Below are 57,112 nucleotides of genomic sequence, written 5' to 3' on the forward strand. Positions count from 1 at the left end.
CGGGCCTTCTCTTCAGGCGCTGCGTCGATCTGGTCGTAGGCCTTGAACTCGCCGAAAAACTTCGTGATCGCCGCCGTCAGCGACGTCTTGCCGTGGTCAACGTGACCAATCGTGCCAATGTTCACATGAGGCTTATTACGCTCGAATTTACCTTTTGCCATGTGAGGTCTCCATTCCTGCTAGCCCGATAAGGGCGTTGAATTAATAAAACGCTGCAATTCCTTGGAATTACGCGTATTTCTTTTGAACTTCCTGAGCGACCGCGGTCGGAACCGGCTCGTAGTGGTCGAACTGCATCGTGTACTGGGCGCGGCCCTGCGACATCGAGCGCAGGCTGTCCACGTACTTGAACATGTTGGCCAGCGGGACCATTGCGTTGACGACGACGGCGATACCACGGCTTTCCTGGCCCTGGATCTGGCCACGACGGCTGTTCAAGTCGCCGATGACGTTGCCGACGTAGTCTTCCGGCGTCACGACTTCGACCTTCATGATAGGCTCGAGCAGCTGGACACCCAGCTTCGGAGCGGCTTCGCGAAGGCAGGCGCGACCGGCGATTTCGAAGGCCAGAACCGAGGAGTCGACGTCGTGGTAGGCGCCGTCGATGAGCGTCGCCTTGACGCCGATCATCGGGAATCCCGCGAACGGACCCGACGACAGGACGCTGCGGAGACCCTTGTCGACGCCCGGGATGTATTCCTTCGGAACCGCACCACCGACGATCTTCGATTCGAAGATGAAATCTTCGCCATCCGGGTTCGGCTCGAACACGATCTTGACGCGAGCGAACTGGCCCGTACCACCCGACTGCTTCTTGTGGGTGTAGTCCTGCTCGTGCGTGCGGCTGATCGTCTCGCGATAGGCCACCTGCGGCGCACCGACGTTGGCCTCGACCTTAAACTCGCGACGCATGCGGTCGACGATGATGTCGAGGTGCAGCTCTCCCATGCCGGCGATGATGGTCTGGCCCGACTCTTCGTCCGACTTGACGCGAAACGAAGGATCCTCGGCAGCCAGGCGGTTGAGCGCGAGGCCCATCTTTTCCTGGTCGCCCTTGGTCTTCGGCTCGATGGCGATCTGGATGACCGGCTCGGGGAATTCCATGCGCTCGAGGATGACCGGGTGCAGCGGATCGCAGAGCGTGTCGCCGGTGGTCGTTTCCTTGAGGCCGGCCAGAGCGACGATGTCGCCGGCGAAAGCCTCTTCGATGTCGGAGCGCGAGTTCGAGTGCATCTGCAGCATGCGGCCGAGACGCTCCTTCTTGCCCTTGACGGTGTTTTCGAGCGAAGCGCCCTTGGTCACCTTGCCCGAGTAGATGCGGCAGAAGGTGAGCGAGCCGACGAACGGATCGTTCATGATCTTGAAGGCCAGCATCGACAGCGGCTCTTCGTCCGACGAATGACGCTCCATCTCGCCTTCCGTCTTCGGGTCGATGCCCTTGATGGCAGGCACGTCGAGCGGCGACGGCAGGAAGTCACCAACGCCGTCGAGCAGCGGCTGGACGCCCTTGTTCTTGAAGGCCGAGCCGCAGAACATCGGGAAGAACTTGACGGCGATGGTGCCCTTGCGGATCAGCGCGCGCAGTTCGTCGTTCGACGGCATCTTGCCTTCGAGATAGTTCTCGAGAGCCGTCTCGTCCATTTCGACGGCGGTCTCGATCATCTTCTCGCGGAATTCCTCGGCCTTGTCCTTGAGATCGGCCGGGATCTCGACGACATCCCAGGCAGCGCCCAGGCTCTCGTCGCGCCACACCAGCGCGTTCATCTCGATCAGGTCGACGACGCCCTTGAACTCGGCCTCAGCGCCGATCGGCAGCTGGACGGCAACGGCCGTCGCACCGAGGCGCGACTTGATCATCTCGTAGGAGCGGTAGAAGTCCGCGCCGATCTTGTCCATCTTGTTGCAGAAGATCATGCGCGGGACGTTGTACTTGTCCGCCTGGCGCCACACGGTCTCGGTCTGCGGCTCGACACCGGCGTTGGCATCGAGCAGCGCGATGGCGCCGTCGAGAACGCGCAGCGAACGCTCGACTTCAATGGTGAAGTCGACGTGGCCGGGGGTGTCGATGATGTTGAAGCGGCGCTGCTTGCCGTCGCGACCCTTCCAGAAGGTCGTGGTGGCAGCGGACGTGATCGTGATGCCGCGCTCCTGCTCCTGCTCCATCCAGTCCATGGTGGCAGCGCCGTCATGGACTTCGCCGATCTTGTGCGACTTGCCCGTGTAATAAAGGATGCGCTCGGTCGTCGTGGTCTTGCCGGCGTCGATATGCGCCATGATACCGAAATTGCGGTAGTCTTCGATCTTGTATTCGCGGGCCATGGGAGGTGCCTCTCAGTCGTTCGTTCGCGCTGTTACCAGCGGTAATGCGCGAAGGCGCGGTTGGCTTCCGCCATCTTGTGGGTGTCTTCACGCTTCTTCACGGCGGTGCCGCGGTTGTTGGCCGCGTCCATCAGTTCGCCAGAGAGACGATCGACCATGGTGGTCTCGTTGCGGTTGCGAGCGGCAGTGATCAGCCAACGAATGGCGAGTGCCTGACGACGCTCGGGGCGCACATCGACCGGGACCTGGTAGGTGGCGCCGCCGACGCGACGCGAACGCACTTCCACGTGCGGCGCGACATTGTCGAGCGCCTGGTGGAACACCGTCACCGGCTCCTGCTTGGTCTTGGCCTGCACCTGGTCGAGTGCACCGTAGACGATCGTTTCGGCGATCGACTTCTTGCCGTCATACATGACGGCGTTCATGAACTTGGTGACGACCAGATCGCCGAACTTGGGATCCGGGTTGACTTCGCGCTTATCTGCACTGTGACGACGGGACATAGCTCTTGTCTCTCAATCTCGTGGCCACGACGCAAAAGCAAAAGCGTCGAAGCCGGAAAACCTTACTTCGGACGCTTCGCACCGTACTTGGAACGGCGCTGCTTGCGGTTCTTCACGCCCTGCGTGTCGAGCACGCCGCGGATGATGTGATAGCGCACGCCCGGAAGGTCCTTCACGCGGCCGCCGCGGATCATGACCACGGAGTGCTCCTGAAGATTGTGGCCTTCGCCGGGGATGTAGCCGATCACTTCAAAACCATTGGTCAGGCGGATCTTTGCGACCTTGCGCAGAGCCGAGTTCGGCTTCTTCGGCGTCGTCGTGTAGACGCGCGTGCAAACGCCCCGCTTCTGCGGGTTGGCCTGCATGGCCGGAACCTTGTTGCGCTTCACCGGCGCAATGCGCGGCTTGCGGATCAGCTGGTTGACGGTAGGCATTAAACCCTCTTGTCTCTCAATTCCGTGTCTCAAGCCCGTTCGGGGCGGCTTCAAGCGCAAAATCCATACGCGAATTCGGGCCACAAACCGCGACTTACGGTCTTGCCCGAACAAAGGCAGAGGAAGCGAAACCGCTTCATGCACGCCGGAAATGTCTTCTCGCTCGTAAAAACGAACCCTGTTTGAGGTGAACTCCAAGACGAGACGCCTCGGAAAAGCCAACCTCACATCGGCTCAGACGACGCGGTATCTACTCGCATGACCGCTAACCGTCAAGCCCGTCCCGCCAAAAACCTTAACGAAACCGGGGCTTCGGGGGGCTCAGCAGGTGCAGAGCAACTTTATTGCGCTGCAACATGGGCTATTTGCCGCTTTGTAACGCGCTTTGGCCTGTCGTGCACCATGTCTTCGTGCGAAAATCGCCAAAACCGGGGCGAATCCCCAACTTACGAATCCAAAACCAGGGAATCACCGATGAACGACAACGACGAAAAGCCGGTGACCATCATCACGGGCCGAGTCTGGCGCAAGAAGGGCTCTAAGCCCGAGGGCGTGCACATCATGCTGGTTGCTCCCGACGATGATTCCGCCGTGCGCTCCGCGCTCGAGGCATTGGCGAAGGAAGGTTACGCCGAAGCCGAGCTCGACCAGATCGGCGACATGCAGGGCGAGCCGGACGACGAGCCGCATATTTCGGCATATCAAGGCGCGCTCGAAGGCGAGGTCTCGATCGTCACCTTCAACGAACCGCTCTGAGCGCAGCGCATCCGCCTGATACGCGCCCGGTCAGTTGACCGGCCCTGCCCCGCCGATGTCTGCCATTTCAGGTTCCGTGGGCCTTTGGCCGGTGGCGCGGTTGACCATCACCGTCACGAACCACAAGACCACGCCGATACCGATCAGGATGCCAGCGATCTTGTATTGAACCGGGTCCCGCCCGGTCCACGGTCCGGCAAAGAACGCGCAAGCCACCGCTCCCAGGATCGGGAGCAGCGTCGGCGTCCGGAAATGATCGTGTCCGACCCTGTCCTTGCGCAACACCAGTACGGCGATGTTGACGACTGTGAAGACGCACAACAATAGCAGCGCCGTGGTTCCGCCGAGAGCCGGAACCTCCCCGACGAAGGTGATCAGCGCGAAGGCGAGCAAGGTGGTGAACCCGATCGCTATGTAAGGAGTGCGGCGCGTCGCATGGACCTTGCCGAGCACCTGCGGCAGCACATGCTCGCGGCTCATGCCATAGACGAGCCGGCTCGCCATCAGCATGTTGATCAAGGCGCTGTTGGCAACCGCAAACATGGTGATGAAGCCGAAGATCTCGACCGGAAAATTCGGCGCGCCGGCCTGGACCACCTTGAGCAGCGGGGTCTCGCCCTCGCCCAGCTGTTCCGGCGGCACCAGCGTGATCGCCGAGATGGATACCAGCACATAGATCACCCCGGTGATCAGCAATCCGGTCAGCAGGACTTTCGGGAAGATCCGGGTCGGGTCCTTGCATTCCTCGGCCATGTTGACCGAGTCCTCGAAACCGACCATGGCGAAGAAGGCGAGCGTGGTCGCGGCAATCACCGACCAGAAGGCGCTGCGGTCGGGAGCGGCGTGAAACTGCGTAATGCGGGACACGTCGCCTTCGCCTGCTCCGATCGCCCAAAGGCCGATGACGATGATGATCATCAGGCCGGTGAACTCGACACATGTCAGCACGACATTGGCTTTGACGCTTTCGCCGACGCCGCGAAAGTTCACGGCGGCAACGACCGCCATGAATGCCAGGCCGATGAGCGTGATGCGGTAGGTCCCGGTGAGGCCGAGGTCGAAGGCGCCCGACAGGTTGGCGGCGAAGGCGCGCGAGGCCGTCGAGGCCGAGGTGATGCCTGAGCACATCACCGCGAATGCGACGATGAAGGTAATGAAGTGGATGCCGAACGCCTTGTGGGCGTAAAGGGCGGCCCCTGCCGCCTTCGGGTACTTGGTCACCAGCTCGAGATAGCTGAAGGCCGTGATGAGGGCGACGACAAAGGCAACCAGAAACGGCAGCCAGACCACGCCGCCGACCTGCTTCGCCACTTGTCCGGTCAGGGCGTAGATGCCGGTGCCCAGGATGTCGCCGACGATGAAGAGAAGAAGAAGCCAGGGCCCCATGACCCGATGGAGACTCGGCTCCACCGATACCGCCTGTCCTGTCGCGTTGCCTGGGACGTCGGTCATCGGGCACTCCTTTCAGGGCTGAAGGCACTGCAAGGAGGAGGCTATTTTCGTGGGCGCGGGATGTCAAATGCCCGGGCGTGTCTGCCCAGTTCCGGGAAGCCTTTGCCGTGGCAACGAAAAAGGGGGCCGCAGCCCCCTTTCCTAGTCCTGTCGGACGGCGCTCTTACTGAGCGGCGTTGACCATGTCGGTCAGGATCGGCTCGGCGACTTCCGCGCCCGAAAGCTTGCGGCGTTCGTCGAGGATCAGTTCGTCGCGCGAGGTGGCGATGCGCCGGATCTGGCTCATCATGCCGCCCGTGCCGGCCGGGATGAGGCGGCCGACGATGACGTTTTCCTTGAGACCCTGCAGCATGTCGGTCTTGCCGGCGACGGCAGCCTCGGTCAGCACCCTGGTCGTCTCCTGGAAGGAAGCGGCCGAGATGAAGGACGGCGTCTGCAGCGATGCCTTGGTGATACCGAGCAGAACCGGCTGACCTTCGGCAGGCTTCTTGCCTTCCTCGATCAGGCGATCGTTGACCTCGTCGAACTCGATGACGTCGACATGATCGCCCGGGATGTAGATCGAGTCGCCCTGTGCGGTGATCTCGACCTTCTGCAGCATCTGACGGACGATGACCTCGATGTGCTTGTCGTTGATCGACACGCCCTGCAACCGGTAGACTTCCTGGATTTCATTGACGAGGTAGGAAGCAAGCGCTTCCACGCCCTTGATCGCCAGGATGTCGTGCGGCGCCGGATTGCCGTCGAGGATGTAGTCGCCCTTCTCGATGGCATCGCCGTCCTGGAGATGGAACGGCTTGCCCTTCGGGATCAGGTATTCGACCGGCTCAAGCGTCGAGTCATGCGGCTCGATGATGATGCGGCGCTTGTTCTTGTAGTCGCGGCCGAAGCGAACCGTACCATCGATCTCGGCGATGATGGCGTGATCCTTCGGACGACGGGCTTCGAAGAGCTCGGCCACACGCGGCAGACCGCCGGTGATGTCCTTGGTCTTCGCGCTTTCCATCGGGATACGCGCCAGCACGTCGCCGGGGCGGACCTGGGCACCCGGTTCGACCGAGAGAATGGCCTCGACGGAGAGCAGGAAGCGAGCATCGCCGCCCTTCGACAGCTTGCCGACCTTGCCCTTGGAGTCCTGGATCACCATCGCAGGCTTGAGATCCGAACCGCGCGGGGTCGAACGCCAGTCGATGACCTCACGCTTGGTGATGCCGGTCGATTCGTCGGCCGTTTCCTGGACGGAAATGCCGTCGACCAGATCCTCGAAGGCCACGCGGCCCTCGATTTCGGTGAGGATCGGACGGGTGTAGGGATCCCACTCGGCGATACGCTGGCCGCGCTTCACCTTGTCGCCATCGTCCACGAAGATACGCGAACCATAGGTGACGCGGTGCGTGGCCCGCTCCTTGCCGGCTTCGTCGAGGATCAGGATCGCCATGTTGCGGCCCATCACCACGAGATTGCCGTCGGAGTTGCGGACGACGTTGCGGTTGCGGATCTCGACCTTGCCTTCATACGAAGCTTCGAGGAACGAGCTGTCGACCACCTGTGCGGTACCGCCCATGTGGAAGGTACGCATGGTGAGCTGCGTGCCCGGCTCGCCGATCGACTGCGCGGCGATGACGCCGACAGCTTCGCCCTGGTTGACAGGGGTACCGCGTGCCAGGTCGCGACCGTAGCAAACCGCGCAGACGCCAACCTTGACTTCGCAGGTCAGGGCCGAGCGGATGCGGACCGACTGCACGCCAGCCTTTTCGATCACCTCGATGTCGCGTTCGTCCATCAGCGTGCCACCCTTGACCAGCAGGTCGCCAGTCACCGGATGGTTGATGTCGTCGAGCGAAGTACGGCCGAGGATGCGCATGCCGAGCGAAGCAACCACCTGGCCGGCATCGACGATCGGCTGCATGGTGAGGCCCTTTTCAGTGCCGCAATCAACCGAGTTGACGATGCAGTCCTGCGCCACGTCGACGAGACGACGGGTCAGGTAGCCGGAGTTTGCCGTCTTCAGAGCGGTATCCGCGAGACCCTTGCGGGCGCCGTGGGTCGAGTTGAAGTATTCAAGAACGGTCAAGCCTTCCTTGAAGTTCGAGATGATCGGCGTCTCGATGATTTCACCCGACGGCTTGGCCATCAGGCCGCGCATGCCTGCGAGCTGACGCATCTGGGTGGGCGAACCGCGCGCACCGGAGTGCGACATCATGTAGATCGAGTTCATCGGCTTCTGACGGCCGTTGTCCTCGAACTCCACCGCCTTGATGCGGGCCATCATTTCGTCGGCGACCTTTTCCGAGCACTTGGCCCAGGCGTCGACGACCTTGTTGTACTTCTCGCCCTGGGTGATCAGGCCGTCGTTGTACTGCTGCTCGTATTCCTTGGCGAGCGCTTCGGTCTGTTCGACCAGGCCGTGCTTCGTGTCAGGAATAAGCATGTCGTCCTTGCCGAACGAGATGCCGGCGCGGCAGGCGTGAGCGAAGCCGAGAGCCATGATGCGATCGCAGAAGATGACCGTCTCTTTCTGACCGCAGTGGCGGTAGACGGTGTCGATCATCTTGGAGATGTTCTTCTTGGTCATCTCCTGGTTTGCGGTGTCGTACGGCACGTTGACGTTCTTCGGCAGCAGTTCGCCGATGATCATGCGGCCCGGGGTCGTGTCGTGAATCTTGGACACGACGTTGCCTTCGGCGTCGACCGTGCGGAAACGACCCTTGATCTTGGCGTGCAGGGTGACTGCCTTGGTCTCAAGCGCGTGCTGAAGTTCGCCCATGTCGGCAAACACCATGCCCTCGCCCGGCTCGTTCTGGTTGACGATCGAGAGATAGTAGAGACCGAGAACCATGTCCTGCGACGGCACGATGATCGGCGCGCCGGAAGCCGGGTGCAGGATGTTGTTGGTCGACATCATCAGCACGCGTGCTTCGAGCTGAGCCTCGAGCGACAGCGGAACGTGGACAGCCATCTGGTCGCCGTCGAAGTCGGCATTGAAGGCCGTGCAGACGAGCGGGTGCAGTTGGATGGCCTTGCCTTCGATCAGGGTGGGTTCGAAGGCCTGGATGCCCAGGCGGTGCAGCGTCGGCGCGCGGTTGAGCAGAACCGGATGCTCGCGGATGACCTCGTCGAGGATATCCCAGACTTCCGGCTTTTCCTTCTCGACCAGCTTCTTGGCCTGCTTGACGGTCGAGGAGTAACCCTTGGCGTCGAGGCGGGCATAGATGAACGGCTTGAACAGCTCGAGCGCCATCTTCTTCGGCAGGCCGCACTGGTGCAGCTTGAGCTCCGGACCGGTCACGATGACCGAACGGCCGGAATAGTCGACGCGCTTGCCGAGCAGGTTCTGGCGGAAGCGGCCCTGCTTGCCCTTGAGCATGTCGGACAGCGACTTCAGCGGGCGCTTGTTGGCGCCGGTGATGACGCGGCCGCGGCGGCCGTTGTCGAACAATGCGTCGACGGCTTCCTGCAGCATGCGCTTTTCGTTGCGGATGATGATCCCCGGCGCGCGGAGCTCGATCAGACGCTTCAAGCGGTTGTTGCGGTTGATGACGCGACGATAGAGATCGTTCAGATCGGAGGTCGCAAAGCGGCCGCCATCCAGCGGGACCAGCGGGCGCAGGTCCGGCGGGATCACCGGCACGACCTTCATGATCATCCACTCGGGACGGTTTCCGGACTCCATGAAGTTCTCAACCACCTTGAGGCGCTTGAGATACTTCTTCTGCTTGAGTTCCGACGTCGTCGTGGCGAGCTCCGAACGCAGGTCGCCTGCGATCTTCTCCAGGTCCATGCTGGCAAGCAGGTCGTGGATGGCCTCGGCGCCGATCATGGCGGTGAAGCTGTCTTCGCCATACTCGTCAACCGCGAGCATGTACTCTTCCTCGCTCAGGAGCTGGTGCTCCTTCAGCGCGGTCAGGCCGGGCTCGGTGACGATATAGTTCTCGAAGTACAGGACACGCTCGATATCCTTGAGCGTCATGTCGAGCAGCGTGCCGATGCGGCTCGGCAGCGACTTCAGGAACCAGATGTGGGCGACGGGTGCTGCGAGCTCGATGTGGCCCATGCGCTCGCGGCGAACGCGCGACAGCGTGACTTCCACGCCGCACTTTTCGCAGATGACGCCCTTGTACTTCATGCGCTTGTACTTGCCGCACAAGCATTCGTAGTCCTTGATCGGGCCGAAGATGCGCGCGCAGAACAGGCCGTCGCGCTCCGGCTTGAAGGTACGATAGTTGATCGTCTCCGGCTTCTTGATCTCGCCGAACGACCAGGACAGAATCTTCTCAGGGCTGGCGAGCGAAATCCGGATGGAATCGAACACCTGCGCAGGCGCCTGAGGGTTGAAGAGATTCATGACCTCTTGGTTCATGCCGTTCTCCTTTTCGGGGCCCTCGAAAGCCCCTTGTCATCGTGTGCGGACCAGAGCGCCCGCCAGCTGTGTCGGCCCATAGCCGAAGAATTCTCAACAAATGAGCATGATCTAGACCGAAACCGGCACCCACCTTTGGGGATCATGCTCTGCGGCGACGCCGCGGGAAAAATCCCGCGGCGCGCCTTTGGTGCTTACTCTGCCGCGTCAGGCAGGCGATGCGCGGTCTCGTCGATCTTGGTGTTCTCCAATTCGACATTGAGGCCCAGCGAGCGCATTTCCTTGACGAGAACGTTGAAGCTCTCGGGGATGCCAGCTTCGAACGTGTCGTCGCCGCGCACGATCGCCTCGTAGACCTTGGTACGGCCGGCCACGTCGTCCGACTTCACCGTCAGCATTTCCTGCAGCGTGTAGGCGGCGCCATAGGCTTCGAGTGCCCAGACCTCCATTTCGCCGAAGCGCTGACCGCCGAACTGCGCCTTGCCGCCCAGCGGCTGCTGGGTAACGAGCGAGTACGGTCCGATCGAACGAGCGTGGATCTTGTCGTCGACCAGGTGGTGAAGCTTGAGCATGTAGATGTAGCCCATCGTCACCTTGCGGTCGAACGGCTCGCCCGTACGTCCGTCATACAGCTGCGACTGACCGGACGTGTGCAGGCCCGCCTGCTCCAGCATCTCGTTGATGTCAGCCTCGTGCGCACCGTCGAACACCGGGGTCGCGATCGAGACGCCGCGACGCATCTGCTCGCCGAGGCGAACGACACTCTCGTCGTCGTAGTTGCGAACCGGCTCATTCCGGTCATTGGCCGGAATGATGCTCTCGATGGTCTCGCGCAGCGGCTTGATGTCGCCGGCAGCCTTATACGCATCGATCATCTCGCCGATCTTCCTGCCCATGCCGGCGCAAGCCCAGCCGAGATGGGTTTCGAGGATCTGTCCGACGTTCATGCGCGACGGCACGCCGAGCGGGTTCAGCACGATGTCGGCATGCGTTCCGTCTTCGAGGAACGGCATGTCCTCGACCGGAACGATGCGCGACACGACACCCTTGTTGCCGTGACGGCCGGCCATCTTGTCGCCGGGCTGCATCTTGCGCTTCACCGCGACGAAGACCTTGACCATCTTCATGACGCCGGGTGGCATCTCGTCGCCGCGCTGCACCTTTTCGACCTTATCCATGAAGCGCTGTTCGAGCTGCTTCTTGGAGTCGTCGTACTGGCCGCGCAGAGCTTCGAGCTCACCCTGCATCTTCTCGTCTTCGACGGCGAACTGCCACCACTGCGAACGCGGATAGTCGTCCAGCGTCTCCTTGGCGAGCGTCGAGCCCTTCTTGAAACCCTTCGGTCCGGCAATCGCGTCCTTGCCGATGAGCATGTCGCTCAGGCGGCTGTAGACGTTGCGGTCGAGGATCGCCTGCTCGTCGTCACGGTCCTTGGCGAGACGCTCGATCTCCTCGCGCTCGATCGCCATGGCGCGTTCGTCCTTCTCCACGCCGTGGCGGTTGAAGACACGAACTTCGACGATGGTGCCGTAGGTTCCGGGCGGCATGCGCATGGAGGTGTCACGGACATCGGACGCCTTTTCACCGAAGATGGCGCGCAGAAGCTTTTCTTCCGGCGTCATCGGGCTTTCACCCTTCGGCGTGATCTTGCCGACCAGGATGTCGCCCGGCTGAACTTCCGCACCGATGTAGACGATACCGGCCTCGTCGAGGTTCTTCAGCGCTTCTTCCGAAACGTTCGGAATGTCGCGGGTGATTTCCTCAGGCCCGAGCTTCGTATCGCGCGCCATGACCTCGAACTCCTCGATATGGATCGAGGTGAAGACGTCGTCGGCCACGATGCGCTCGGAGAGCAGGATCGAGTCCTCGTAGTTGTAGCCGTTCCAAGGCATGAACGCGACGAGCACGTTGCGACCGAGCGCCAGATCGCCGAGTTCGGTCGACGGACCGTCGGCAATGATGTCGCCCTTGTTGACCCGGTCGCCCATGCGAACCAGCGGACGCTGGTTGATGCAGGTGTTCTGGTTCGAACGCTGGAACTTCATCAGGCGGTAGATGTCGACACCGGACTTGCCCGGATCGAGATCTTCCGTCGCACGGACAACGATACGGGTCGCGTCGACCTGGTCGACGATGCCGCCGCGGCGGGCGCCGATGGCAGCGCCGGAGTCACGGGCGACGATCGGCTCCATGCCGGTACCAACGAACGGAGCCTCGGCGCGCACCAGCGGCACGGCCTGACGCTGCATGTTCGAGCCCATCAGAGCGCGGTTGGCGTCGTCGTTTTCCAGGAACGGGATCAGCGCGGCAGCGACCGACACCATCTGCTTCGGCGAAACGTCCATAAGGTCGACGTTTTCGCGCGGCGCCATCATCACTTCGCCGGCGTTACGGCAAATGACGAACTCGTCGACGAAGTGGCCGTTCTTGTCGAGCTCGGCGTTGGCCTGGGCGACGAAGTGCTTGGCCTCTTCCATAGCCGAGAGATAGACAACCTCGTTGGTCAGCTTGCCGTCGACGATCTTGCGGTACGGGCTCTCGATGAAGCCGTACTTGTTGACGCGGGCAAAGGTGGCGAGCGAGTTGATCAGACCGATGTTCGGGCCTTCCGGCGTTTCGATCGGGCAGATACGGCCATAGTGCGTCGGATGCACGTCGCGGACTTCGAAGCCGGCGCGCTCGCGGGTCAGACCACCAGGTCCAAGCGCCGAAAGACGACGCTTGTGGGTGATCTCCGACAGCGGGTTGGTCTGGTCCATGAACTGCGACAGCTGCGAAGAACCGAAGAACTCGCGCACGGCGGCCGCGGCCGGCTTGGCGTTGATCAGGTCCTGCGGCATGACGGTGTCGATCTCGATCGACGACATGCGCTCCTTGATCGCGCGCTCCATGCGCAGCAGACCGACGCGGTACTGGTTCTCCATCAACTCGCCGACCGAACGGACGCGGCGGTTGCCGAGATTGTCGATGTCGTCGATCTCGCCCTTGCCGTCGCGCAGCTCGACAAGCGTCCTGACCACGGCAAGGATGTCTTCCTTGCGCAGGACACGAACGGTGTCTTCGGCGTCGAGCTCGAGACGCATGTTCATCTTGACGCGACCGACTGCCGACAGGTCGTAGCGCTCGCTGTCGAAGAACAGCGAGTTGAACATCGCTTCGGCAGTGTCGATGGTGGGCGGCTCGCCCGGGCGCATGACGCGATAGATGTCGAACAGCGCGTCCTGGCGGCTCTCGTTCTTGTCGACCGCCAGCGTGTTGCGGATGTAGCCACCGACGTTGATGTGGTCGATGTCGAGGATGTTGATTTCCTCTTCGCCGGTCGAAAGCAGGACCTTGAGCGTCTTCTCGTCGATCTCGTCGCCGGCTTCGAGGAAGATCTCACCGGTGGCGTAGTTGACGATGTCCTCGGCAAGGTAGCTGCCGAACAGGTCGTCTTCGGTCGCCTTGATGGCCTTGAGACCCTTCTCGGCAAGCTGCTTGGCCTGGCGCGCGGTGATCTTCTTGCCGCCTTCGACGACGATCTCGCCGGTGTCGGCGTCAACCAGATCGCCGACAGCCTTCAGGCCCTTGAAGCGCTCGACCGAGAACGGGATGCGCCAATGGTCGCCCGACTTCTTGTAGGTGATCTTGTTGTAGAAGGTCGACAGGATCTCTTCGCCGTCCATGCCGAGCGCCATCAGCAGCGACGACACCGGGATCTTGCGGCGACGGTCGATACGGGCGTGGACGATGTCCTTGGAATCGAACTCGATGTCGAGCCAGGAACCGCGATAGGGAATGACGCGGGCGGCGAACAGCAGCTTGCCCGACGAGTGCGACTTGCCCTTGTCGTGATCGAAGAAGACGCCCGGCGAGCGGTGCATCTGCGAAACGATGACGCGCTCGGTGCCGTTGACGATGAAGGTGCCGTTGGACGTCATGAGCGGCATGTCGCCCATGTAGACGTCCTGCTCCTTGATGTCCTTGATCGACTTCGCGCCGGTATCCTCGTCGATATCGAACACGATGAGGCGCAGCGTCACCTTCAGCGGCGCAGCAAACGTCAGGTCGCGCTGACGGCACTCATCGACGTCGAACTTCGGTGCTTCGAACTCGTACTTGACGAACTCCAGCATCGAAGCGCCGGAGAAGTCGGAGATCGGGAAGACCGACTTGAAAACGGCCTGCAGTCCTTCGTCGGGACGACCGCCCTTGGGCTCGTCCACCATCAGGAACTGGTCATAGGATGCCTTCTGAACCTCGATCAGGTTCGGCATCTCCGCAACTTCAGGGATCTTTCCGAAGAATTTGCGTACGCGTCTGCGGCCATTGAAAGTCTGGGTCTGGGCCATCGTCGCTCCTTGCTGCCTTTCTTGGGGTGAGCGTCGCTAAGGCTCACCTTGCATGCGCGCCGCCTCGGCGGCGGCCTATCCAAAACGGGAGAAAACCCGTTTCCTGAAAGCCGCTTGCGGCCCTCAGGAAATAGGTTCCCCACAATCCCCCGGGTCACGGGAGCCGGTGGGCGGCAACGTGGCCGCCCACCGAAACCGTGAGCTTACTTAAGCTCGACCTTGGCGCCAGCTGCTTCCAGCTGAGCCTTGAGCTTCTCGGCGTCAGCCTTCGAGACGCCTTCCTTGATCGGCTTCGGAGCGCCTTCGACGAGGTCCTTGGCTTCCTTGAGGCCCAGGCCGGTGATGGCGCGGACTTCCTTGATGACTTCGATCTTCTTGTCGCCGGCAGCTGCCAGGATGACATCGAACTCGGTCTTCTCTTCAGCCGGAGCAGCAGCAGCGCCGCCAGCAGCAGCGACTGCAACCGGAGCAGCAGCCGAAACGCCCCACTTCTCTTCGAGGAGCTTCGACAGCTCAGCCGCCTCGAGGACGGTCAGGGCCGACAGGTCGTCAACGATCTTTGCGAGATCAGCCATTTTACTATTCCTTCAATCAGTTCGAACGTGTGTTGATGATAGCGAGGAACGGCCTCATGCCGCCTCGTCCTTCCGGGCATAAGCGCCAATGACGCGCGCGACCGAAGCCGCCGGCGCATTGACGATCTGGGCGATCCGGGTAGCCGGGGTGGCGATCATGCCAACCAGCTTTGCACGCAGCTCGTCGAGCGACGGAAGCGCGGCCAAAGCCTTGACTCCGTCGGCGTTGAGCGAGGTCGTGCCCATCGAACCACCAAGGATGACAAGCTTGTCATTGGTCTTGGCGAAGTCGGACGCGACCTTCGGCGCTGCAATCGGATCCTCCGAATAGGCAACAAGCGTCTGTCCCTTGAACAGATCGATGATGCTTTCGGATTCCGTGCCCTGAAGAGCGATTTTGGCGAGACGGTTCTTCGCGACTTTGACGGTGCCGCCGGCCTGACGCATCTTCACGCGAAGATCGTTCATTTGCGCGACGGTGATACCGGCATAGTGGGCCACGACGACTGAACCTGCGTTCGAGAACGCGTCATTCAGGCCCGTGACGAGTTCGCGTTTTTCCGCTCTGTCCACTGCCTATCTCCAGTTGACCGCCTCCCATTTGCGGGGTGAGCGGTCGGGTTGCCTTTTGCCGGGCGGCCAATCCAGAAATTCCAGATCACCCGAACGGCGCTCGAGGATCCTGCCCCCTTTCGCCACACCTGACGGGCTTGCGGCCCGGCGCGATGCGCAGACAAAAGGCAAACACGGTTCGAACCTTTCATTGGAGCCGAAGCTCCTTTGTCTGGTCTTCACCCGTCTCATGCAGGCCCATTCGAATTAAGGACCAAGGGTCACCTGGACCGCCTGCAATCTCGGACAGGATTTTCGAAAGCTGTTTCCAACTTCCGAAAATCCGGGCTCGGAAGCCCGGAATTCTTTTTCAGGATCAAGCCGTTAACGGCCGATCCAAAATCAACTTATCAGGACGCTGCGAGCGTCGCGAGGTCGAGCTTGAGGCCCGGCCCCATCGTCGAGGTGAGGGACACCTTCTTGACGTAGACGCCCTTGGCACCGGTCGGCTTGGCCTTGTTGACCGCATCCGCGAGGGCGCGGACGTTTTCTTCCAGCGCCTTGACGTCGAACGAGACCTTGCCGACGCCGGCGTGGATGATACCGGCCTTCTCGACGCGGAACTCGACAGCGCCACCCTTCGAAGCCTTGACGGCTGCTGCGACGTCGGTGGTCACGGTGCCGACCTTCGGGTTCGGCATCATGCCGCGCGGGCCGAGCACCTTACCGAGACGGCCGACCAGCGGCATCATGTCGGGCGTGGCGATGCAGCGGTCGAAGTCGATCTGGCCCTTCTGGACGATATCGACGAGGTCTTCCGCACCGACGATGTCGGCACCGGCCGCGCGGGCTTCGTCAGCCTTCGCATCGCGTGCGAACACGGCGACGCGAACCGTGCGGCCCGTGCCGTTCGGCAGGTTGACGACGCCGCGGACCATCTGGTCGGCGTGGCGCGGGTCGACGCCGAGGTTCATGGCGACTTCGATGGTCTCGTCGAACTTGACCGACGAACGGGCCTTCAGAAGCTCGAGTGCTTCGCCAAGGCCGTAAGCCTTGTTCGCATCGATGCCTTCGCGGGACTTGGAAACGCGCTTTGCAATCTTAGCCATGATCTCAGCCCACCACTTCCAGGCCCATCGAACGAGCCGAGCCTTCGACCATCTTGATGGCGGCTTCGATGTCGTTCGCGTTCAGGTCCTTCATCTTGACTTCGGCGATCTCGCGCACCTTGGCGCTGCTGATCTCGCCAGCCTTGATCTTGCCCGGCTCCTTCGAGCCCGACTTGAGGTTGGCTGCCTTCTTCAGGAAGTAGGCCACCGGCGGCGTCTTCATGACGAAGGTGAACGACTTGTCCTGGTAATAGGTGATCACGACCGGGATCGGCGACCCCTTCTCGAGCTCCTGGGTCTGCGCGTTGAACGCCTTGCAGAACTCCATGATGTTGATGCCACGCTGACCAAGCGCCGGTCCGATCGGGGGCGACGGCGTCGCCGAACCCGCGGAAACCTGAAGCTTGAGCTGGCCCGCAACTTTCTTAGCCATCTCTTTCCTGCCTTTGTTTCATGCCGGCCAAGCCGGCGGTTGCAGTTCGGTGGTGCGAAGAAGACGACCGGCTAAGCCGCCTCATCTCCCACCATGCTTGCGCCAGGCATGCGCCCGGCACTGCCCACCACCGGAACCGGCGGCGGGCGCCTCGATCAGCCCTTTTCGACCTGACCGAATTCGAGATCGACAGGCACGGCGCGCCCGAAGATCGAAACTTCCACCTTGAGGCGCGCACGCTCCTCATCCACTTCCTGGACGAAACCGTTGAACGAGGCGAACGGACCGTCGGAAACGCGCACCGCCTCGCCGATCTCGAAGGTGACCGAAGGCTTGGGACGTTCGACGCCTTCCTGGACCTGGTTCAAGATGCGCTGGGCCTCGGCCTCGGTGATCGGCACCGGCTTCGAATCGCCAAGGAAACCAGTGACCTTCGGGGTGTTCTTCACAAGGCTGAAAACGGCGTCGCTGAGATGGGCCTTCAGGAGCACATAGCCGGGGAAGAACTTGCGCTCGGCATCGACCTTGCGGCCGCGGCGAACCTCGACAACCTTTTCGGTCGGAACGACGATCTGCTCGATCTGGTCGCTCAGGCCCTTCTGCTTGGCCTTGTGCTCAATGTCCTCGGCGACCTTCTTTTCGAAGTTCGAATAGGCGTGGACGATGTACCAGCGCGCGGTCATTTCAGGGAATTCTCCGTATTCGCAGCCTTAGCGGCCAATGCCCAGGATCTGCTCGACAGCGAATGCCATCAGCTGGTCTGCGGCAAAAAAGAAAATCATCGCGATAACGGCAAATCCGAGCACCATGACAGTGGAGATCATCGTCTCGCGACGTGAGGGCCACGTAACCTTCGCCGTTTCCGACCTTACCTGCTGCAGAAAGGTGAAGGGGTTCGTGGTTTTCGCCATGTGCCGCTCTGCTTTCAACGTCCGTTGACCGGACTTCTGGATGATCCCGTGACCGGGAGATGCCGCTGCACGGCAGGCAATCCGCGCGAATCAGCGCAAACATTCCGCCCATGCAATTCGGACGCGTAAAGCCGGATCCCCAGCTCCACGCGCCGCGTGTCTGTTTCGCCTACATAGAGCCGATTCTCTTTCCACGCAAGTGGCAGGAACCCGTACCATGTTTGAGCGCCGCGTCGAGACCATCCAGTCGTCCCGTTCCGGCTATAGAAGTCTTTATGCCCGAATTAGCGAATTCTGGCAAGACTGGCACGGGCAGCAGGGCTCGAACCTACGACCTGCGGTTTTGGAGACCGCCGCTCTACCAACTGAGCTATGCCCGTACTTGTCGCCGCGCATCAGCTGCGCAGCACCGGCTTCCTAAGGATTTCCACGCCGTCTGTAAAGAGCGCAATGCGCGATGCTTCGAACATTCACAGCCGGAATTGCACGAGGCGCAGCGCAAGCGCCCTCACCTGCGCGATGTAGCATCCGCCAAGTGCTTTCGATGTCATGCCGGCGATCGCGGGATTGCCGCCAAGGCCGCGGGAGCAGGCGGCGGATGCACGCAGCTTCGTCTACTTGCAGCTGTCGACCTTCTTTTCGATCACCCGCTTCTTACCCTTCACCATCCGGTACTTTTCCCGGTAGCGAACTTTTTCCTTGGTTTAGGTGGTCGTGATCGGGTGAACGCCGACATAGATCGCTGGACGGACCGGTCGCTTGATACCACCTGCCAGCGTCACCGTCAGGCGAGCGAATGACGACAGGCAGGCGCCTTGTTCCAATCGTCCTCAGGAACCGCGCGAAGGCCTTCGGCGTGCCAGGGACGAGCGCCCCGCGTGCACATGTCCATTGCCGGCATACCGGTTCACAGGTCGGATTGCTGCTGCGGACAATCTTCATCGGCAGATCGATTTCGCCCACCGGTTCTGCTGCAGCTGCCAACAAGAATTTGAAAGGAAGGATGATGATCAATGCCACAAGCAAGACTTGGCGTCTGCTGTACCGTCCCCAACGATACGAATTGAGCACTTGCATATTCGCCGCAACGGACACGGCTGCAATCAGTACCGGCCAAACAAAAAGGGCGGCCCGGAGGCCGCCCTTCATGCATTCGACGGTGAGACGTCGATTATTCTTTGATCGAAGCGACGATGCCGGCGCCGACGGTGCGGCCGCCTTCACGGATGGCGAAGCGGAGCTTCTCTTCCATGGCGATCGGCACGATCAGCTCGACGTCGACGGTGTAGAACTGCGGACGGTAGTTGGTGAAGAACGGCGTGTGACGGCCACCCTCTTCCTTGGTCAGGATGTAGGCTTCAGCCACGAACTTCTTGTGCGGCTTGACCGAACCCGGCTTGCACAGCACCTGGCCGCGCTCGACGTCTTCACGGCCAACGCCACGGATCAGCGCGCCGATGTTGTCGCCCGCCTGGCCCTGGTCGAGCAGCTTGCGGAACATCTCGACGCCGGTGACCGTCGTCTTCGAGGTCGCCTTGATGCCGACGATCTCGACTTCCTCGCCGACCTTGACGATGCCGCGCTCGACGCGGCCGGTGACGACCGTGCCGCGGCCCGAGATCGAGAACACGTCTTCGATCGGCATCAGGAACGGACGGTCGATCGGACGCTCAGGCGTCGGGATGTAGGCATCGACAGCCGCCATCAGCTCGCGGATCGCGTCTTCGCCGATCTTCTTGTCCGAATCGTTGAGCGCAGCAACGGCCGAGCCCTTGACCATCGGGATGTCGTCGCCGGGGAACTCGTACTTCGACAGCAGCTCGCGCACCTCGAGCTCGACCAGTTCGAGCAGCTCGGCGTCGTCGACCAGGTCGACCTTGTTGAGGAACACCACCAGGGCGGGAACGCCGACCTGACGGGCGAGCAGGATGTGCTCGCGGGTCTGCGGCATCGGGCCGTCGGCAGCCGAAACCACCAGGATCGCGCCGTCCATCTGGGCGGCACCGGTGATCATGTTCTTCACATAGTCGGCGTGGCCGGGGCAGTCGACGTGAGCGTAGTGGCGGGCCGGCGTCTCGTATTCGACGTGCGCCGTCGAAATGGTGATGCCGCGGGCCTTCTCTTCAGGCGCTGCGTCGATCTGGTCGTAGGCCTTGAACTCGCCGAAAAACTTCGTGATCGCCGCCGTCAGCGACGTCTTGCCGTGGTCNGGCGTTTGCGATGACGAACTCGGAACACCGCAGGCCATCAGAGATGCCGCGGGCCTTCTCTTCAGGCGCTGCGTCGATCTGGTCGTAGGCCTTGAACTCGCCGAAAAACTTCGTGATCGCCGCCGTCAGCGACGTCTTGCCGTGGTCGACGTGACCAATCGTGCCAATGTTCACGTGAGGTTTGTTACGCTCGAATTTACCTTTAGCCATTGTCTCTTTCCTTGGGCATCGGGACCTTGGTTCCGGTCGGATGCGGGGCGATTACCGATAAAGGCCGAAAAAGACAAGCGCCTTTTGCCCAAACGCCAAGGTCAGGCCCAAAAGCGACGGTACTCTTTCAGTGCAGGACGCACATATGGGAACAAGCGGATAGAAATAAAAGGCTTCTCGCCTGGCGGAGATGCTCTGGAGCGGGTAGCGGGAATCGAACCCGCGTATTCAGCTTGGAAGGCTGCTGCTCTACCATTGAGCTATACCCGCGCCCTGAGCGCCGCGCGCCTGTTCAGGAGCGAAGGACGCTCTGGCATTCACCTTCGCGCATGTTCCTTGCCGAAAGATGAACTCACCTTTCGAGGCCATGCGCTTAATGGCTTCCGGGCCGGCAGTGGTGGAGGAGGTTGGATTCGAACCAACGTAAGCTGAGCTAACGGATTTACAGTCCGTCCCCTTTAACCACTCGGGCACTCCTCCAACTGCTTGCCGGAGCCATGCTACGAGGCATTTTTCGATCCCGGTTCTGGGCAAAGCGCCCTCGCCCCGAAATCTGCGTGGGCTTATGGCGACAAGGATTTGGCCTGTCAACCGACAGCGCGCGATTTCATGCGGAATATTCGAAGCGCCGACTAACGGGCCGTATCCAAAGCCAGGCCGTGCCGCTATAGCAGGCGCATGAACGATACAAAAAAGCCCGGAACACCCAAGGACAGCCACTACGCCAAGCTGCGCCGCACCTTTCGCGACCAGAAGGCAGGTGGCGCACCTGCATTCAGGCCCAAGCGTCCGCTGCCGCCCGGCGAGAACGCTCCCGACGGGCTTGTGCGGCTCTATGGCCTGCACACGGTGCGTGCGGCGCTCGACAATCCACGCCGCAAGATCCGGCGCATGCTGATCACCCGCAACGCCGCCGAAAGGCTGGAGATTGCCGATCTCGGTGCCCTGCCCTTTGCCACCGAAGTGGTGGAGCCGAAGGAGATCGACAAGATCACCGGCACCGACGCCGTCCACCAGGGCGTGCTGATCGAGGCCGAACCGCTGAAATCGAAGGCGCTGTCGGCGCTGGGCGATTCGCCACTGATCCTAGTGCTCGACCAGGTAACCGACCCGCACAATGTCGGCGCCATCATGCGCTCGGCCGTGGCATTCGGCGCAGGGGCATTGATCACCACGCAGCGCCACAGCCCGCACGAAAGCGGCGTGCTCGCCAAATCGGCATCCGGCGCGCTCGAGCACATCGACCTGATCGAGGTGCGCAACCTGGCCGACGCGCTGGGCGAATTGCACGAGGCCGGCTTCCAGACCATCGGGCTTGATTCGGAAGGCCCGGCGGAGCTCGAAAAGAGCTTTGCCGGGGACAAGCTGGCACTGGTGCTCGGCGCCGAGGGCAAGGGCCTGCGGCAGAAGACGCGCGAGACCGTGACGGCACTGGCGCGCCTCGACATGCCGGGTGCGATCCATTCGCTCAACGTGTCGAACGCGGCGGCAGTGTCGCTCTACGCCGCGCGGAAATTCCTCGGCTGACACATTCGGCTGGCTGACCGGCTACGCAAGCAGCGCGGCCCTTGACCTTCCACCGGGCGGAAGCCGTAGCCTCCGGGCACAACGGAGTCTTGTCATGGCGCGTCGCCTCAAATTTTTCACCCTCTTGTCAGCCGGCATCGCTCTCGGCGCTGTCTCCCCGGCAATCGCCCAGGGAATCAGCATGGCTGACCTCGCCGGCAAGACCCATATCCATGGACTTGCCTTCGACCGTGCCGACCCTTCCAGCGTGCTGATCGCCACCCATCACGGCCTGATGAAGGCTGCGCCCGACGGCATGGTAATCCCAGTTTCCGACAGTCGTGACGATTTCATGGGATTTGTTCCCCATCCCACGGATTCCGAGATCATGTTCGCCAGCGGGCATCCGCAGGCCGGCGGCAATCTCGGCTTCATCAAATCGACGGATTCGGGAAAGAGCTGGCAGCAGATAGCGCCGGGAGTGGATGGCCCCGTCGATTTCCACCAGTTGGCAGTGAGCCCGACAAATCCCGATGTGCTCTATGGCTCATACGGCGCGATCCAGGCCAGCCGCGACGGCGGCAAGACCTGGACGGTTGCGGGCGAGGCACCAGCGAAGCTGATCGACCTGACTGTTTCGCCGGCAAGCCCCGATGTCGTCTATGCCGCAACCGAAGACGGGCTGATGGTGAGCCGCGACGGCGCCGGAACCTGGCAGCCCATCCTGTCCGGCGTGCCTGTCACCACGGTGGACCTGACCCCGGACGGCACGATCTATGCCTTTGTTCCAGGTCGCGGGGTGGTGCGGGCCACCGAGACGGCGCCGAAATTCGAGACGATGGGCGAAGGGCCCGATCCGGCAGGCTACATCCTTCACCTCGCCGTGGACCAGCAGGCGCCGACGCGCATGGTCGCGGTGACGGGCACGCGCGCCATCGTCGTTTCCAGCGATGCCGGCGCAAGCTGGACGGCGCTGGGCGGCAAGTGACGCACGAACGTTGAACGGGCCCCTGCGATGTCGCAGGAGCCCGCTCATCGACAGCGACGAGAAAACTGCGGCGTTGGGAACTTCCGCCGCGCCTCTCCCGATCTATGCCGCCTTGCCTTTCGCCTCGGCTTCGGCGCCGACCTCGAAATTGGCCATGCGCTCCAGCGCGCGAACCAGCGCCGAGTGATCCTCCTTCGCCCCGCCATTGGCGGCGCAGGAATTGAACAGCTCCTGCGTCATCGAGGTGTTGGGCAACGACACGCCGAGCGCCTTGGCGCCCTGCAGCGCGAGATTGAGGTCCTTCTGGTGCAGTTCGATACGGAAACCGGGCGCAAAGGTGCGCTTGTACATCCGCTCGCCATGCACCTCGAGGATGCGCGAGGCGGCCAGGCCGCCCATCAGCGCCTGACGCACCTTGGCGGGATCCGCACCTGCCTTGGAGGCGAACACCAGCGCTTCGGCCACCGCCTCGATGGTCAATGCAACGACGATCTGGTTGGCGACCTTGGTCGTCTGGCCGACGCCGTTCGGTCCAACGAGGGTGATGTTCCTGCCCATCTTCTCGAACACCGGGCGGGCACGCTCAAACGGCTTCTCCTCGCCGCCGACCATGATCGTCAGCGACGCAGCCTTGGCGCCGACCTCGCCACCGGACACCGGCGCATCGAGATAGTCGCAGCCCAGAGCGTTGATCTTCTTGGCGAACTCCTTGGTCTCGATCGGCGAGATGGAGCTCATGTCGATCACGAGCTTTCCCTTGGAAAGCCCTGATGAAACGCTGTTTTTCCCAAACAGAACGTCTGCGACCTGCGGTGTGTCGGGCACCATCAGGATGATGATGTCCGCAGCCTTGGCAAGGGCCTGATGCTCGGCGACCGACTTCAGCCCCTTGCCAACCAATTCGGCCGGCAGCGCGCCACGATGATCGCTGGCGAGCACTTCGAAGCCTGCGTCCAGCAAGTGACCCGCCATTGGCGCGCCCATGATGCCCAGCCCGACAAATCCGATCTTTTCCATTTCCATATTCCTTCAATTCCAGTGTGGGCGGTCAGGCGGCAGCGCTGCCCTTGTTGGCCAAGCGCTCGAACCAGCCCAGGCCTTCGACCGTCCCGGCCTTGGGCTTGTATTCGGCTCCGACCCAGCCGGCGTAGCCGATGCGGTCGAGATGTTCGTAGAGGAACGGGTAGTTGATCTCGCCCGTCCCCGGCTCATGACGCCCGGGATTGTCGGCGAGTTGCACATGGGCAATGCGGTCGAGATTGGCCTCGATGGTGCGGGCGAGATCACCCTCCATGATCTGCATGTGGTAGATGTCGTACTGCAGATAGAGGTTGTCGGAGCCGACCCTGTCGATGATGCCAAGCGCCTGCCTGGTGTTGGTCAGGAAAAAGCCCGGTATGTCCCTGATGTTGATCGGCTCGATCAGCAAGCGGATGCCTGCCGCCTTGAGCTTCTCCGCCGCAAAGGCAAGATTCTCGACGAAGACATTCTCCAGCACGTCACGGGCGTTGCCGGCGGGCGCGATGCCGGCGAGGCAATTGACCTGTACGCAGCCCAGCGCGTGGGCATAGGTGATCGCCTTGACCACGCCCTGGCGGAATTCATGAATCCGGTCGGGCAGCACGGCGATGCCGCGCTCGCCTGCCGCCCAGTCGCCCGGCGGCAGGTTGAACAAGGCCTGGGTGAGGCCGTTCTTCTTGAGGCGCGCGGCCACGACATCGGGAGCGTGATCGTAGGGTGCGATGTATTCGACACCCTGGAAGCCGGCACGCGCCGCGGCATCGAAACGGTCGAGAAAGTCATGCTCGCCAAAGAGCATCGAAAGGTTGGCTGAGAACTTAGGCATTGGTCTTCCCTCGGATATCAATCGAGCAGCATGATCGCGGTCGGTGCGTCTTCGTTGCTCTCGGCAAGGTCTTCGAACTCGACGATGTTGTCGATCTCGACGCCCATGGAGATGTTGGTGACACGTTCGAGAATGAACTCGAGGACGACGGGCACCTGGTGTTCCTTCATCAACTGCTTGGCCTGCTTGAAGGCCGAGGCAAATTCTTCCGGCTTGCGAACCCGGACCGCCTTGCAGCCCATGGCTTCGGCAACGGCGACGTGATCGACACCATAGCCTGCTTCGGGATCGCCCGAGCGGTTGATGTTTTCGAACGACAGGCTGACTTCGAAATCCATGGTGAAGCCGCGCTGCGCCTGGCGGATCAGGCCGAGATAGGCGTTGTTCACGACGACGTGGATGTAAGGCAGCTTGTGCTGGGCACCGACCGCCAGTTCCTCGATCATGAACTGGAAGTCGTAGTCACCCGACAATGCGACGATGTCGCGATCCGGATCGGCGGCGCGGACACCGAGGGCTGCCGGCAGCGTCCAGCCGAGCGGTCCGGCCTGGCCGCAATTGATCCAGTTGCGCGGCTTGTAGACGTGCAGGAACTGAGCACCGGCAATCTGCGATAGGCCGATGGTGGTGACATAGGTGGTGTCGCGGCCGAAGGCCTTGTTCATCTCCTCGTAGACGCGCTGCGGCTTGAGCGGCACCTGCTCGAAGTGGGTCTTGCGCTTCATCGTCTTCTTGCGGTCCTGGCACTCCCTGGCCCAGGCGGACCAGTCGCGCAGCTTGCCGGCGGTCTTCCATTCGGTGGCGACGTCGAGCAGCATCTTCAGGGCCGCGCCGGCATCCGACGTGACGCCCAGGTCGGGCGCAAAGACACGGCCGATCTGGGTCGGCTCGATGTCGATGTGGATGAACTTGCGGCCGGCCGTGTATTTGTCGACCGAACCGGTGTGGCGGTTGGCCCAGCGATTGCCGATGCCGAGAACGAAGTCCGAGGCCAACATGGTCGCGTTGCCGTAGCGGTGCGACGTCTGGAGGCCGCACATGCCAGCCATCAGGCGATGATCGTCAGGGATCGCGCCCCAGCCCATCAATGTTGGAACGACGGGAACACCCGAGATCTCGGCGAACTCGATGAGCAGGTCCGAGGCGTCGGCGTTGATAATGCCGCCACCGGCCACGATCAGCGGCTTTTCCGCCTCGTTGAGCATCGACAGCGCCTTCTCGGCCTGGGCGCGCGTCATCGCCGGCTTGTGGACCGCGAGCGGCTCATAAGCGTCGATGTCGAATTCGATCTCGGCCAGTTGAACGTCGACGGGCAGGTCGACCAGGACCGGCCCCGGCCGTCCGCTGCGCATCAGGTGGAATGCCTTCTGCAGCGTCATCGGCACCAGGTACGGCTCCATGACGGTGACGGCCCATTTGGTGACCGGGCCCGCGATCGCGGCAATGTCAACAGCCTGGAAATCTTCCTTGGTGAGGCGTGCCCGCGGCGCCTGGCCGGTGATGCAGAGGATCGGGATCGAGTCGGCGGACGCCGAATAGAGGCCGGTGATCATGTCGGTGCCGGCAGGACCGGACGTGCCGATACACAGGCCGATATTGCCGGCCTTGGTGCGGGTATAGCCTTCGGCCATGTGCGATGCGCCTTCGACGTGGCGGGCAAGCACATGGCGGATCGAACCGCGCGCCTTCAGGGCCGAATAGAGCGGATTGATGGCGGCGCCCGGCACGCCGAAGGCACAAGAGATGCCTTCCTTCTCGAGAACGAGGACCGCTGCATCGACAGCGCGCATCCGGGCCATGGTCTTACCTCCAACGATCGAAACTGATTGTTGGCTGATCCTGTCATTGCGGATCGTATTTTGCAATTTTTTCAAAATATTTTTTCATTTTGAAACACACGTGTCTATTATCTGATTTTAAACAGTTTTTCATTTTTCGTTGCAAAGCGCGCCATCTTGGATGAAAAAGTTTTTTAGAAGCGTTTCGGAGCAAGCATCATGGCAACGATGGAAAAACGGCAACGCGGGCGGCCTCGGGCTTTCCAGCCCGCCCCTGACGCGGGTTCGGTGCAATCGCTGGATCGGGCACTGCGCATCCTGGCCATCGTCGCCCATGGCGACGGGCTTTCGCTGAGCGAGATCTCAGCCGCCTCGGACCTTGCCGCGGCAACCGCCTACCGCATGCTGACGACATTGCAGAACCACGGCATGGTCGAGTTCGAAAGCGATGGCCAGTTGTGGTCGATCGGGGTCGAAACCTACCGCATGGGCTCGGCATTCCTGCGTCGGCGCAAGCTCGTCGACCGCGCCCGCACCGTCATGCAGGAACTGATGGAGAAAACCGGCGAAACGGCCAATCTCGGTGTCGCCGAAGACGATTGTGTCGTGTTCGTCAGCCAGGTCGAGACGCACCAGGCGATCCGCGCCTTCTTCCGGCCCGGCACCCGCAGCCCGTTCCATGCCTCGGGCATCGGCAAGGCCGTTCTTGCCCATCTCGACCGCGACCGGGTGAATGCCATCGTGCGTAAGGCAGGCCTCGACGCCTATACGGAAAGGACGCTCTCGGAACCGGCATTACTTGCCCGCGATCTCGACCAGATCCGTACGCGCGGCTGGTCGGTTGACGATGAGGAGCGTTATCCGGGCATGCGCTGCATTGCCGCCGCGGTGTTCAACGAATTCGGCGAACCCATTGGCGGCGTTTCGGTTTCCGGACCTACGGTGCGCGTGACGCCCGAACGTCTCGGCGAGATCGGCCCGATCGTGCGCGACGCCGCGGCCGAACTGACCAGGATGATCGGGGGATCTCCCGATGGCACCGTGCCAGGCCTCTGAAAACACAAGCGGGAGAAGGGTTGCCCCTCTCCCGCTGCCTTCGGTTCATGCAGTCCGGACTACAGGCGGCAGTAGCGCAGCCGGCCATCATAGCCGACATAGGTGTCGGTACGCGGATCGTAGCTGCGGTAGCGCGCCAGGCAGCGCTGGACATGGCTGCCATAGGGATCGACCGGGTAATAGGCATCATAATAGGGCGCGGGCGCCGGACGATGGCCGCCGGCAATGATTGCGCCGGCAATGAAGCCGCCGGCGCCGGCGAGTGCTGCGGCCTCGGCCCTGGTCAGACCGCCGGCGGAAGACTGCTGGACAGTGCTGGCGAGGCCGGTTGCGACGACGGCAGCGGCGATAAGACCCGAAATCATCTTGCTCTTGAACGACATGGTGCTCTCCTTCGGTTGTTCTGGGAGGCGTTCCATCCGCCTCTCGCCAGTCAGTGGCTGCGGACGGGCAAAAGGTTCACGAACCCGAAGATTTTTTTCTGCTTCGCCTTGGGCCAAATGGCTGTGCTTGACAGCGGTGCGTCATCGGACGAAGTCAAAGGCTCAATGCAATGACCATCGCCGGAAAAGACATGAGCCTGCAGTCAGTCAAAGCCTTCTTCGCCGAACATGCCCCCGACATCGAGGTCATCGAGACGCCGACCAGCTCGGCGACGGTGGCATTGGCCGCCGAGGCACATGGGGTTGAGCCGGCGCAAATCGCCAAGACCATATGCCTGCGTGTCGGCGAGCGCGTGTTGCTGGTGGTGGCACGGGGCGATGCGCGCATCGACAACCGCAAGTCCCGCGACGCATTCGGCGGCAAGCCGCGCATGCTCGACCACGAGCAGGTCGCAGAACTCACCGGCCATCCCGTGGGCGGGGTCTGCCCGTTCGGACTGGCCACACCCGTGCCCGTCTACTGCGACGTCTCGCTGCGCGCCTTTGACAAAGTGGTGCCGGCAGCGGGTGCAATCAACGCGGCCGTCCGCATCGGCGTCGAGCGCATGGCACAGCTTGTCGGCGCGGAATGGTGCGACATCTGCCAGGACGCCGTCGACAGGCAGGGAACGGAAGCTGCGGAATAGATTGGGCTGGTGCCCCCGGCAGGAATCGAACCCGCGACCTTCGGTTTACAAAACCGCTGCTCTACCAGCTGAGCTACAAGGGCAATTTGCCCCGGTTAGCATATTCTGCGCCCCAGTAAAGACAATTCCGGTCGGGCTGCGACGCATCCCCAGTCCGCAACGCGCAGATGGGCCTAAAACCGGCGACCTGTCCTCACTACATGATTGACGTGGGGCATTGTCCCCCGGCGCTGGAGATGATGGATGATCAGGTTTGTCATCATAGCCGCAGCGGTCGCGATCGCCTGGCTTTTGCTGCTCATGCTTTTCCGCCAGGCCAGGGCGGCGCAGTTCGACTGGACCGGCATCGCAGCGATCGTCGGCTTCATCGCGCTTGCCTTTTACCTGCGCCACGTCACCGGCATGGGCTGAAGCTGAGCGATTTCGCCCAACAGGTCGCCCTCCCTTTGCTTCGCGCACCCTGCATGCTAACCCGTTGCCGGCGGCCGGCATCGGCGTTCGGACCGCCTGCAGGGAGCATATGGACGCCAAGTCGCTGACATTTTCGTTCGCATCCTCGGGCACGCCCGAGGCGGATGCCGCGGCAAAGCGGCTTTCGCGTCGCTATGGCCAGATGCCTTTCGGCCAGGCCGACATCGTGGTGGCGCTGGGCGGCGACGGTTTCCTGTTGCAGACGCTGCGCGAGACGATGAGCACCGGCAAGCGCGTCTACGGCATGAACCGGGGCACGGTCGGCTTCCTGATGAACGAATATGGCGAAGACGACCTGCCCGAACGCCTGGCCTCCGCGGTCGCCGAAACCATCCGTCCGCTCGAAATGCAGACCGTCGACGAAGACGGCGCGACGATGGACGCGCTTGCCATCAACGAGGTCTCGCTGCTGCGCCAGTCGTACCAGGCGGCGCGGTTGCGTATATCGGTCGACGGCAAGGTGCGGCTCGAGGACCTGATCTGCGACGGCGTGATGGTTGCGACACCCGCCGGCTCGACCGCCTACAACCTGTCCGCACATGGCCCGATCCTGCCGCTTGACGCGCCACTCCTGGCGCTGACGCCGGTCAGCCCGTTCAGGCCGCGGCGCTGGCGCGGCGCGCTGTTGCCCAAGACCGCCGTCGTGCGCTTCGAAATACTGGAAGAGCGGAAGCGTCCAGTGAACGCGGTTGCCGACCATACGGAAGTCAAATCCGTGGTTTCTGTCGAGGTCAAGGAATCCGCATCGCACACCGCGACCTTGCTGTTCGATGCCGGCCATTCCTGGAGCGAGCGCATCCTGGCTGAGCAGTTCAAATACTGAGCATTGGGCCACAGCCGGAAGCAAAGGGCTGCAAACGCTGGTTGCGTGCCAGTTTGAGTTGACAAATCGCACACTTACGCCTATCGCGTTGCGGCATATTGCAGGCGAGTTGCGCCTGTCGTGGCGAATACGCCGCGCCCTTGAACGAGCAAAGACAGCCAACACACTTGTCCGAAGACACTCAGACCGCTCCAGAAGCGTTGACCTTCGCAGACCTCGGCCTCTCGCCGAAGGTCCTTTCCGCAGTCACCGACGCCGGCTACACGCAGCCCACGCCGATCCAGGCGGGCGCGATCCCGCACGCCTTGCAGGGCAAGGACGTGCTCGGCATCGCCCAAACGGGCACCGGCAAGACGGCATCCTTCGTGCTGCCGATGCTGACGCGCCTTGAAAAGGGCCGCGCCCGGGCGCGCATGCCGCGTACGCTGATCCTCGAGCCGACGCGCGAACTTGCCGCCCAGGTCGAAGAGAACTTCGTCAAGTACGGCAAGAACCATCGCCTCAACATCGCGCTGCTGATCGGCGGCGTATCGTTCGACGAACAGGAAAAGAAGCTCGAGCGCGGCGCCGATGTCCTGATCGCCACGCCGGGCCGCCTGCTCGACCATTTCGAACGCGGCAAGCTGCTGCTATCGGCAGTCGAGATCCTCGTCATCGACGAGGCGGATCGCATGCTCGACATGGGCTTCATTCCCGACATCGAGCGCATCTGCAAGCTGATCCCGTTCACGCGCCAGACGCTGTTCTTCTCGGCGACGATGCCGCCCGAGATCACCAAGCTGACCGAACAGTTCCTGCATGCGCCGGTGCGCATCGAGGTGGCCAAGGCAGCGACCACAGCATCCACCGTCACCCAGCGTCTCGCCAAGTCCGGCCCCAAGCCCTGGGACAAGCGCGAAACCCTGCGCCGCCTGATCAATGCCGAAGGCGACGAGATCAAGAACGCGATCATCTTCTGCAACCGCAAGGTCGACGTTTCGGAGCTGTTCCGCTCGCTGGTCAAGCACGACTTCGACGCCGGTGCGCTGCATGGCGACATGGACCAGCGCGCGCGCATGACCATGCTTTCCAATTTCCGCGACGGCAAGCTGCGCCTGCTGGTTGCCTCCGACGTCGCCGCACGCGGCCTCGACATTCCCGATGTCAGCCACGTGTTCAATTACGACGTGCCGATCCACGCCGAGGACTACGTCCACCGCATCGGCCGCACCGGCCGTGCAGGGCGTTCGGGCAAGTCGTTCACAATCGCGACTCGTTCCGACACCAAATATGTCGACGCGATCGAAAAGCTGATCGGCCAGAAGATCGAATGGCATGACGGCGACCTGTCGACTGTCGTTGCCAGCGAAGGCGACGACGAGGCTCCGCGCCACGGCCGCAGCAATTCGCGCCGCGGCGGCAAGGAACAGCGCCATGGCCGCGACCGCGACCGCAAGCCCCGCGAAGAAGCGCCCGCTGTCCAGGCAGCAGTTGCCACTGAAGCTCCTGTCGACAATGTCGTGTCCGACATCGACGAGCGCCGCGAGCGCAAGGAAGCGATCCGGAACGGAAATGCCGAGCGCAAGCCGCGCGCAGAGCACGACAAGCAGCGCCGCGACGATCGCGGCAACCGCCGGGGCAACCGCGAGCGCGAGGAAGACGACGACCGCACGGTCGGCTTCGGCGACGACATGCCGGCCTTCATGCTGATCGCGACCAACGTCTGATCGCCGAAAGCTTCAATCAATAGAGCTCAAACGAAAACGGCCCCTTTCGGGGCCGTTTTTTTTGCTTCGCGGCAATCGCCACTCAGGTGAGCGGCGACAGCTGGATTTCGACGCGGCGGTTCTGCGCGCGGCCGTCGGATGTGGCGTTCGATGCAATCGGACGCGTCGCGCCGAAGCCGGTAACGGCAAAACGGCGCGAATCGACGCCCTGTGCGCCGAGGTAATTGGCAACGGACAGCGCCCGACGCTGCGACAGGTCGAAATTGTGCTGGTCGCCACCGGTCGAGTCGGTGTGGCCGAACACGTCGACGGTAGTCTGGTTGAACTTCTTGAGCACCAGGGCAACCGAGTTGAGCGTGCCGTAGAATCCCGCCTTCACGTCATCCTGATCCGTAGCGAAGGTGATGTTCGACGGCATGTTCAGGATGATCTGGTCGCCGGCGCGGGTAACGCTGACGCCGGTGCCCTGGAGTTGAGCGCGAAGCTCCGATTCCTGCCTGTCCATGTAACCACCGGCGAGGCCGCCGGCGAGTGCGCCGACACCGGCGCCAATCAGCGCATTGCGACGATCATTGCCACCAGCCAGCATGCCGAGGCCGGCGCCGGCCAGCGCGCCAAGACCCGCGCCCGCAGCCGCGTTCGACACCTTCTGGTCACCCGTATAGGGGTCGGTCGTGCAGGCGCCGACAAACATGCTGCCAGCCAGCACGAAAATCACTGTCTTCTTCATAAGGATGTCCCTCTCCGTACCGCGAAGCTCAACAGTGCTTCGCGCAAAGCCCTTCATCGGCCTTGTAGCATGAAATACGGCGAAAAACGGAACAGCGGCAAACAACCGAGGCGCAAAGTCGCAGACTATCGCCAGGTCACCACAGGTTCTTGCCCTCGATGACCACGACATCGACCTTATCGGAATCGAAACAGTCGAACAGGCGCAAGCTTACGCTGACCTGAGTATCGAAATCAGGCTCGCCGCAACCGCATCAGGCGCAGAAATCATGTTTCACGATCGTTGTCGGCGGCCCACTCAGTAGGACCTAGGCGGGACGAACAGGCATATGGTCCGGCTGTCATCGGCACCTGCGACCGAGCACCAATGGTATTGGCCATCCGGCGAATCGTGGATGCGCGCGTCCTGGTAGGTGACGACCTCGCCGGTGCCTTCGATGACATAGCCTTGCGGACGCTCGCTGATGGCCTTCTTGGGCACCTCGCGGCAGTCGTAACCGGAGCAGCAGGCGAAAGGATAGGTCCAGCCTTTGGGTGCGTCATGCGATGAGACTGGAGGAGTGCTGAGCGAGATCAGCGCTAGCGCCAAGACAGCAGGCACATATCGGCGCGGACGGGGCTTTCCTGGGCACAACATGGCGTCTTCCCCTGAGATACCCCCCAGCGAAAGCCTGCGCCCGCATGCTTAACGAAATGTTAGCCGGAATGTTCCGGGCATCGGCGCCCGGCCACACTGCGCGGCCGGGCGTGATCTGACCGATCAGTCGAGGTCGGCGACGGGCTGTCCTGCACCGCCTTCAATGCGCTGCGACAGCGAGGCTTCCATGAAGTCGTCGAGATCGCCATCCAGAACGTCCGAAGGGCTGGTGCTTTCGACGCCGGTGCGCAGATCCTTCACCAGCTGGTACGGCTGGAGAACATAGGAACGGATCTGGTGACCCCAGCCGATGTCGGTCTTGGCGGATTCTGTCGCGTTGGCGACGGCTTCGCGCTTCTTCAGCTCTTCCTCGTAGAGACGCGAGCGCAGCATTTCCCAGGCCTTGGCCTTGTTCTTGTGCTGCGAGCGCTCGGCCTGGCAGGCAACCGCGATGCCAGTGGCGATGTGCGTGATGCGCACCGCGGAGTCGGTGGTGTTGACGTGCTGGCCGCCGGCTCCCGAGGACCGGTAGGTGTCGATGCGGACGTCGGATTCAGAAACATCGATCTCGATCGAATCATCGACAACCGGGTAGACCCAGACGCTGGAGAACGAAGTATGGCGCCGCGCATTGCTGTCGTAGGGCGAGATGCGGACCAGGCGATGGACACCCGATTCCGTCTTCAGCCAACCATAGGCATTGTGGCCCTTGATGAGCAGCGTGGCCGACTTGATGCCGGCTTCTTCGCCGTCATGGACTTCCAGAACCTCGACCTTGAAGCGGCGGCGCTCAGCCCAGCGCGTGTACATGCGCAGCAGCATGTTCGCCCAGTCCTGGCTTTCGGTGCCGCCGGCGCCGGCATGGATTTCGAGATAGGTGTCGTTCTGGTCGGCTTCGCCCGACAGCAGCGACTCGATCTGACGGGCCCGGATTTCGCCCGAAAGCGAACGGATAGCGGTTTCGGCCTCGCTGATGATGTCAGCGTCGCCTTCTTCCTCGCCCATCTCGATCAGGCCGATATTGTCGTCGAGCGCCTGGCTCAGGCCCTTGATGGACCTGATGCTGTCGTCGAGCGACTGGCGCTCGCGCATCAGCTTCTGCGCTTCCTGGGGGTCGTTCCAGAGAGCGGCGTCCTCCGCCCTCATGTTCAGGTAATCAAGCCGCTTTACCGCCTGATCCCAGTCAAAGATGCCTCCTCAGCAGGCTTATGGCCTGCCTGATTTCGTCGACGATGTTCTGCGTTTCCGCGCGCATGGCAGTGTGCTTCTTCTTGTTGCTGGCGGCCTGAAAAGACCCTTGAATCGGCGCGGAACATAGGGTCGGGGCTGCCACCTGTAAAGGGAAATGGGCGGCCGCCGCTGCTTCCGCCCATCACAATCGGGACTGCAGGCGCCCACGCCTATCCCGCGTGGGCCTTTTCAAGCTTGTCGACCTCGATCCTGGTCATCTGCAACATTGCCTGCATCACCCTGCCCGCCCTGGCGGGATCGGGATCTCCAAGCAGGCGCGGCAAGGCTTCTGGCACTACCTGCCATGACAAGCCGAACTTGTCCTTGAGCCAGCCACACTGGCCAGGCTGGCCTCCTTCCGACAAGCCATACCAGAAATGGTCCACTTCGGCCTGGTCCTTGCAATCGACAACCATCGATAGCGCCTCGGTGAACTTGAACATGGGGCCGCCGTTGAGGGCGGTGAAGCGCATCCCTTCAAGCTCGAACTCCGCAACCATGACACTGCCGGCCGGCCCGGGCCCGGCTTCGCCATAGCGAGCCACCTTGCCTATGCTGGAGTTCCTGAAAACCGACGTGTAGAAATTGATCGCCTCTTCTGCCTGGTTGTCGAACCAAAGGAACGGCGTGATCTTCTGCATCATTCTCTCCCTTTTCAGAATCCGGACTTTCCTGAACCCGGATCGCCTTGACGTTTCCGTTTCAAGGACGTTCGAACGGGCAAGCTTCCTACATGCGGGGGAGACCATGCCTCGCCTGTCAATTATATAACTTTAAGGATATATATCTAATAGGGTATCGGCAAGTAACGCTGTCCTGCGCGCAAACGAAAAATGCGCGCGGCCAAAGCCGCGCGCATCCTGAAAGCTTGCCTGGGGGCCGGCTTTCGCCGGTTGCCGTGCGGGCTAGTAGAGGCCGCCACCGCCCTCGCTGATGGCCTTGCTGGCCTGTGGCGACAGCGCTTCGCCATAGCCGTTGCTGCCATCCTCGCCCATGCCGATGACCCAGTAGCTGTCGGCCGGCCCGGTGCCGGGCTTGAAGGCTTCCATGATGGTGCCGGGCGCGCCCTGGGCTGCCTGCATGCCGGTCTTGCGATCGATGGAAATCAGGGTCATGCCCTCGGGAACCACGAAATCGACCTTCGGCGTGCCCTCGAGCGCCACCTTCATGAATTCCTTGAAGATAGGAGCCGCAAGGCCGCCGCCGGTGGTGCCCTTGCCGAGCGTCTGCGGCTTGTCGAAGCCGAGATAGAGCCCGACAACGAGGTTCGGCGTATAGCCGACGAACCAAGCGTCCTTCTCGTCATTGGTCGTACCGGTCTTGCCGGCCATCGGGCGGCCCAGCTCCAGCAGGGTCGTCGCGGTACCGCGCAAGACGACACCTTCCATCATCGAGGTGATCTGGTAGGCGGTCATCGGGTCGAGAACCTGCTCGGAATTGTCGACCAGTTCCGGTTCGGGCTGGTTGGCCCAATCGGGGGCGACGCAACCCTCGCAGCCGCGCTCATCGTGCTTGAACACGGTCTTGCCGTAGCGATCCTGGATGCGGTCGATCAGCGACGGCTTGATCTGCCGGCCGCCATTGGCCATCACGGCGTAGGCAGAGACCATGCGCATGACGGTAGTTTCGCCGGAACCCAGCGACATTGCCAGCACCGGCAGCATCTTGTCATAGACGCCAAAGCGCTCGGCATATTCGGCGACCGTCTTCATGCCCATGTCGTTGGCCAGGCGCACGGTCATCAGGTTGCGCGAGCGCTCGATGCCGGCGCGAAGCGTCGACGGACCCGCCGCCTTGCCGTCATAATTCTTCGGCGTCCAGCTCGTGCTACCGGTCTGGATGGTGATCGGGCCATCCATGATCACCGATGCCGGGGTGTAGCCATTGTCCAGTGCTGCCGCATAGACGAACGGCTTGAACGCAGAACCGGGCTGGCGCATCGCCTGGGTCGCCCGGTTGAACTCGGACTGCGCGAAGGAGAAGCCACCGACCATGGCCAGCACGCGGCCGGTATGCGGGTCCATGGCGACAAGGCCGCCCGAAACGTCGGGCACCTGGCGCAGCGCATAGCTGTCGCTGCCTTCGTTCTTTTCGACATAGACGACATCGCCGGCCTTGAGCACGTCGGCGGGAGAATTCGCCTTCACGCGCTTGCCGTCGACGACATGGCGCATGGCGAAGCTCATGTCCTCCGCCGACACGGTGCTGCGCTCGCGGTCCTTGGAGAGTGCGCCGGAAATCTCGCGCTTGGGCTGGAGGCCGATGTCGAGCCCCGCCTTCGAACTGTCAAGCACGACCGCAAGGCGCCATTCGGGGACGTCGTCGAGGCCCTTGACCTCGCCCAGCGCCGTGCCCCAGTCGCTGGAAACGTCGATGCTCTTGACCGGGCCACGGTAGCCGCGCAAGCGATCGTACTTTTCCAGGCCCGACTGCATGGCCTTGCGTGCCATCGCCTGAAGCTTCGGATCAAGCGTGGTGCGCACCGACAGGCCGCCCTCATAGAGCGCATCCTGGCCATAGCGGGAGATCAGTTCGCGGCGTACTTCCTCGGTGAAGTACTCGCCGGCGAAGACATAGGTACCGACGCGGCGCGGCGTGACGCCGAGCGACGAAGCCTTGGCCTTTTCACCCTCTTCGCGCGACACGTAACCATTGACGACCATCTGGTCGATGACCCAATTGCGGCGCTCGATCGCGCGGTCGGTGTACCTGAAGGGGTGATAGTTTGACGGGCCCTTGGGCAGGGAGGCGAGATAGGCCGCTTCGGCGACAGTCAGCTCGTTGACCGACTTGTCGTAATAAGTCAGCGCGGCGCCGGCGATGCCGTAGGCCCCGAGACCGAAGAAGATCTCGTTGAGATAGAGCTCGAGAATGCGATCCTTCGAGTAGGCCTGCTCGATGCGGAAGGCCAGGATCATTTCCTTGATCTTGCGCTCGTAGGTCTGGTCGGAACTCAACAGGAAGTTCTTGGCGACCTGCTGGGTAATCGTCGAGGCGCCGACCTGGCGGCGGCCGGAGCCCAAATTCTGGAAATTGGTCAGCACCGCGCGGCCAAGGCCGGTCACGTCGATGCCGGGGTGGTTGTAGAAATTCTTGTCTTCGGCCGACAGGAACGCCGCCTTGACGCGATCGGGTACGGCCTGAATGGGCAGATATAGCCGGCGCTCGCGCGCGAATTCGCCCATCAGCGCGCCATCGGAGGCGTGGATGCGCGTCGTCACCGGCGGCTCATACTTGGCGAGCACCTCGTAGTCCGGCAGCTCCTTGTTGACCTGGCCGAGATAGATCGCCACGCCCGCCGCAACGACAAGCGCAAGCGTCGTGCCGATGCCGAAGAAATAGCCGATAAGACGAATCATGCCCGCTCCAGTACAAGGTTCGGGGATTCCCTAAACCAACCCGCCATCACCGCAAGCCGCAGGTACTGTCCCGATCCGTAATCGGCCACCCATGTCGTGCGGTTGTGGGCAAAATACGGCAATAGCCGGCAAGCGCCAAAGATTTTGGCCGGAAGGACCACAAATTGCCCGGGCAGTTGCTCGTCCGCAACGCCGGATTGTGAGGCATCAGCCGCCAGTGCCGCCGGCCCGCTCGGCAACGAAGGCAGCGACAGCCTTCGAAATGCTGGTTGCGGCCTTCTCGCGCCAGTCCGCGCTACGAAGCTGCTCCTCGTCCTCGGGATTTGAGAGATAGCCGAGTTCGACCAGCACCGACGGCACGTCGGGCGCCTTGAGCACCCGGAAGCCAGCCGAGCGATGCGGGTTGTTGATCATGCCGACCGTCGGCGACAACTCGCCGACCAGCGAACGGGCGAAACGCGTCGAAAAGCCATGCGTCTCGCGCCGGATGAGATCGACGAGAATGTCGGAGACCTCGTGATTTTCTTCCGCGACATCGACGCCGGCGAGTTGATCGGAGAGGTTTTCGCGATCGGCGAGCGCCTGGGCGTCGGCGTCGGACGCCTTGTCGGAGACGGTATAGACCGTCGCACCGCGAATGCCTTTCAGGCGGATGGTGTCGGCGTGGATCGAAATGAACAGGTCCGCCTCGGCCTGGCGAGCGATGCGAACGCGATCGTCGAGCCGCAGGAAATCGTCGTCCTCCCGCGTCAGCACGACCTTGTAGCTGCCGTTGGCGGCCAGCTTGGCTTTCAACTCCTTGGCGAAGGCGAGCGTGACCGATTTCTCGACCGTACCGTTCAGGCCTTCGGCACCGCCGTCGATGCCGCCATGCCCGGGGTCGAGGACGATCGTGAACGGCCGGTCGCCGCGATGGGCGATCTTGCCGATGCGGTCGCTCTTGGGCGTGGACACCGTCGAGCCCGTCGTCTCGGCCTGGATGGCAAGTGCCGCGTCGAACTCCCGCTCGGAGGCTGCGGCGACATCGGCGACCATGCGGTAGCCCGAGCCATCTTCATTCTTGAGGATATCGACCTTTTCGACGTTGAACGGCCCCTTCGACGTCACGATGAGACGCGAAGCGCCCTCGCCCGATGTGCCATAGCGTACGCCCTTGATCAGGCCACGTGGCTTGAGGTCCTTTGCGTCCAAGGTCAGCGCCGTGTCGGGAAGATCGACAACCAGACGGTGAGGCCCGCGCAGCAGGAACCATTTCGGCTCCGGCTCGCGGTCGAAATTCATGACGATGCGCATATGGGTAGCATCGCCTGCCATCTTGTAGTCGAGCGTCTTTATCGCATCGCCGGCAAAAGCCGGGTGGGATTGAAGGCCAAGGACAGCCGAAAGCAGCGCCAGCAGCAAAAGCAGCGGACGCCACATTGCGCCCCAGGGCTGACTGCCCCCGATCGGGAAGCTCTTGCCAGTCACTGCCGCAGGCCCCATCTCTCGTCTTGCCGCTCCAAAAGCAGGCGCGCACAGGCTGCACGCCGAGGTCAGTCGCAGGACAAAATACGCTGCCCCTTCGATTAACGACTGGTAACCAGAGAAGGTTAACCGAGTCTTTGCGGAAATGCTCCCCTGCCGGCTGTCGCACCTGCCTTTGCCGGCGTCGGAAATCAGGGTTGCGCTCAACCTCGCCAAATCATAAAAGCGACATTGGATCACTGCAATCCTGGGCCCGCGCCCTCAGCGCCTTCCGCTAGGGAACCACGCGACGAGCGATGGCTCAACTCGCAAAAGAGAAACGATTTCAGTGATCGCGACGAGATTCGCAGGCGCGGCCCGTGGCGGGGTAGCGACTGCGTGAGAAAAACGGCCGGACACTCATTCCGCGCCGGCTCTGTAAGAGCAAAGTAGCTGGTCCGGATTCCCGGGCTTAGGTTTGAAACAAGGTTCGCAAGGTCACGCATTGGCCACAGACGCAATCATGGACAGGTCCGCAGGTAACCGCGCCATCACGGCTGCGGGCGGTTCCGCCATGACGTTTGGGCTGCGACCGGCGGGCGCAAAATTATCCGGCACCCCCTCATCAGCAAACTCACGGCGGCGGACGAGTTCCCGCAAGCCGCGGCTGACGGCTGCCGGGAGGACAAATAATGCCCAACAAGATGCTGATAGACGCCTCCCACCCGGAGGAAACACGGGTTGTCGTAGTTCGCGGTAACCGCATTGAAGAGTTTGATTTCGAATCACAGGACAAAAAGCAGCTCAAAGGAAACATCTACCTCGCCCGCGTAACGCGGGTTGAACCGTCCCTTCAGGCTGCCTTCGTCGAATATGGCGGGAACCGTCACGGCTTCCTCGCCTTCAGTGAAATCCATCCCGACTATTATCAGATCCCGGTTGCCGACCGTCAGGCGCTGCTGCGTGCCGAGGCCGAAGAAGCCGAGGACGAGGAAGACGACGACGACAACGGCGAGGACCGCCAGGACCGCAACCGCGGACGCCGGCGCCGCCGTGGTGGCAAGAACCGTGGCCGCAACGGCGACGAGCAGAAGCCCGATGGGGCCGGCGACGACGAGGGCTCCCATTCGGAAGACGATGGCGAGCCGATGGCTGCGGCGTCCGACGATGAAGGCGATTCGACCGCTGCAGGCGAATCGGAGACGAACGGCGACGCACCCGAAACGGCAGCCGACGACGAGACCGCCTCGGACGAGCGCGAGCCGACATCGATCGCCGCGTCGGTCGACGCCGACGTCGTCTCCGAGTTGCCCGAGCCGACCGTCACCGAAAACGAAAATGGCGGCGTGATCGAGGAAGTGCACTCGGCCCACCACGACGATCACGAGATCGAGTCGGTCGGCGCTGAAGATGCGCTCGAAGAGGTGCGCAACCGCCGCAAGCCGGTTCGCCGCCACTACAAGATCCAGGAAGTCATCAAGCGCCGCCAGATCCTGCTGGTGCAGGTGGTCAAGGAAGAGCGCGGCAACAAGGGCGCTGCGCTGACGACGTATCTGTCGCTCGCCGGCCGCTATTCCGTGCTGATGCCGAACACCGCCCGCGGCGGGGGCATCTCGCGCAAGATCACCAACGCCCAGGACCGCAAGCGCCTGAAGGAGGTCGTTGCCGACCTCGAAGTGCCGAAGGGCATGGGCGTCATCCTGCGCACCGCAGGCGAGAGCCGCACCAAGGCCGAGATCAAGCGCGACTACGAATATCTGATGCGGCTGTGGGAAAACGTCCGCAGCCTGACGCTGCAGTCGACGGCACCCGCATTGGTCTATGAGGAAGGCAGCCTGATCAAGCGATCGGTACGCGACCTCTACAACAAGGATATCGACGAGGTTCTCGTTGCCGGCGAAGACGGCTATCGAGAGGCCAAGGACTTCATGCGCATGCTGATGCCCAGCCATGCCAAGGTGGTCCAGCCCTACCGCGACATCACGCCGATCTTCGTGCGCAGCGGCATCGAATCGCAACTCGAGCGGATGGTCCAGCCGCAGGTGACGCTGAAGTCGGGCGGCTACATCATCATCAACCAGACCGAGGCGCTGGTTGCCATCGACGTCAATTCCGGGCGCTCCACCAAGGAGCACTCGATCGAGGAGACGGCGCTTCACACCAACCTTGAAGCCGCCGAGGAAGTGGCGCGCCAGCTCAGGCTGCGCGACCTTGCCGGCCTGATCGTCATCGACTTCATCGACATGGAGGAGAACCGCAACAACCGTGCGGTCGAAAAGAAGCTCAAGGATTGCCTGAAGAACGACCGCGCCCGCATCCAGGTCGGCCGGATCTCGCATTTCGGCCTGATGGAGATGTCGCGCCAGCGCATCCGCGCCAGCGTGCTGGAATCGACGATGAAGCCGTGCCCGCATTGCGGCGGCACCGGCCATGTGCGTTCGGACTCCTCGGTGGCTCTCCAGGTCGTCCGCGCCATCGAAGAATTCCTGCTCAAGGATTCGCGCAGCCACATCACCGTCAAGACACCGGCAGCGACCGCGCTGTACGTGCTCAACCACAAGCGCTCGACGCTGGTGGACCTCGAAGCCCGCTTCGGCGTGACGATCACGCTCGAGGCCGACGACAACGTCGGTTCGCAGAACCATGCGATCTTCCGCGGCGCCATTGCCGAGAAGCCGGCAAGCTTCAGCCTGCCTGTGATCGCGCCGGCCTATGAAGAGCCGGAAGAGGTCGAAGACGAGATCGTCGTCGAGGAGGAAGAAGAGGCAACCGTGTCCGCCGAGGCGCAGCCTGCCCGTGCGCCGCAGCCAGCTGGTGAAGGCGAGCAGCACGACCGCAAGCGGCGCAAGCGCCGGCGCCGTCGCGGCGGCCGTGACCGCGAGCATGGCGCATCGCAGGATGCAGCCGCCGTCGCCTCGGAAGCCGTCGGCTCCGAGGACGAGGAAGCCGACTCGGATGCCGAGATCGAGACCACTGCGGACGTCGCCGCTCCTGAAGCAGCCAACGCCGACGCTGCGAACGACGAGGCGGCAGCCAAGAAGCGCCGGCGCGGCAAGCGTGGCGGCAAGCGCAACCGCAAGGAAGACGACGAGCTTTCGGCAGCGGAAGGCGACGAGCAGACCGCATCCGAAGATGCCGTCGCAGAGCCAGGCGTGAGCGACGCTGAGGCCGTCGAAGCAGCAGCAGTGGAAGCCGTGGCTGCGGAACCGGAAGCAGTCGTCGAAGCCAAGCCGAAAAGGGCGCCACGCCGTTCGGCCAAGGCCAAGAAGGCTGACGCCGAGGCGGCAGAAGCGCCGGCTGCTGAAGCTGTCGCCGAAGCGGTCGTTGCTGAAGAGGTTATCGTCGATGCGGCAGTTTCCGAACCCGCTGCCAAGCCGGCGAAGAAGCCAGCGAAGCCCCGTGCGCCGCGCCGCAAGGCAGCCGCCGCTCCCGCCGAGCAAGAAGTGGTAGCCGCCCCAGCCGAGCAGGAAGTGGCTGCTGCGCTGGCTGAACCGGAAGCGGTTGCCGCTCCGGCCGCGCAAGAAGCGGTTGCCAAGGCACCCGCAGCGCGTGCGGCGAAGGCGCCTGCGGCCCCCGTGGTTACTTCGGCAGTTGACGCCTACGACGAGGCTTCGAACGAAGCCAAGCCGAAAAAAGGCGGCTGGTGGCAGCGCAAGGGTTTCTTTTGATCGGCTAATATAAAGACCCCGGCCAGCACATTGCTGGTCGGGTTCACTATTTATTTAGATTATTTTGCTTGCCGTCCGGCACTGTTTGCACCGATATACACCCCGGCATTCGAATAGACTCATACTTTGCTTTAATACTGCCCGGAGAGACGGCCGATGACGAGTGACAGCAAGATCGACATTTTAGGACTGACTGCGCATATCGTCAGCGCTTATGTAGAGAACAACAAGGTGCCTGCCACCGGCTTGCCGGAACTGATCGCCAGCGTCAACGCCTCGATCCTGGCACTCAACCAGCCAGTCGAAGCACCGGTCGAGGTGCAGCAGCCTGCCGTGAACCCCAAGCGTTCGATCCTCCCCGACTACATCATCTGCCTGGAGGACGGGAAGAAGTTCAAGTCGCTGAAGCGCCACCTGGCGGTCCATTTCGGACTGACGCCGGAGGAATATCGCGCCAAGTGGGGCTTGCCTGCCGACTATCCCATGGTTGCGCCGAACTACGCCGCCGCCCGTTCGGCGCTGGCAAAGACGCTTGGTCTTGGCCGCAAGGCGGCCGCGGTTCCGGCCAAGACACGCGCCCGCGCCAAGAAGGCTTGATTTTCCGAAATCTGAGACGCGCGCTCCGGGTTGCACCGGAGCGCGACGATTACGCGGCTGCTACCACATCCGCGGAATAGCGCAGTTCGCGCATCGGGCGCACGCGCTGCGTGGTCCTGTCGTAGAGCGGATGCGCCTTGTAGGCTGCAAGGGCGGCCTGGTCGACGAACTCTGCGTAGACGACGACGTCGATCTCATCCGATAGCGGATCGACCTTCGTATTGACCGTCACTTCAAAAACGGTGGAATGCGGAATTCCGCCAAGCGCCGACAATTCCTCACGGATCGTCTCGACGTCCTGTTTCTGCCGCGCACTGAAGAACACAATGTGCCGGATCAAGCGACAATTCCTTCTGCTGCTTTGCTGGCGCCTTTTGGGTCGGCTTTCGACCGGCGTCAATCGGGCAAAGTGTTGCGGACAGCAAAACAACGCAGACGGAGCAGAGCCGCATGGCCCCTTGGTGCGTCGAAACCTAGCCGGTGACCATCCGCACCACGCGGTGGACCTCGGTGACCGTCCTGCCGATCGCGTCGCCCTGGTTGTAGAGAACATCCCAGACCAGGAACAAGGTGCCGCACATTATCACGATCACATAGCGCATCGTGTGCCCTCCCCGAGGCTCAGCGAGCCAGGATCGATGATAGTTCGCCATCGATCTCCCGTGAAGCATTAGGCCACACTAATGCGCATATTTCTGACGCCAGCCTGCCTCGTCGACCGCATCTTCCTCTGGCACATCAGCGCTTGCCAGATGTCACTTGAAGTTCGCGATTTTGGCGGTGAAGATCACTTCGGGAATTCACCGTGGCGCGCGAAGTTCTTGGCGGAAGCAAGTCAAGTCTACCGCATGCCGTCCGGAGGGTGCGACCGGCAACGCGCCATCCGTCCGGCAATCGAGCCCGATGGACATGCCTGGAACACGAGCCCGGGGAAGCCGGCACGGGCACCAGAGCTTGGGACGTCGAGATGGCCCAGAGGATATCGGACGAATCAATCGCGCGTGGAGTAACGCGGCTCCACGAAGGCAATATCAGGGATGTCGCCCGCGGCCTGCCAGCGCGAGTGCGCATGGCACTGTCGGCCGCATTGCATTTGCCGCGCGGCACACTCACCGTGAGGATGCCCGACGGCCGTAGCGTACTGGTTGGCGGCAAGGCGCCAGGGCCCGAAGCCGAGATCGTGCTGCACAATTGGAACCTGCCGGCACGGGCGTTCAGCGGGGGCACGATCGGCGTCGCCGAATCCTACATGGACGGCGATTGGGACAGCCCTGATGTCACCAGCTTCCTCGAACTGTTCGTGATCAACACGGAAGCCGGCGAAGGTGTTGCCGGCGGCACCAACTGGCTGCTCACGACTGTCCAGCGCATTCGCCACTGGCTCAACGACAACACCCGTACCGGCTCGAAGCGCAACATTTCCGCCCACTACGACCTCGGCAACGCCTTCTACAGCCAGTGGCTCGACCCCAGCATGACCTACTCCTCCGGGCTCTATGCAACCGGCGCCAACGACCTGGCGGGAGCGCAGACCGAGAAATACCGGGCGCTTGCACGCGACACCGGCATCGGCCCCAACGACCACGTGCTCGAGATCGGTTGCGGCTGGGGCGGATTCGCCGAGTTCGCGGCGCGCGAAATCGGCTGCAAGGTGACCGGCCTGACGATCAGCCGCGAGCAGTTCGACTTCGCCCAGAAACGCATCCACAACGCCGGGCTTTCCGACCAGGTCGAGCTCAAGTTGCAGGATTATCGCGACGAGACCGGCCGCTATGACCGCATCGCCTCGATCGAGATGTTCGAGGCGGTCGGCGAAAAATACTGGCCTGCCTTCTTCGCCAAGATGAAGCAGTGCCTGCCCTCGGGCGGCACGGCGGGGCTGCAGATCATCACCATCAACGAGGCCGCCTATCCGCTCTACCGCAAGCGGCCGGATTTCATCCAGCGCTACGTCTTTCCCGGCGGCATGCTGCCGACGCCGACGCTGCTGAAATCCCTGGGTGCCGATCACGGGCTAGACTACCTGCGCGAGCGGGTCTTTCCACAGGACTATGCGCGGACCCTTGCCGAATGGCGCAGCCGCTTCTGGTCGTCCTGGGAGCGCATCGTGCCGCTCGGGTTCGACGATCGCTTCAAGAAGCTATGGGAATTTTACCTGCATTATTGCGAAGCAGGCTTCCGCGCCGAATACATCGACGTCAGGCAGGTGGTCTACAAGGCGTGATTGCTTTGCAGATCGCGGCAGCAATACAGGTTCGCACGCTCAGACATGCCGACGTCGAACCTAAGCGGACAGCCGGATCGCTCCGGCCGCCCCGCAAACGGGTTCCAAACGCCTAAAGCGTGATGCGGTACTTGGCAAAGCCTTCCGCGCCCTCGCCCGCCGGCTCGATCTTGACGGCCTTGACCTCAGTGAGGTGATCCTTGGCCTTCGGCCCGGTCTCGAAAATCACAGACGCCCCCTGGACAGGCGCGAACGACCAGTTGGAATCGGCCGACGGGTTGATCGTGCCCTGGTCGACGATGTAGCGGACGATGACGTCGCGGTTGGTATCTGGCGCCTCGAACACCAGCTTCGAGGCATTGATCTCGGGGAAGTTGCCACCACCGCCGGCCCGATAGTTGTTCGACGCGACGACGAATCTTGCTGCCGGATCGATCGGCTTGCCCTCGAACATCAAGTCGACGATGCGGTTCGAAGCAGCATTCAGCACAGCGCCCTTGGGATCGTATTTCGGCGGCTGCGCCAGGTCGATCCTGTAGGTCACGCCATCGATGACATCGAAATTGTAGGAAGGAAAGTCGGGATTGATCAAAGCCTGGTCGGCCTTGCCTGGCGTGACCTGGTTGAAGATGCCGGCCGACATCTCCAGCCATTCCTTGACCTGCGCCCCGGTGATCGCCACCGCCTGCACGGTGTTGGGGTAGAGATAGAGGTCGGCGACGTTCTTGATCGCCACGTCGCCCACCGGCACGTCGGTGTAGTAGTCCGGCCCGCCTCGCCCGCCCGACTTGAAGGGTGCTGCCGCCGACAGCACCGGCAGGTCCTTGTGCTCGGTCTGCTTCAGCATGTCCTTGATGTACCAGATCTGCGCCTGGCTCACGATCTGCACCGAGGGATCGTCGGCGACGAGGGCGAAATAGGAATAGAGCGGCGCCGACGTCTTGCCGACGGGCGTGCGCACGTAAGCGAGCGTCGCTTCATGCTCTTCCTTGGCCGCGGCCTCCACTTCCGCCTTGCTCTCGACGGTCGGCACCATCTTCTTGTCGACGCGCTTGGCGATGGGGCGCGCCTCGCTGGTGGAACTCACGACCTTCCAGACGTTGCCGTCGCGCTCGAGCAGCAGGTCGATCAGGCCGAGATGCGAGCCCCAGAAGCCGCCCATGACACCGGGCTTGCCGTTGATCGTTCCCTTGGCATTGTCGAGACCCTCGACGCCGTCGAACTTCGGCCCGGGAAAATCGAGATGGCTGTGGCCGGTAACGATGGCGTCGATGCCATCGACGCCGGCGAGCAGGATCGAGGCGTTTTCGAGGTTTTCCGCAGCTTGCGGCGTGCCCATACCGGAGTGCGACAGTGCGACGATGATCTCGGCCCCCTCCTCCTTCATCTGCGGCACCCAGGCCTCGGCCGCCTTGACGATGTCGCGGGTCATCGCCTTGCCGTTGAGATGCCGGGAATCCCAGGTCATCACCTGTGGTGGCACGAAGCCGATCAGGCCGATGCGGATCGGATGTTCGGTGCCGGCACCGTCCTTCACCTTCTTGTCGAGGATCACGTAAGGCTTGAGGAAAAGCTCGTCCTTGGCGGCATCGCCGGCGAGCTGGCCCTTTGTCAGGTTGGCGCAGACGACGGGGAAATTCGCCCCCGCCAGAACCTTGAACATGTAGTCGAGGCCGTAGTTGAACTCGTGGTTGCCCAGCGTCGAGCAATCGTAGCCCAGCGTATTCATCGCCTTGATGATGGGATGGACGTCGCCATCCTTCATGCCGCGCTGATAGGCCATGTAGTCGCCCATCGGATTGCCCTGCAGGAAATCGCCGTTGTCGACCAGGATCGAGTTGCTGGCCTCGGCGCGGATGGCGTCGATAATGGACGCGGTGCGGGCGACACCCATCGTGTCGTTCGGCTTGTCGGCGTAATAATCGTAGGGAAACACGTGCACGTGCAGATCTGTGGTTTCCATGATGCGCAAGTGCGCCTGGTTGGCCTCAGCGCGCGCCGAGAACGGATGCAGCATCACAAGCGCGCTTGCAGCGGCCGAACTCGCCAAAAAGGAACGGCGAGATATGGGGTGAAGCATGTTGGACATTTTCATTCTCCAGGAAATGAACTGACAGTATTTAGCCGGCGTCCGAAAGATCAAATCTTGCGCCAAAATTCGCCTGAGTCCAGCCGAGTCGCGTGACAGTGCCGCGACAGGCCGTGATCAATGGGTTGGACCAGCCCCTGCCGACGGTGCAGCCTGCCTCTCCACCCGGTCAGGCCAGGTCGGGCCTGATGCCCATGACGGTGCGGTCGACGATCTCGCGCAGGGCGAAGGACGAGTTGATCTTGGTGACATGCGGCATCGCCGACAGCCACTCCTTGTGGATGCGCTCGTAGTCCGGCAGGTCGCGGGCGGCGATGCGCAGGATGTAGTCATACTCACCCGACATCAAGTGACAGGACAGGATGTTAGGACAGCGCTTCACCGCCACCTCGAAATCCGACAGCGTCTTTTCGAACTGCCCGGACAGAGAGATGTGCACGATCACGGTCATCTGGTGGCCGAGGGCGGCGTTGGAAAGACGCGCGTGATAGCCGGCGATGACGCCCGATTTCTCAAGGTTGTCGAGGCGGCGGGAACAGGCGGATTGCGACAGGCCGACCTTCTCGGCCAGCGCCGCGTTGGGCAGGCGCCCATCCTTCTGCAAAGCATCCAGAATGGCGATATCGATCCTGTCCAGCGGCATTCTTCGAATTTCCTTCGATCACGATGCCTATTTGTGCAAGAATAATCGATCTCAACCTTTACGCGCAACCTATTTCGCAAACATATGCGGAACGATTCGTGATTGACTTCGTCAATAAGAAGCAATGGCCGAAACGGCTGCGGAGGAGCACAAAATGCGCGTAGGTTGCCCCAAGGAAATCAAGAACCACGAGTACCGCGTCGGGCTGACCCCCGGTTCGGTTCGTGAATACGTCGCCCATGGCCACGAAGTGCTGGTCGAGACCGGCGCGGGCGCAGGCATCGGCGCCGACGACAACGCCTACCGCGCGGCGGGCGCCCACATCGCCAAGACCGCCGAGGAGGTGTTCACGCGCTCCGACATGATCGTCAAGGTCAAGGAGCCGCAGCCGCATGAATGGGTGCAACTGCGCGACAGCCAGATCCTCTACACCTATCTCCACCTCGCGCCGGATCCGGACCAGACCAAGGGCCTGATGGCCTCCGGCGTCACGGCGGTTGCCTATGAAACCGTCACCGACGAGCGCGGCGGCCTGCCGCTGCTGGCGCCGATGTCGGAAGTGGCCGGGCGGCTGGCGATCCAGGCGGGAGCGACCGCGCTGCAGAAGGCTCATGGCGGCCGCGGCGTCCTGCTCGGCGGCGTTCCGGGCGTGCTGCCGGGCAAGGTCGCCGTCATCGGCGGAGGCGTCGTTGGCCTGCACGCCGCGCGCATGGCCGCAGGCCTCGGCGCCGACGTTTCCATCATCGACCGGTCGATCCCGCGCCTGCGCCAGCTCGACGACATTTTTGGCGGGCGCGTCCATACGCGCTATTCGACAGTCGAGGCGCTCGAGGAGGAGTGCTTTTCGGCGGACCTCATCATCGGTGCGGTGCTCATTCCCGGTGCCGCCGCGCCGAAGCTGGTCAGCCGCGAAATGCTGTCGGGGATGAAGAAGGGCGCCGTCCTCGTCGATGTCGCCATCGACCAGGGCGGCTGCTTCGAGACCTCGCACGCGACCACCCATGCCGACCCGACCTACGAAGTCGACGGCATCATCCATTACTGCGTCGCCAACATGCCGGGCGCGGTGCCGGTGACCTCGGCCCACGCGCTCAACAACGCCACGCTGCATTATGGACTGGCGCTCGCCGACCGCGGGCTCAAGGCGCTGGCCGACGAGCCGCATCTGCGCAACGGGCTGAATATCCATCGCGGACGGATCATCAACCGCGCCGTAGCGGAAGCGCTCGGCTACGAGGTGACGGAAGCAAAATCCGCGCTGGCTGCATGATTCGCCAGGAATAGCCCGTCGCGCCCGCTGCAGAGATGCAGCGGGCTCGATCAGCTTCTTGAACTCGATTGCTTTACTCGACTGTGACTATTCAGCGCGAATTCTCGGGTCCACCCTACGCTAAACTCTTAGTGTGACAACTTAGCTGCAGCGCAGACTGCCCTGACATGCCACATACCCGGTTATTGGTAGTGGGGTAGTAATGATTCATTTTGGAAAAACGTTCGCAGCACTCCTGCTGGGCGCCGCCTCGGCGGCCGCAATCAGCTCGGCATCGTCTGCTGCGGATGCAGTGTCGGCGGAAGCTTCGACGGCGGGTTTCAACTGGAGCGGTATCTATGTCGGCTTCGGCGGTGGTGTCGGGGCAGTTAAGCACGCGTTCGAGATTTCGAGCCCACCGATGCGATCGACCGACCTTGGCGCCGGCGGTATCTTCGGCGAAGTCACAGTCGGCTACGACTACATGCTTTCGGATCGCGTGCTGATAGGTGCCTTTGCTGATGCACGTTTCGGCAACATCGGCCTCTCGATGGAGGTTGGCGGACCTGAAGGTAAGATTACCAACAACTATGGCTTCGACGTCGCCGCACGGCTTGGCTATCTGCTGACTCCGACCACGCTGTGATATGCGCTTGGCGGCTACAGCTGGCAGCATACTGACGTGGACTTCCCTGGCCCTGCAGGCTTCGACCTAGACAGCGACCGCGACGGATATGTTCTCGGCCTGGGTGTCGAAACGGTGATCGCCACCAACTGGACACTGAAGAGCGAGTACCGCTACGCCAACTATGGCACCGAGCCGTTCATCGGGGTGGAGGCCCTGACACCGAAACGTCCACCCATACCTTCCACATCGGCGCCAACTATCGCCTCGGCGCCCAAAATGGTGGCGCGACCTTCTCGGCACCTGCCTACAGCTGGACCGGCTTCTACGTAGGCGGCGCGCTCGGGGCTGGTGCCATCACCGACGAGATCAACGTTGGCGGCGGTCAGCTCAACGGCATTGGCGGCGTCGCAGGTATCCAGATCGGCGGCCGCTATTCCGGCATGACCACAGTTTTGGGAGAAGATCCGTCCGGCAGCTATAAAGGCAAGGCAGACTACGGTTTCGACGTGCTTGCACGCGTCGGTGCCAAGCTGAATGAAACGACCCTCGCCTACGTGTTGGGTGGCTACAGCTGGCAGCATGTCAAGGAAGAGATGACCGGCAGCGGCCTGAGTGACAGCTTCGATTGGAGCGTCGACGGCTTCTCGGTCGGTGGCGGCCTGGAAACCGCGGTGACCAGCAACATTGCGGTGAATCTGGAGTATCGCTACTCCAGATTTGAAGGCCAAGACTACGGCACGGGTGGCGCCTACGAGACGGTTCCAGCCTTCCACACCGTCCGCGTCGGCGCGAAGTACAAGTTCAACTAAGCGTATACCTGATCAAGATCCGAAGCCCGTCGCAGCAATGCGGCGGGCTTTTTCGTTTTCAGCCGCACGTCATGCTTAGGTTCGATCTGGGCCGATCAGCGTACCGCCTTCGATCCGGCATTGATAACAATTGTTCTTCGCCGAACGCATGTGGACATAGGCGACGTCGGGCCGCGCCAGCAATTCTGCGGCTCTCCCGACGATACCGGGCGTGGGCGTCACCGCGCCGGTGCCGTAGACGATGCGGTCGTCGGCACCATAGCCGCGCAAGATGTAGTCACGCGTCCTGGTGAAAAGCTCCGGCAGTTGGTCCGTCTCTTCGGCGCGCGGACATTCCGCGGCATGCAGGAAGATCGGGCCGGTTTCGGCATAGGGCTGCAATTCGGGGAACGGCCGATAGGCAAGGACGAGGTAGGCCTCGCCCTCGCCCACATTGCCGAGGCAATGGCGGCACGGCACACCGACACCGTCCGAAATCCTGTGCTCGGGTTGCATGCCGTAGGCATCGGGCGCACCGCGCTGAAGCGCGCGCACGGCATCGGTGGGAAGAGCCTGGAAGCGGATGGTCATGGCAGCGAACCTCGTTGAACATTGCCGTAACCTATGATGCCGAAACGGCCTCGCCCACCCGATTTGCGCTGCCAGTGTGGCGCCTGTCCAAGAACGAAAAAGCCCGGCTCTTGCAAACCGGGCTCATCGAAATATCCAGGCAGGTGCTAGCGGATGAAGGCGTCGTAGCGGCGCAGCGTGACGCGGCGGTTGCGCCAGTTCTCGTTCTGGGTCGGCACCAGAAGGAACTCCTCGCCATAGCCCACCGTCTCAAGCGCATAGCGCGGAATGCCGAACTCGCGCACCAGCGTCTGCTTGAGCGATGCGGCGCGGCGCTCGGACAGCGTCTGGTTGGAGGCGAACGAACCCACGGCATCGGTGTGTCCCTCGATCAGCACGCGGGCGCCGGGGTCGCGGCGCAGGATGCGCTCAAGAGCATTGGCGATGTTCTCCACCTTGCCGTATTGCGAGTACGGGACCTCGGCCGAACCGAAGGCGAAGTTGATCGACTGGATGTCGATCGACGGGGCCATGCGGCGCAGGTCCGGCCGGCGCTTGAATTCGCGCACCGTCACGCGCTGGTTGGGCCTGAGCTTCGTCGTCGGCGCCGCCTGAAGCTGGCGCTCGATCTGCGACGCCGAAGGCGTCGTCGCCTGCGCGGCAGCGAGTGAAGGCGCGGCAAGCACGGCGATCAGCGCGGCAGCAAGCGTACGGCGGTTCAACATCTTCATTCTCCTTGCACGTCGACCATGTGGTCCATCCGATGAGCCGGAAAATGCCAGAGCCAAGCTGAAGAAGAGATGAATGAACGGTTCAGCCGGGGTTGGGCGCGATCAGGGCCGCATGACACTGGCCGAACGTTCGGCAAAGGTCATTGTCCGGACCATCTCCGGCTTCTGCGCGACCGGCGAAAAACCCATCTTCTGGTAAAGCGGAAGGGCTGCCGGATGATCAAGCGTGCAGGTCTGCACCGTTACCTTGTTCGGGCGATACGACCATGCGGCGGCGATCGCGGCACCAAGGAACCAACGGCCGATGCCCTGCCCCATGGCATGGTTCATCATGCCGAAATAGGCGAGTTCGACCTCGTCGGGCAAATGCGGCTTGAGATCGAGGAAGCCGGCCGGCGCGCCATCGAGATAGAGAACGCGGATGTCGCGGTCCTCGCGATGCAGCCCGGCGGCAAGCTCTTCGTCATCGAGCCGAAGGATGTTGACCCAATGCCATTTGCGGCCGACGCGATCGGCGAGATAGCGGTAGTAGTGCAACGGTATGTTGCGGGTCCTGAGCAGAGCGATCTGGCGATTGACCGGCAGCGGCGGCGTGTAGGCCGGCGGCACGTGCATCTCCAGGAATGTCACCGTAACCTCGATGTTCTCGCTCCGGTCCGCAGCCATGTTCATGCTTTTCCCGTGACCACGGGCGTGTCGGACATGCCACCCCACTCGGTCCACGAGCCGTCATAAAGCCTGACGTCGCCATGGCCGAGCGACTGCAGCGCAAGTGCGATGACGGCTGCCGTGACACCGGAACCGCAGGACGTGACCACCGGCTTGGACAGGTCGATGCCTGCCGCTTCGAGCGTCGCCTTCAGGCGGTCGAGCGGCAGCAATTCGCCGTTTTCCGAAAGCATCCCGGAAGGCACGCTGCGGGCGCCCGGCATATGGCCCGAGCGCAGGCCGGCCCGCGGCTCGGGGTCGGTGCCCTCGAAACGCCCCGCGGACCGCGCGTCGGCGATCTGGGCGCTGCCTGTGTCGACGACCTTGCGCATTTCGGCGAGCGAAACGACCTTTGACGGGTCGTAGTCGACATGGAAGACCCCCGGGGCGGTCTTGGTCGGCTCGGCGGTCACCGGCCGGCCTGCAGCCTTCCAGCGCTCGAAGCCGCCGTCCAGGATGTAGACCTGGAACACGCCCATGATGCGGAACATCCACCAGACGCGCGGCGCGGCCATGAAACCGGGGCCGTCGTAAACGACGATGGTGTCGTCGGCCGAAATGCCCATCGAACCGGCGAAGCGCGCGAAAAGCGATGGCGACGGCAGCGTATGCGGCAAGGTCGAATCCGGATCCACCACGAGATCCTGGTCGAAGAACACCGCTCCCGGGATGTGGGCGGCATCATATTCGGCCCGCGCATCGCGCTTCTGCGCCGGCATGTACCAGGAGGCGTCGACGATCGACAGCCCGGGCGTGCCCAGCCGCTTTTCCAGCCAATCCGCATCGATGACGAAAGCGCTTTTGTCGCTCATGGCAGCCTCTCCGGTTCAGTTGGAAGGCATCGCGCCGAAGCGGATGCGAAAGCGGCGGTTCTCGCGCCCCTTCTTCTCGATCTTGCCGATATGGATCTCGCCGATCTCGGCCGTGCCGGCGACATGGGTTCCGCCGCACGGCTGGCTGTCGATCGAGGCGTTGTCGCCGATGCAGACCAGCCTGATCTTGCCGGTGCCGGAAGGTGGCCGCACGTTCTTCGACTTCACCAGCGTCGGATTTGCCGCAAGTTCGTCGTCTGAGATCCAGCGGGTGTAGATCGGATGGTTGGCGCGCACGAGTTCCATCATCTGGGCCGTGACGTCTTCCTTGGTGAAGCCGGCATCGGGGATGTCGAAATCGACGCGCGAATCGTCCTCGCTGACCGAGGCCCCGGTTATCGGATAGGGGCAGACCACGGTCAGCAGATGGCAGGCCGCGTGCATGCGCATCAACAGATGCCGGCGTGGCCAGTCGATCGAAAGCTTCAGCCGCTCGCCGATCTCGGGCACGGCCTGCTCCAGCCCCGGAACGTGGATGATCTCGTCCTTGCTTTCCCCGGTGATCGTGGCAGCAACCGAAATGCTGCTGCCATCACCGCGCGTCAGGAAGCCGGTATCGCCGGGCTGGCCGCCCGAGGTCGCATAGAAGATGGTCCGGTCGAGGATGATGCCGCCACGCTCGTTTAGGCCGACCACCGTCGCCTCGGCCTCGCGCAGATAGGAATCGTCGCGAAAGACCGCCTGGGTCGAAAATGCCATCATGCCACCTCGAACGGAACCGCGATGTTGGGCTCTCGCTCCATCCAGTCGGGCACGGGCAGGTTCTTGCTCCGCAGGAAATCGGGATTGAACAGCTTGGACTGATAGCGCGTGCCGAAGTCAGCAAGCACCGTCACGATGGTGTGGCCCGGTCCGAGCTCCCGCGCCAGCCGTATCGCACCGGCGATATTGATGCCGGTCGAACCGCCGACGCAGATGCCCTCTTCCTGGATGAGGTTGAAAACGATGGGCAGCGCCTCTTCGTCGGGGATCTGGAAGGAGAAGTCCGGGGAGAAGCCGTCGAGATTGGCGGTGATGCGCCCCTGGCCGATGCCTTCGGTGATCGAACTGCCATCCGCCTTGAGTTCGCCGGAGGTGTAATAGCTGTACAGGGCCGCACCCAGCGGATCGGCGAGCGCGATCCTGACCGCGTCGCGCTTGGCCTTGAGGCCGAGTGCCACGCCGGCCAGCGTACCTCCGGTGCCGACCGCCGAAACGAACCCGTCGACCTTGCCGCCGGTCTGCTGCCAGATCTCTTCGGCGGTCGTGCGGATATGGCCTTCACGGTTGGCGACATTGTCGAACTGGTTGGCCCAGATGGCCCCATTGGGTTCGGACTTGGCCAATTGTTCGGCAAGGCGACCGGAAACCTTCACATAGTTGTTGGGGTTCTTGTAGGGGACGGCGGGAACCTCGATCAGTTCGGCGCCAAGCAGGCGAAGCGCGTCCTTCTTTTCCTGGCTCTGGGTGTCGGGAATGACGATCACCGTGCGGTAGCCGAGTGCCTTGGCGACGACGGTGAGGCCGATACCGGTGTTGCCGGCTGTACCTTCGACGATCACCCCGCCGGGCCTGAGCAGGCCGCGCCGCTCGGCGTCACGGATGATGAACAGGCCGGCGCGATCCTTGACCGACTGGCCGGGGTTCATGAACTCGGCCTTGCCGAGGATTTCGCAACCAGTTTCTTCCGAGGCCCGCTTGAGCCGGATCAGAGGCGTGTTGCCAATGGCATCGATCACCGAGCGCATGAAGATTCCTTCCTAATTCGCCGACGAACCCTAGAAATGTGAAGCCGCGCTTTCAAGGGATGAATTTCTCTGGCCCATCGCATCTTGACGTCAGCGGTACGCAAGCCCTGCAATATGACAGCAAACGGGGATGGAAAGGCAGCACCAGGCAGAACGGTCTTCCCATCCACGCGCAGCCTCGCTAGAGCAACAGCAGGGAAGTTTCGAGGGGAATGGGGTGAGCACATATCGGGCCGACCCACGGGATGGCGTCGCATGGATCACCGGTGGCAGCACCGGGATCGGTCGTTCGGTCGCGCGCCAGCTCGCCAAGGAAGGCTACACGGTTGCCGTGACCGTGCGCCCCGACGATCCCATCGACACGCTGATCGAAGAGACCCGGGACATGACCGGCAAGGTCCTGTCGTTTCCGTCCGACGTGACCGACGAGGCTGGCATGGCCGCCGCAGTGGCCGCGATCGAGGCACAAGCGGGGCCGATCGTGCTCGCCATCTTCAACGCCGGCGCCTACATGCCGGTGACCGGCGACAATCTCAGGATGGAAGCCTTCCGCCAGAGCTTTGCAGTCAACGTCTTCGGCGTCGTCAACGGCCTGGTGCCGGTCGTCGAGCGCATGCGCAACCGCGGCCGCGGGCACGTCGTCATCATGGGCTCGATCAGCGCCTATTTCGGCTGGCCAACCACCGCTGCCTACGGCGCCACGAAAGCGGCCGTGAACATCATCGCCGAGGCGCTGAAGTTCGACTTCGACAAGATGAACATCCGCACGCAGGTGATGAACCCAGGCTTCGTGGCCACGCCGCTGACGGAGAAAAGCGCGTTCTCCATGCCGGCGATGATGGCGGTCGACGCTGCAGCCGAGCGGATTTGCAAGGCGATCCGAAAGAGCGGCTTCGAAGTGACGTTCCCGCGGCGCCTGACATGGGGTATGAAACTTCTTTTCCTGCTGCCGCGGCCCTGTCGCGAGATGGCGTTGCAGGCTTCGACGCGATGGAAGACCGTGCCCCTCATCTATCTCAGACGTTCGAGCTACGATTGAGCCCAGCCACTGTGGCCACTTCAGGCTTGGCGTCACGCGCCCAGAGATAGACGACGAGCGCAGCCCCGAGCATCAGCACGTAGAACCAGAACAGCGCCTGGTATGGCGCCGCCGGATCACCCGGGACGGCACTTGCCGTGACCACGGCGCCGGTTGCGAATTGCATCGCGCCCACGCCGCCAATGGAGAAGAAATTCATCAGCGTCACGCCGCGCCCGATCAGATGCGGCGGCAGGAAGGCGCGCGCGTGCGCCATCAGCAGGCCGTAGCTGCCGCCGGTCAGGCCGATGACGACGAAGACGAACGTAACTGTGGTCACATCGGAAACGACGTTGAGCGCGAGATAGAGGATCGCTGCGAGGCCGATCGTGTTTCCAACCACCGCAACCCACTTGCGGGTGCGGAACATGGTGTCGAGCGGACCATAGACGAAGGCGCCAGCGACCATGGCCAAGGCCATGAAAAACGTCACCTGGCCGATCAACAGCGCATCGGCGCCATAGACATCGACCAGGTAAGGTCCCGACCACAGCCCCCTGATACCCGTCGTCGGCGCGTAGTTGATGGCCGTGAGCGGGATGATCGGCCACAGGACCCGCATGCGGAGAAGCTCGATATAGCCGCCAAAGCCGGCGCCATCGCCGGCCATGCCGTCAGGCGATTTCGGATCGCGCACCAGCGCCAGCACCGCAAGCGCGGCCAACATGGTGATGACCCCCAGCCCAGCCATGACCGGTCGCCAGCCGAATGCCTCCGCGGCCTCGGCCAACGGCGCGGCACCGA

Annotated in this window: 50 protein-coding genes, 4 tRNA genes and 2 pseudogenes (1 of these 56 cut by a window edge); 15 read left to right on the plus strand and 41 right to left on the minus strand. The window is 62.5% G+C overall.

The genetic code is table 11. The features are described 5' to 3' along the window. The 4 genes from ASC75_RS25390 to rpsL all read right to left on the minus strand — a co-directional run. The coding region (locus tag ASC75_RS25390) for a GTP-binding protein (protein ID WP_244487805.1) at positions 1-161 on the minus strand (161 nt) is incomplete at its 3' end. 67 nt (positions 162-228) lie between these two features. Beyond that, positions 229-2,319: an elongation factor G gene (gene fusA / locus ASC75_RS09705; protein WP_055973795.1), complete on the minus strand. Its 2,091-nt coding sequence runs from the start codon at positions 2,317-2,319 to the stop codon at positions 229-231. A gap of 32 nt (positions 2,320-2,351) precedes the next feature. Next, complete coding sequence (gene rpsG, locus ASC75_RS09710) at positions 2,352-2,822, minus strand: 30S ribosomal protein S7 (RefSeq protein WP_055973800.1); 471 nt, start codon at positions 2,820-2,822, stop codon at positions 2,352-2,354. Positions 2,823-2,884: 62 nt separating this feature from the next. Continuing rightward, positions 2,885-3,256, minus strand: coding sequence for a 30S ribosomal protein S12 (gene rpsL, locus ASC75_RS09715; RefSeq protein WP_008837709.1), 372 nt, complete (start codon positions 3,254-3,256; stop codon positions 2,885-2,887). A gap of 474 nt (positions 3,257-3,730) precedes the next feature. Here rpsL and ASC75_RS09720 point away from each other — a divergent pair, with 474 nt between their 5' ends. After that, positions 3,731-4,012, plus strand: a complete 282-nt coding sequence (locus tag ASC75_RS09720) for a hypothetical protein (RefSeq protein WP_055973804.1) — start codon at positions 3,731-3,733, stop codon at positions 4,010-4,012. 30 nt (positions 4,013-4,042) lie between these two features. Here ASC75_RS09720 and ASC75_RS09725 read toward each other — a convergent pair whose 3' ends face one another. From ASC75_RS09725 to ASC75_RS09785, 14 genes and pseudogenes are all read right to left on the minus strand, one after another. After that, the gene (locus ASC75_RS09725) at positions 4,043-5,464 is read right to left on the minus strand and encodes an APC family permease (protein WP_055973807.1); all 1,422 of its coding nucleotides are present in this window, start codon (positions 5,462-5,464) and stop codon (positions 4,043-4,045) included. 163 nt (positions 5,465-5,627) lie between these two features. Then, the gene (gene rpoC, locus ASC75_RS09730; protein ID WP_055973809.1) at positions 5,628-9,824 is read right to left on the minus strand and encodes a DNA-directed RNA polymerase subunit beta'; all 4,197 of its coding nucleotides are present in this window, start codon (positions 9,822-9,824) and stop codon (positions 5,628-5,630) included. A gap of 194 nt (positions 9,825-10,018) precedes the next feature. Further along, positions 10,019-14,155 (minus strand): DNA-directed RNA polymerase subunit beta, encoded by a 4,137-nt coding sequence (rpoB, locus tag ASC75_RS09735; protein WP_055973812.1) that lies wholly within the window; start codon positions 14,153-14,155, stop codon positions 10,019-10,021. A gap of 203 nt (positions 14,156-14,358) precedes the next feature. Then, the gene (gene rplL / locus ASC75_RS09740; protein ID WP_055973815.1) at positions 14,359-14,730 is read right to left on the minus strand and encodes a 50S ribosomal protein L7/L12; all 372 of its coding nucleotides are present in this window, start codon (positions 14,728-14,730) and stop codon (positions 14,359-14,361) included. Positions 14,731-14,784: 54 nt separating this feature from the next. After that, positions 14,785-15,303, minus strand: a complete 519-nt coding sequence (rplJ, locus tag ASC75_RS09745) for a 50S ribosomal protein L10 (protein WP_055973817.1) — start codon at positions 15,301-15,303, stop codon at positions 14,785-14,787. A 389-nt stretch (positions 15,304-15,692) separates the two neighbouring features. After that, positions 15,693-16,391 carry a 50S ribosomal protein L1 gene (gene rplA / locus ASC75_RS09750; protein ID WP_055973820.1) on the minus strand — a complete coding sequence of 233 codons (699 nt, stop codon included), beginning with the start codon at positions 16,389-16,391 and terminating at the stop codon, positions 15,693-15,695. A 4-nt stretch (positions 16,392-16,395) separates the two neighbouring features. Then, positions 16,396-16,824 (minus strand): 50S ribosomal protein L11, encoded by a 429-nt coding sequence (gene rplK, locus ASC75_RS09755; protein WP_055973823.1) that lies wholly within the window; start codon positions 16,822-16,824, stop codon positions 16,396-16,398. A 155-nt stretch (positions 16,825-16,979) separates the two neighbouring features. After that, positions 16,980-17,507 (minus strand): transcription termination/antitermination protein NusG, encoded by a 528-nt coding sequence (gene nusG / locus ASC75_RS09760; RefSeq protein ID WP_055973827.1) that lies wholly within the window; start codon positions 17,505-17,507, stop codon positions 16,980-16,982. Positions 17,508-17,534: 27 nt separating this feature from the next. Beyond that, entirely contained in the window at positions 17,535-17,735 is a 201-nt protein-coding gene (gene secE, locus ASC75_RS09765) for a preprotein translocase subunit SecE (protein WP_055973830.1), read from the minus strand. Between the two features lie 304 nt (positions 17,736-18,039). Continuing rightward, positions 18,040-18,115: transfer RNA gene (locus ASC75_RS09770), tRNA-Trp, on the minus strand. 791 nt (positions 18,116-18,906) lie between these two features. Beyond that, a partial coding sequence (tuf, locus tag ASC75_RS09775) for an elongation factor Tu (RefSeq protein ID WP_156381186.1) occupies positions 18,907-19,944 on the minus strand: 1,038 nt, incomplete at its 5' end. Between the two features lies 1 nt (position 19,945). Continuing rightward, positions 19,946-20,155: pseudogene (locus tag ASC75_RS25395) on the minus strand (GTP-binding protein); the annotation flags it as partial. A 196-nt stretch (positions 20,156-20,351) separates the two neighbouring features. After that, a tRNA-Gly gene (locus tag ASC75_RS09780) sits at positions 20,352-20,425 on the minus strand. A 125-nt stretch (positions 20,426-20,550) separates the two neighbouring features. Further along, positions 20,551-20,635 (minus strand) — tRNA-Tyr (locus ASC75_RS09785). A gap of 198 nt (positions 20,636-20,833) precedes the next feature. Between ASC75_RS09785 and rlmB the strand changes: the two genes are divergently transcribed. Together rlmB and ASC75_RS09795 are read left to right on the plus strand one after the other, a co-directional pair. Then, on the plus strand, positions 20,834-21,682 hold the full coding sequence (gene rlmB, locus ASC75_RS09790; protein ID WP_055973835.1) for a 23S rRNA (guanosine(2251)-2'-O)-methyltransferase RlmB: 849 nt from the start codon (positions 20,834-20,836) through the stop codon (positions 21,680-21,682). A 181-nt stretch (positions 21,683-21,863) separates the two neighbouring features. After that, the gene (locus ASC75_RS09795; RefSeq protein ID WP_156381180.1) at positions 21,864-22,649 is read left to right on the plus strand and encodes a F510_1955 family glycosylhydrolase; all 786 of its coding nucleotides are present in this window, start codon (positions 21,864-21,866) and stop codon (positions 22,647-22,649) included. Between the two features lie 102 nt (positions 22,650-22,751). On the opposite strand, the gene ASC75_RS09800 is transcribed toward ASC75_RS09795, so the two are convergent. The 3 genes from ASC75_RS09800 to gcl are packed head-to-tail and all read right to left on the minus strand — an operon-like array spanning position 22,752 to position 26,294. Continuing rightward, the gene (locus tag ASC75_RS09800; RefSeq protein WP_055973959.1) at positions 22,752-23,666 is read right to left on the minus strand and encodes a 2-hydroxy-3-oxopropionate reductase; all 915 of its coding nucleotides are present in this window, start codon (positions 23,664-23,666) and stop codon (positions 22,752-22,754) included. Between the two features lie 31 nt (positions 23,667-23,697). Beyond that, positions 23,698-24,495: a 2-oxo-tetronate isomerase gene (gene otnI / locus ASC75_RS09805; RefSeq protein WP_055973841.1), complete on the minus strand. Its 798-nt coding sequence runs from the start codon at positions 24,493-24,495 to the stop codon at positions 23,698-23,700. A gap of 17 nt (positions 24,496-24,512) precedes the next feature. Beyond that, complete coding sequence (gene gcl, locus ASC75_RS09810) at positions 24,513-26,294, minus strand: glyoxylate carboligase (protein ID WP_055973844.1); 1,782 nt, start codon at positions 26,292-26,294, stop codon at positions 24,513-24,515. A gap of 198 nt (positions 26,295-26,492) precedes the next feature. Here gcl and bhcR point away from each other — a divergent pair, with 198 nt between their 5' ends. Next, the gene (gene bhcR, locus ASC75_RS09815) at positions 26,493-27,329 is read left to right on the plus strand and encodes an HTH-type transcriptional regulator BhcR (RefSeq protein WP_055973847.1); all 837 of its coding nucleotides are present in this window, start codon (positions 26,493-26,495) and stop codon (positions 27,327-27,329) included. 59 nt (positions 27,330-27,388) lie between these two features. On the opposite strand, the gene ASC75_RS09820 is transcribed toward bhcR, so the two are convergent. Next, positions 27,389-27,712 carry a BA14K family protein gene (locus ASC75_RS09820; RefSeq protein WP_055973962.1) on the minus strand — a complete coding sequence of 108 codons (324 nt, stop codon included), beginning with the start codon at positions 27,710-27,712 and terminating at the stop codon, positions 27,389-27,391. 191 nt (positions 27,713-27,903) lie between these two features. Between ASC75_RS09820 and ASC75_RS09825 the strand changes: the two genes are divergently transcribed. After that, entirely contained in the window at positions 27,904-28,398 is a 495-nt protein-coding gene (locus ASC75_RS09825; protein ID WP_055973966.1) for a YbaK/EbsC family protein, read from the plus strand. Positions 28,399-28,405: 7 nt separating this feature from the next. On the opposite strand, the gene ASC75_RS09830 is transcribed toward ASC75_RS09825, so the two are convergent. Then, a tRNA-Thr gene (locus ASC75_RS09830) sits at positions 28,406-28,481 on the minus strand. A gap of 160 nt (positions 28,482-28,641) precedes the next feature. On the opposite strand from ASC75_RS09830, the gene ASC75_RS26405 reads away from it, so the two are divergent. From ASC75_RS26405 to ASC75_RS09840, 3 genes are all read left to right on the plus strand, one after another. Next, the gene (locus ASC75_RS26405) at positions 28,642-28,809 is read left to right on the plus strand and encodes a hypothetical protein (protein WP_184117331.1); all 168 of its coding nucleotides are present in this window, start codon (positions 28,642-28,644) and stop codon (positions 28,807-28,809) included. Between the two features lie 109 nt (positions 28,810-28,918). Continuing rightward, entirely contained in the window at positions 28,919-29,692 is a 774-nt protein-coding gene (locus ASC75_RS09835) for an NAD kinase (RefSeq protein WP_055973850.1), read from the plus strand. Between the two features lie 167 nt (positions 29,693-29,859). Continuing rightward, complete coding sequence (locus ASC75_RS09840; RefSeq protein ID WP_055973853.1) at positions 29,860-31,398, plus strand: DEAD/DEAH box helicase; 1,539 nt, start codon at positions 29,860-29,862, stop codon at positions 31,396-31,398. An 82-nt stretch (positions 31,399-31,480) separates the two neighbouring features. On the opposite strand, the gene ASC75_RS09845 is transcribed toward ASC75_RS09840, so the two are convergent. The 7 genes and pseudogenes from ASC75_RS09845 to ASC75_RS09870 form a co-directional block, all read right to left on the minus strand. Continuing rightward, on the minus strand, positions 31,481-32,128 hold the full coding sequence (locus ASC75_RS09845; RefSeq protein WP_055973856.1) for an OmpA family protein: 648 nt from the start codon (positions 32,126-32,128) through the stop codon (positions 31,481-31,483). Between the two features lie 136 nt (positions 32,129-32,264). Beyond that, positions 32,265-32,372, minus strand: a pseudogene (locus ASC75_RS26720) (GFA family protein); the annotation flags it as partial. A gap of 53 nt (positions 32,373-32,425) precedes the next feature. After that, entirely contained in the window at positions 32,426-32,764 is a 339-nt protein-coding gene (locus tag ASC75_RS09850) for a hypothetical protein (protein WP_156381181.1), read from the minus strand. A gap of 123 nt (positions 32,765-32,887) precedes the next feature. After that, a protein-coding gene (gene prfB / locus ASC75_RS09855) for a peptide chain release factor 2 (protein WP_156381182.1) occupies positions 32,888-34,019 on the minus strand; the annotation gives its coding sequence in 2 pieces (ribosomal slippage) (positions 32,888-33,952 and positions 33,954-34,019; 1,131 coding nt in all). A gap of 145 nt (positions 34,020-34,164) precedes the next feature. Further along, entirely contained in the window at positions 34,165-34,635 is a 471-nt protein-coding gene (locus ASC75_RS09860; RefSeq protein WP_055973969.1) for a VOC family protein, read from the minus strand. A 264-nt stretch (positions 34,636-34,899) separates the two neighbouring features. Further along, on the minus strand, positions 34,900-37,353 hold the full coding sequence (locus ASC75_RS09865; RefSeq protein ID WP_055973868.1) for a penicillin-binding protein 1A: 2,454 nt from the start codon (positions 37,351-37,353) through the stop codon (positions 34,900-34,902). Positions 37,354-37,560: 207 nt separating this feature from the next. Further along, positions 37,561-38,835, minus strand: a complete 1,275-nt coding sequence (locus tag ASC75_RS09870; protein WP_082496502.1) for an N-acetylmuramoyl-L-alanine amidase — start codon at positions 38,833-38,835, stop codon at positions 37,561-37,563. 653 nt (positions 38,836-39,488) lie between these two features. Between ASC75_RS09870 and ASC75_RS09875 the strand changes: the two genes are divergently transcribed. Together ASC75_RS09875 and ASC75_RS09880 are read left to right on the plus strand one after the other, a co-directional pair. Beyond that, positions 39,489-42,464 carry a ribonuclease E/G gene (locus tag ASC75_RS09875; protein WP_055973876.1) on the plus strand — a complete coding sequence of 992 codons (2,976 nt, stop codon included), beginning with the start codon at positions 39,489-39,491 and terminating at the stop codon, positions 42,462-42,464. Positions 42,465-42,620: 156 nt separating this feature from the next. Beyond that, entirely contained in the window at positions 42,621-43,061 is a 441-nt protein-coding gene (locus ASC75_RS09880; protein WP_055973879.1) for a MucR family transcriptional regulator, read from the plus strand. A gap of 49 nt (positions 43,062-43,110) precedes the next feature. On the opposite strand, the gene ASC75_RS09885 is transcribed toward ASC75_RS09880, so the two are convergent. Then, positions 43,111-43,401 (minus strand): Dabb family protein, encoded by a 291-nt coding sequence (locus ASC75_RS09885; RefSeq protein WP_055973882.1) that lies wholly within the window; start codon positions 43,399-43,401, stop codon positions 43,111-43,113. 133 nt (positions 43,402-43,534) lie between these two features. Further along, positions 43,535-43,663, minus strand: coding sequence for a hypothetical protein (locus ASC75_RS26870; RefSeq protein ID WP_280137945.1), 129 nt, complete (start codon positions 43,661-43,663; stop codon positions 43,535-43,537). 365 nt (positions 43,664-44,028) lie between these two features. Between ASC75_RS26870 and ASC75_RS09890 the strand changes: the two genes are divergently transcribed. Next, on the plus strand, positions 44,029-45,285 hold the full coding sequence (locus tag ASC75_RS09890; RefSeq protein ID WP_055973884.1) for a cyclopropane-fatty-acyl-phospholipid synthase family protein: 1,257 nt from the start codon (positions 44,029-44,031) through the stop codon (positions 45,283-45,285). Positions 45,286-45,397: 112 nt separating this feature from the next. Here ASC75_RS09890 and ASC75_RS09895 read toward each other — a convergent pair whose 3' ends face one another. Both ASC75_RS09895 and ASC75_RS09900 read right to left on the minus strand, forming a co-directional pair. Beyond that, the gene (locus ASC75_RS09895; protein ID WP_156381183.1) at positions 45,398-47,374 is read right to left on the minus strand and encodes a bifunctional 2',3'-cyclic-nucleotide 2'-phosphodiesterase/3'-nucleotidase; all 1,977 of its coding nucleotides are present in this window, start codon (positions 47,372-47,374) and stop codon (positions 45,398-45,400) included. Positions 47,375-47,543: 169 nt separating this feature from the next. Continuing rightward, complete coding sequence (locus tag ASC75_RS09900; protein WP_055973894.1) at positions 47,544-48,017, minus strand: Lrp/AsnC family transcriptional regulator; 474 nt, start codon at positions 48,015-48,017, stop codon at positions 47,544-47,546. 154 nt (positions 48,018-48,171) lie between these two features. On the opposite strand from ASC75_RS09900, the gene ald reads away from it, so the two are divergent. The 3 genes from ald (at position 48,172) to ASC75_RS26940 (ending at position 50,703) form a co-directional block, all read left to right on the plus strand. After that, the gene (ald, locus tag ASC75_RS09905; RefSeq protein ID WP_055973972.1) at positions 48,172-49,287 is read left to right on the plus strand and encodes an alanine dehydrogenase; all 1,116 of its coding nucleotides are present in this window, start codon (positions 48,172-48,174) and stop codon (positions 49,285-49,287) included. Positions 49,288-49,489: 202 nt separating this feature from the next. Continuing rightward, complete coding sequence (locus tag ASC75_RS26935; RefSeq protein WP_348271286.1) at positions 49,490-49,912, plus strand: hypothetical protein; 423 nt, start codon at positions 49,490-49,492, stop codon at positions 49,910-49,912. 335 nt (positions 49,913-50,247) lie between these two features. Continuing rightward, positions 50,248-50,703: an outer membrane beta-barrel protein gene (locus ASC75_RS26940; protein WP_348271287.1), complete on the plus strand. Its 456-nt coding sequence runs from the start codon at positions 50,248-50,250 to the stop codon at positions 50,701-50,703. Between the two features lie 75 nt (positions 50,704-50,778). Here ASC75_RS26940 and ASC75_RS09915 read toward each other — a convergent pair whose 3' ends face one another. From ASC75_RS09915 to ASC75_RS09940, 6 genes are all read right to left on the minus strand, one after another. Further along, on the minus strand, positions 50,779-51,273 hold the full coding sequence (locus ASC75_RS09915) for a DUF1203 domain-containing protein (protein WP_055973897.1): 495 nt from the start codon (positions 51,271-51,273) through the stop codon (positions 50,779-50,781). 146 nt (positions 51,274-51,419) lie between these two features. Next, on the minus strand, positions 51,420-51,977 hold the full coding sequence (locus ASC75_RS09920; protein ID WP_055973974.1) for an OmpA family protein: 558 nt from the start codon (positions 51,975-51,977) through the stop codon (positions 51,420-51,422). 108 nt (positions 51,978-52,085) lie between these two features. Further along, a complete protein-coding gene (locus ASC75_RS09925; protein ID WP_055973976.1) occupies positions 52,086-52,649 on the minus strand; it encodes a GNAT family N-acetyltransferase in 564 nt (187 codons plus the stop codon). A 2-nt stretch (positions 52,650-52,651) separates the two neighbouring features. Continuing rightward, positions 52,652-53,503 (minus strand): 3-mercaptopyruvate sulfurtransferase, encoded by an 852-nt coding sequence (gene sseA / locus ASC75_RS09930; RefSeq protein ID WP_055973905.1) that lies wholly within the window; start codon positions 53,501-53,503, stop codon positions 52,652-52,654. Positions 53,504-53,518: 15 nt separating this feature from the next. After that, entirely contained in the window at positions 53,519-54,262 is a 744-nt protein-coding gene (locus tag ASC75_RS09935) for an alanyl-tRNA editing protein (protein WP_055973978.1), read from the minus strand. Then, complete coding sequence (locus ASC75_RS09940) at positions 54,262-55,290, minus strand: cysteine synthase A (RefSeq protein WP_055973908.1); 1,029 nt, start codon at positions 55,288-55,290, stop codon at positions 54,262-54,264. Before ASC75_RS09940 ends, ASC75_RS09935 begins: the two co-directional genes overlap by 1 nt. A 217-nt stretch (positions 55,291-55,507) precedes the next feature. Between ASC75_RS09940 and ASC75_RS09945 the strand changes: the two genes are divergently transcribed. Continuing rightward, positions 55,508-56,329 (plus strand): SDR family NAD(P)-dependent oxidoreductase, encoded by an 822-nt coding sequence (locus tag ASC75_RS09945; protein WP_055973911.1) that lies wholly within the window; start codon positions 55,508-55,510, stop codon positions 56,327-56,329. Here the strand turns inward: ASC75_RS09945 and ASC75_RS09950 are convergent. Then, positions 56,307-57,112, minus strand: partial view of an MFS transporter gene (locus tag ASC75_RS09950; RefSeq protein WP_055973914.1) — the 3' portion only. The gene runs 424 nt beyond the window's last position; the window shows 806 of its 1,230 coding nt (coding positions 425-1,230); its start codon lies beyond the right edge, outside the window — the gene reads right to left on this strand; its stop codon occupies positions 56,307-56,309. The genes ASC75_RS09945 and ASC75_RS09950 overlap by 23 nt on opposite strands.

The organism is Aminobacter sp. DSM 101952 (assembly GCF_001424795.1).
In the GTDB taxonomy this organism is placed as follows: domain Bacteria; phylum Pseudomonadota; class Alphaproteobacteria; order Rhizobiales; family Rhizobiaceae; genus Aminobacter; species Aminobacter aganoensis.

What these genes read in the sequence shown, in the direction of transcription:
- rpoC (WP_055973809.1), bottom strand. Translation starts at nt 9,824, where the DNA reads ATGAACCAAGAGGTCATGAATCTCTTCAACCCTCAGGCGCCTGCGCAG.
- ASC75_RS09725 (WP_055973807.1), bottom strand. Translation starts at nt 5,464, where the DNA reads ATGACCGACGTCCCAGGCAACGCGACAGGACAGGCGGTATCGGTGGAG.
- ASC75_RS09895 (WP_156381183.1), bottom strand. Translation starts at nt 47,374, where the DNA reads ATGTCCAACATGCTTCACCCCATATCTCGCCGTTCCTTTTTGGCGAGT.
- rplA (WP_055973820.1), bottom strand. Translation starts at nt 16,391, where the DNA reads ATGGCTAAGATTGCAAAGCGCGTTTCCAAGTCCCGCGAAGGCATCGAT.
- ASC75_RS09890 (WP_055973884.1), top strand. Translation starts at nt 44,029, where the DNA reads ATGGCCCAGAGGATATCGGACGAATCAATCGCGCGTGGAGTAACGCGG.
- ASC75_RS26935 (WP_348271286.1), top strand. Translation starts at nt 49,490, where the DNA reads ATGATTCATTTTGGAAAAACGTTCGCAGCACTCCTGCTGGGCGCCGCC.
- ASC75_RS26405 (WP_184117331.1), top strand. Translation starts at nt 28,642, where the DNA reads ATGATCAGGTTTGTCATCATAGCCGCAGCGGTCGCGATCGCCTGGCTT.
- ASC75_RS09880 (WP_055973879.1), top strand. Translation starts at nt 42,621, where the DNA reads ATGACGAGTGACAGCAAGATCGACATTTTAGGACTGACTGCGCATATC.
- ASC75_RS09825 (WP_055973966.1), top strand. Translation starts at nt 27,904, where the DNA reads ATGAGCCTGCAGTCAGTCAAAGCCTTCTTCGCCGAACATGCCCCCGAC.
- sseA (WP_055973905.1), bottom strand. Translation starts at nt 53,503, where the DNA reads ATGAGCGACAAAAGCGCTTTCGTCATCGATGCGGATTGGCTGGAAAAG.
- ASC75_RS09870 (WP_082496502.1), bottom strand. Translation starts at nt 38,835, where the DNA reads ATGGGGCCTGCGGCAGTGACTGGCAAGAGCTTCCCGATCGGGGGCAGT.
- ASC75_RS09850 (WP_156381181.1), bottom strand. Translation starts at nt 32,764, where the DNA reads ATGTTGTGCCCAGGAAAGCCCCGTCCGCGCCGATATGTGCCTGCTGTC.
- ASC75_RS09835 (WP_055973850.1), top strand. Translation starts at nt 28,919, where the DNA reads ATGGACGCCAAGTCGCTGACATTTTCGTTCGCATCCTCGGGCACGCCC.
- ASC75_RS09935 (WP_055973978.1), bottom strand. Translation starts at nt 54,262, where the DNA reads ATGGCATTTTCGACCCAGGCGGTCTTTCGCGACGATTCCTATCTGCGC.
- rplL (WP_055973815.1), bottom strand. Translation starts at nt 14,730, where the DNA reads ATGGCTGATCTCGCAAAGATCGTTGACGACCTGTCGGCCCTGACCGTC.
- fusA (WP_055973795.1), bottom strand. Translation starts at nt 2,319, where the DNA reads ATGGCCCGCGAATACAAGATCGAAGACTACCGCAATTTCGGTATCATG.
- ASC75_RS09800 (WP_055973959.1), bottom strand. Translation starts at nt 23,666, where the DNA reads ATGGAAAAGATCGGATTTGTCGGGCTGGGCATCATGGGCGCGCCAATG.
- ASC75_RS09845 (WP_055973856.1), bottom strand. Translation starts at nt 32,128, where the DNA reads ATGAAGAAGACAGTGATTTTCGTGCTGGCTGGCAGCATGTTTGTCGGC.
- nusG (WP_055973827.1), bottom strand. Translation starts at nt 17,507, where the DNA reads ATGACCGCGCGCTGGTACATCGTCCACGCCTATTCGAACTTCGAAAAG.
- ASC75_RS09940 (WP_055973908.1), bottom strand. Translation starts at nt 55,290, where the DNA reads ATGCGCTCGGTGATCGATGCCATTGGCAACACGCCTCTGATCCGGCTC.
- ASC75_RS09795 (WP_156381180.1), top strand. Translation starts at nt 21,864, where the DNA reads ATGGCTGACCTCGCCGGCAAGACCCATATCCATGGACTTGCCTTCGAC.
- ASC75_RS09925 (WP_055973976.1), bottom strand. Translation starts at nt 52,649, where the DNA reads ATGGCTGCGGACCGGAGCGAGAACATCGAGGTTACGGTGACATTCCTG.
- ald (WP_055973972.1), top strand. Translation starts at nt 48,172, where the DNA reads ATGCGCGTAGGTTGCCCCAAGGAAATCAAGAACCACGAGTACCGCGTC.
- bhcR (WP_055973847.1), top strand. Translation starts at nt 26,493, where the DNA reads ATGGCAACGATGGAAAAACGGCAACGCGGGCGGCCTCGGGCTTTCCAG.
- ASC75_RS09915 (WP_055973897.1), bottom strand. Translation starts at nt 51,273, where the DNA reads ATGACCATCCGCTTCCAGGCTCTTCCCACCGATGCCGTGCGCGCGCTT.
- ASC75_RS09860 (WP_055973969.1), bottom strand. Translation starts at nt 34,635, where the DNA reads ATGCAGAAGATCACGCCGTTCCTTTGGTTCGACAACCAGGCAGAAGAG.
- otnI (WP_055973841.1), bottom strand. Translation starts at nt 24,495, where the DNA reads ATGCCTAAGTTCTCAGCCAACCTTTCGATGCTCTTTGGCGAGCATGAC.
- ASC75_RS09920 (WP_055973974.1), bottom strand. Translation starts at nt 51,977, where the DNA reads ATGTTGAACCGCCGTACGCTTGCTGCCGCGCTGATCGCCGTGCTTGCC.
- rpsL (WP_008837709.1), bottom strand. Translation starts at nt 3,256, where the DNA reads ATGCCTACCGTCAACCAGCTGATCCGCAAGCCGCGCATTGCGCCGGTG.
- rlmB (WP_055973835.1), top strand. Translation starts at nt 20,834, where the DNA reads ATGAACGATACAAAAAAGCCCGGAACACCCAAGGACAGCCACTACGCC.
- rpsG (WP_055973800.1), bottom strand. Translation starts at nt 2,822, where the DNA reads ATGTCCCGTCGTCACAGTGCAGATAAGCGCGAAGTCAACCCGGATCCC.
- ASC75_RS09865 (WP_055973868.1), bottom strand. Translation starts at nt 37,353, where the DNA reads ATGATTCGTCTTATCGGCTATTTCTTCGGCATCGGCACGACGCTTGCG.
- ASC75_RS09820 (WP_055973962.1), bottom strand. Translation starts at nt 27,712, where the DNA reads ATGTCGTTCAAGAGCAAGATGATTTCGGGTCTTATCGCCGCTGCCGTC.
- secE (WP_055973830.1), bottom strand. Translation starts at nt 17,735, where the DNA reads ATGGCGAAAACCACGAACCCCTTCACCTTTCTGCAGCAGGTAAGGTCG.
- ASC75_RS09900 (WP_055973894.1), bottom strand. Translation starts at nt 48,017, where the DNA reads ATGCCGCTGGACAGGATCGATATCGCCATTCTGGATGCTTTGCAGAAG.
- ASC75_RS26870 (WP_280137945.1), bottom strand. Translation starts at nt 43,663, where the DNA reads ATGCGCTATGTGATCGTGATAATGTGCGGCACCTTGTTCCTGGTCTGG.
- ASC75_RS09720 (WP_055973804.1), top strand. Translation starts at nt 3,731, where the DNA reads ATGAACGACAACGACGAAAAGCCGGTGACCATCATCACGGGCCGAGTC.
- rpoB (WP_055973812.1), bottom strand. Translation starts at nt 14,155, where the DNA reads ATGGCCCAGACCCAGACTTTCAATGGCCGCAGACGCGTACGCAAATTC.
- rplK (WP_055973823.1), bottom strand. Translation starts at nt 16,824, where the DNA reads ATGGCTAAGAAAGTTGCGGGCCAGCTCAAGCTTCAGGTTTCCGCGGGT.
- ASC75_RS09875 (WP_055973876.1), top strand. Translation starts at nt 39,489, where the DNA reads ATGCCCAACAAGATGCTGATAGACGCCTCCCACCCGGAGGAAACACGG.
- gcl (WP_055973844.1), bottom strand. Translation starts at nt 26,294, where the DNA reads ATGGCCCGGATGCGCGCTGTCGATGCAGCGGTCCTCGTTCTCGAGAAG.